Below are 55,411 nucleotides of genomic sequence, written 5' to 3' on the forward strand. Positions count from 1 at the left end.
GGTGCTCGGGTGCTCGCCGAGTTCGGAGACGACCACGCCCGCTACACCAGCGCGAAAGCCCGCAAGAACGTCGCCGGCACCAGCCCACTCACAATCCGGTCGGGCAAGAAGACAACCGTGCGGACCCGCTACGTCCACAACGACCGGCTCGTCGACGCGCTGATGATGCAGGCCTTCGTCGCACTGCGCACCTCACCCGGCGCCCGCGCCTACTACGACCGGCAACGCGCCCGCGGCCTCGGCCACAACACGGCCTTACGCCAACTCGCCAACCGCCTCGTCGGAATCCTGCACGGCTGCCTCAAAACCCGCACCACCTACAACGAAACAACCGCCTGGGCACACCACACCAACATCAACACCACCGCCGCTTGACATCCCCAGCAACTGGGATGTCTTCGCCATCGCGTCAGTCTTCGACGGTCCAGACCAAGGTGTTCAGGTCTACCTCTGGGCGGACGCTCCAGCGGACCTGGATGATCTCGGTGTTCTCCGGCAGCACGAAGACTGAGTGGCCACCGGCCGTTTCGCCTGGCTGCACCCCCAGCTTGTGCGCTGGGCGGGAGGACAGGGATACCGGCGCCTTGGTCACGGTCTCGCCGGTCTTGGTCACCAGGACCAGGTACATGTCCGGCAGCGAGGTGTAAGGAACCTGCGAGGTGTTGGTCACCTCGGTGTGCACGACCACGGACCGTTCGCCCTCGGCGAGTTTGTAGCCCGCTGCGGTGAACAGGAAGTCGGCCGGGTCGACCACCTCGACGAGTTGGATCGAGAGGTGGGCGCCTTCGAGGCTGTCGGCTTCCAGGGCGGAGCCGATTTTGCCGGTGCGGGAGACCGGGCGTGGCTGTGGCTGGTCCGCGCGCACCCAGCCGGCCGTCTGGGGTGGGCCCCAGGTTGCTTGAGGCTGGGCCGGGAAGGGTTGGCTGGTCGGGTTTTGTGGCGCGTAGGGGACCTGGTGCGGGCCGCTCACGTGGTGGGGGCCGCTTTGGTGCACCGCGTAGGAGCCGCTGGGAGGTGGGCCCATGTAGTTGCCGTAGGCGGCGGCGTTTGCGAGGGCTCGGCGGAGGCCGTTGGGGTCGCACTCGACGCCGACCAAGAGGGGGAGGCCGCTGCCTGAGAGAGTGATCAGGCGCATCGCGCATTCGCGGGGGTCCATGCCCAGGCGTTGGGCGATCTCGTGCACGGCTGCTCGGCCTGACTCTGCCAGGACGGCTAGCAGGCGGGCGTCTACGGGATCGGGGGCCACCACGCGTTGAACGCTACCTGCCGCTTGAGATCTTCGCGTCACCGCATGGGGGGTTGGAGATCACGGCGACAGACCCCGGGTCGCTGACCGTCGTGCGCCCCGCGTCGGGATAGGGTTGGCGGATCCGGATTCGCGTCCTTCCCCACGCGTCCGTTCGATCTCCTGGAGGTACGGTGTCGGACTCGTTTGTGCATCTGCACGTGCACACCGAGTACTCGATGCTCGACGGTGCGGCGAAGCTCAAGGACATGTTCGCCGAGTGCGAGCGCATGGGTATGCCTGCTGCGGCGATCACTGACCACGGCAACATGTACGGCGCCTACGACTTCTTCAAGCAGGCGCAGGGTGCCGGGGTCAAGCCGATCATCGGCATCGAGGCGTACATGGCGCCGGAGTCGCGGTTCAACAAGAAGCGCGTGCTCTGGGGTGATCCTGGGCAGAAGGCCGACGACGTGTCCGCGTCGGGTGCGTATACGCACCAGACGATCTGGGCGGCGAACGTCGACGGGCTGCACAACCTCATGAAGCTGTCGAGCTTGGCCTCGACGGAGGGGCAGCTGGGCAAGTGGCCTCGGATGGACGCGGAGCTCATCGCGCAGCACTCGAAGGGGCTGATCGCGACCACCGGGTGTCCGTCGGGTGAGGTGCAGACGCGGTTGCGTCTGGGGCACGAGAAGGAAGCGCTCGAAGCCGCTGCCAAGTGGCAGGAGATCTACGGCAAAGAGAACTTCTACATGGAGATCATGGACCACGGCATCGAGATCGAGAGCCGGGTCCGGGGCGGGTTGCTGGAGATCCAGAAGAAGCTGGACATCCCGTTCGTCGTCACGAACGACTCGCACTACACGTTCCCCACGGACAAGGACACGCACGAGGCCCTGCTGTGCATCCAGACCGGTAAGACGCTGCAGGACCCGACTCGCTTCAAGTTCGACGGCGAGGGGTACTACCTGAAGTCGCCGGACGAGATGCGCGCGGTCGACTCCAGTGACGCCTGGCAGGAGGGGTGCCGCAACACCCTCGTGATCGCCGAGAAGGTCGACACGACCGGGATGTTCGCGTTCAAGAACCTCATGCCGCGGTACCCGGTGCCCGACGGGCTGACCGAGGACCAGTACTTCCGCGACGAGGTCTGGCGCGGCATGCACCGGCGGTTCCCGAACGGGGTCGACGAGGAGCACACCAAGCAGGTCGAGTTCGAGATCGGCGTCATCCTGCAGATGGGGTTCCCGTCGTACTTCCTCGTCGTCGCGGACTTCATCAACTGGGCCAAGGCGAACGGCATCCGCGTCGGGCCCGGCCGTGGTTCGGCCGCCGGCGCGTTGATCGCGTACGCGCTGGGCATCACGGACCTCGACCCGTTGCCGCACGGCCTGATCTTCGAGCGGTTCCTGAACCCGGACCGCGTCTCGCCGCCTGACATCGACATCGACTTCGACGAGCGTCGGCGCGGTGACGTCATCCGGTACGTGACGGAGAAGTGGGGCAAGGAGAACGTCGCCCAGGTCATCACGTTCGGCACCATCAAGGCCAAGGCGGCCATCAAGGACTCGGCGCGAGTTCTGTACGGCCAGCCCGGCTACGCGGTCGCCGACCGGATCTCCAAGGCGATGCCGCCCGCCGTGATGGGCAAGGACATCCCGCTCTCGGGCATCTTCGACTCGTCGCACAAGCGGTACAACGAGGCCACCGAGGTGCGCGGCCTCTACGACACCGACCCGCAGGTCAAGGAGATCATCGACGCCGGGCGCGGGCTCGAGGGCCTGATCCGCAACGCCGGTGTGCACGCCTGTGCGGTCATCATGTCCTCGGAGCCGCTGACCGACCACATCCCGGTCTGGATGCGCCCGCAGGACGGGTCGATCATCACGCAGTTCGACTACCCGACGTGCGAGACGCTCGGCCTGCTGAAGATGGACTTCCTGGGTCTGTCGAACCTCACGACCATCGACGACTGCCTGCGCAACATCGAGCTCAACGGCAAGGGCAAGATCGACATCACCGACGGCAACCAGGTGCCGTTGAACGACAAGAAGACCTATGAACTGCTGGGCCGCGGCGACACGCTGGGCGTGTTCCAGCTCGACGGTTCGGCACTGCGCGACCTGCTGCGGTTGATGAAGCCGGACAACTTCGAAGACGTCTCGGCCGTCATCGCCCTGTACCGGCCCGGTCCGATGGGCGCGAACTCGCACATCAACTACGCGCTGCGCAAGAACAAGCAGCAGGAGATCACGCCGATCCACGAGGAGTTCGTGGAGTCGCTCGCGGAGATCCTGGACACGACCTACGGCCTGATCGTCTACCAGGAGCAGGTCATGGCGATCGCGCGGAAGGTCGCGGGCTACACGCTGGCCCAAGCGGACCTGCTCCGCCGCGCGATGGGCAAGAAGAAGAAGGAGATCCTCGACAAGGAGTTCGAGGGCTTCGAGAAGGGCATGATCGACCAGGGCTACTCCAAGCCCGCGATCAAGACCCTGTGGGACATCCTCGTCCCGTTCGCCGACTACGCGTTCAACAAGGCGCACTCCGCCACCTACGGCGTCATCGCGTACTGGACCGCGTACCTCAAGGCGAACTACCCGGCCGAGTACATGGCCGCGCTGCTCACCACGAACTCCGACAACAAGGACAAGTCGGCGATCTACCTCGCCGAGTGCCGGCGCATGGGCATCACGGTGCTCCCGCCGGACGTCAACGAGTCCGAGCGCGAGTTCGCCCCGGTCGGCAAGGACATCCGCTTCGGTCTAGGCGCGATCCGCAACGTCGGCGCGAACGTCGTCGACTCGATCATCAAGGCGCGCAAGGAGAAGGGGAAGTTCGTCGACTTCTCCGACTTCCTGCGCAAGATCGACGCCACGGCCTGCAACAAGAAGGTCGTCGAATCGCTGATCAAGGCCGGCGCGTTCGACTCGCTCGGCCACCCGCGCAAGGGCCTGCACATGGTCCACGTGGACGCGGTCGACGCCGTGATGATCACCAAGAAGGAAGAGGCCAAGGGCCAGTTCGACCTCTTCGGCGGCGGTGACGCGGCGGACGAGGACATCGCGGGCGTGTTCGACGTCAAGATCCCGGCGGAGAACTGGGAGTCCAAGCACCAGCTCGCCCTCGAACGGGAGATGCTCGGCCTCTACGTCTCCGGCCACCCGCTGAACGGCGTCGAGCACGTCCTGGAGTCCTACTCCGACGCCTCGATCGCGCGGATCCTGGAAGGCGACGTCGCGGACGGCACCCAGGTCACCATCGGCGGCATCCTCGCCTCGGTGATGCGCCGGGTGAACAAGAACGGCGAGTCGTGGGCCTCGGCCCAGCTCGAGGACCTCGCCGGTGGCATCGAGGTGCTGTTCTTCCCGAAGAGCTTCATGGTCCACGGCATGTCGGTCGTCGAGGACGCGATCGTGCTGGTCAAGGCCCGCGTGGCCAAGCGCGACGACCGCATCTCGCTGATCGCGAACGACCTGGTGGTGCCGGACCTGAGCGAGATCGGGTCGCGGGCGTTGCGGCTCAAGATGCCTGCGACCAAGTGCCGGTCGGAGATCGTCACGCAGCTCAAGGAAGTGCTGCGCAACCATCCCGGCTCGACCGAGGTGCACCTCAACCTGATCATCAACGCCTCGCGCAACACCGTGCTGAAGCTGGACGACGCGCTGCGGGTCGCGCCCACGCCGTCGTTGATGGGTGACCTGAAGGCCCTGCTCGGGCCGGGCTGCCTCGGTTAGAGGTCGAGGACGAGGTCGGTTTCGGGCCGCGCGCAGCAGATCAGCGCGTTGCCCGGAGCCGCCGGTTCCAACGGGTCCGGGTCGTTCCTGATGCTGCCGGACAGCACCGGCGTGATGCAGGTGTGGCAGGCGCCGGCGCGGCACGACCAGCGGGTCGGGACGTCGCACGCTTCGGCCAGATCGAGCACGCTCGTGTCACCGTCGCGCCACGCGACGGTGAGGCCGCTGCGGGCGAACGTGATCTTCGGGCCGGTTCCGGTGGGGCCGGAAGGCTGGTGCGGCGCAACGGTTGTGGCGTCGGTGAGGCCAGGGTTGATCGGCGGGCGAGTGCCGAACAGTTCGCTGTGGATGCGGGCCGAGTCCATGCCGAGGTCGACGAGCGCGTCGCGCATGTCGGCCATGAAAGTGCTGGGGCCGCAGAGGTAGGCGGTCGCGTTGGCGGGTAGTCCGGTGAGGTTCGCGCGGGTCAGGCGGCCGTGGTCCGAGTAGTGGACCTGCAGGTGGTCAGGGCCCAGCCGTTGTACTTCGGACGCGAAGGCGTGGTCGGTCGAGCGGGTGGTGTGCAGCCACCAGACCTCGCGGCCGCTTCCCTTCAACGCGTGCAACATCGCCAGCACCGGGGTGGCGCCGACGCCGGCCGACAGCAGGATCACGGGTTCGTCGCCCGGCTCCAGGACGAAATCTCCTCGTGGCGCTGCGACGTCGAGCGTGTCGCCGACCTGCAGTTTTGAGTGCAAGTAAGTGCTCACCACCCCGTCGCGTTTGACGCTGATCCGGTACGACCCGGACGAGAGCGAGTAACTGCGCACGCCGACGCCAGGAACGCGCACGGTGACGTACTGGCCGGGGATCGCGCGGCGTAGATCGTCACCGACCAGGTGGAACGACGTCACGGTCGGGCTCTCCGGCACGATCGCCGTGACCCGCAACGGCCGGAAGCCTTGCCACCCGGTCGTTTCCTCGGGTTCGGCGTTGAGCAGGTCGTGGAACGACCCCTGCCAGCCGGGGCTCAGCGCCGGGATGTCCACGGCCTTGCGGAGGCTCTCCGGGTCCTTGCCCGGCAGGTACAGCAACGCGTCGATCGTCGCCACGCTCATCCGGTGCCGGCCGACGTGGGTGCGCACGATCTCGTCGCCTGCCTGGACTTCGCCCTCGGTCAGCACGCGCAGGTAGAAGCCGGGGCGGCCGTGCGCGACCATCAGCGACGGCATCCGCGGTTCGCCGAGCCGCATGCCGACGCGGTAGCACGTGACGCGCGGTTGCGTGACCTCGAACTCGGCCTCGCCGATGCGGAACCGGTCGCCGATGTGCACCTCGGTGTCGGCCAGGCCTTCGACGGTGAAGTTCTCCCCGAACTGGCCGTACTCGAACTCGCGCCCCAGCTCGGACCGCCAGTGTTCGTACGATTCCCGTTGGTACACCAGGACAGCGCGGTTCTCGCCGCCGTGCCCGCCGAGATCGCCCTGGCCGTCGCCGTCGATGTTCAACCGCCGCACCATCAGCGGCCCGTCGACGGGCTGCTTGAAGATTCCGGTGTGGACGGTCTTCCCGTGCCAGGAGACGTCCTCGGGCAGGCCGACGTTCAACGACAGCAGCCGCGCCATCACTGGCCGCCGCGCGTGCGCTGGTAGTGGCGCCGGGCCTTCATCCGGTTGCCGCAGACCGCCATCGAGCACCAGCGGGCGCTGTTCGGCTTGCTGTGGTCGATCAGGAACAGCCGGCACTCGTCGTTGGCGCACGGCCGCAGCCGGCCAGGGCTCGACACCCGCAACGCGTCCCACGCGAGCACGGCCCGTGCTGCTGCTGAACGGCCCGCAGGCAGGTCGAGGTGCCACGTGACACCCGCGCTGTCGACTCCGGCCACCTGCCGGACGCCCTCCACGAACGGCGCCAGCGACGAAGGCTCGCCCCCTCGCACGACGGCCTGCAACGCGTCGCGCGCCGATACCAGAGCGCGCAGTTCGTCTTCGGAAACATGCTGGTCGTGGGCGGCGAGCCACTCCAGGCCCAGCTCGTCGCGCGGCACGCCGTCGATGACCGGCGTCGTGTTCAGCAGGTCCAGCAGCAGACCCTCGGTCATCCCTAACCTCCAAAGTTGCCCTTGACAGGTTATAGGACGGTCTGTCTAACTGGCAACGGCAATTTAAAGGGTTAGGAGAACGTCATGGGTCTGTCGTGGCAGCAAGGACCGCTGGGTGCGAAGGCAGTGGGGCAGTTCCTCACCCCGGAGCCGTTGCCGGAGCGCCTGTTGTTCGTCGAACCGCTGCGCCGCCGCATGCGCGTGAAGCTCGGCGAGGAGTGGGTCGCGGACAGCGAGGACGTCGTGCTGCTGCACGAGCCAGGCCGCTACCCGGTCGCGTACTTCCCGCGAGAGGACGTCACGGGCCTCGAAGAAGAGACGCGCACGACGAACCACCGCGACTTGGGCGCGACCGAGTGGTTCGCGGTGCGGGCGGCGAAGCATGCGGCGTGGCAGCACGTCGACCTGCCGGAGCACGCGAAGGTGCTGCAGGGCCGGGTGGCTTTCGCCTGGCGTGCAATGGATGCGTTCTACGAGGAGGACGAGCGCATCGTCGGGCACGCGGCGGACCCGTACCACCGCGTCGACATCCGGCGGACCTCGAGGCATCTCGTGGTCCGCGACGGCGACCGGGTCGTCGCCGATACGAAAAGGCCGTTGGTGCTCTACGAATCGGGCTTCGCACCGCGCTGGTACGTGCCCCGCGAGGACATCGACACCGCGGCGCTGACCCACGTCGAAGGCGAGACCTTCTGTCCCTACAAGGGTTTGGCGAGCTACTACGACATCGGCGAACGCAAGCGCGCTGCCTGGTCCTATCCGGAGGCGTGGACCGAAAGCGCCCAGATCTCGGACTGGGTCTCGTTCGAACCGGACCTCGTCGACGTGTACCTCGACGGCCGCAAGCTCGCCCTCGAACCCGGCCAATCCGTTGTGGCGCACGGCATCGACCGCGGACTCACCCCTGAAGAGGTCAAGGAACAGCGATGAAGGTGTTGGTCATCGGACGTGACAGCGGCATCGCCGGCGCGGTGGCCGCGAAGGTGCGCGAGGCCGGCGGCACCGTCGTGCTGGCCGGGCGCAACCAGGACGAGCAGGTCGACCTGACCGACAAGAGCAGCATCGCCGCGCTCGCCGAACGGCTCGGCAGCGTCGATCACGTCGTGTCGACCGCGTCGGCGAGAGCACGTGGCACATCAGCAGATCTGAGCCTCGATGCCGTGCGCGCGTCGTTCGACGTCAAGGTCCTCGGCGCGATCCTGCTGGCCAGGCACTTCGCACCGCGCATGTCCAAGAACGGCTCGTTCGTCTTCTTGTCCGGTGCGTCCGCGCGCAAGGTGATGCCGGGCATGCTCGCGGTCGGCGCCACCAACGCCGCCCTCGACGCGGTCGTCAAGGGGCTCGCGGTCGAGCTCGCGCCGATCCGGGTCAACGCGGTCTCGCCCGGCACGATCGACACCGGCGCCTACGACGCCCTGGGTGACGAGAAGAAGGCCGCGTTGTTCGCCGCACGTCAGGCCACCAGTCCGGCCGGTCGTGTGGGGCAGGCCGAAGAGATCGCCGACGCGGTGCTGTTCGCGCTCACCAACACGTTCATGACGGGCGTCTCGCTGAGCGTCGACGGCGGCGAGGTGCTGGTCTGACATGGACTACCGCATCGAGGTGATCGGCCTGCCCGTCCGCGACGTCGACAGGGCCATCACCTTCTACACGAAGATGGCCGGATTCGAGCTGGATGTCGACTATCGGCCCAATGACCACTTCCGCGTCGTCCAGCTCACCCCGCCGGGATCGGGCTGCTCCATCCAGTTCGGCGCGGGCGTCGGCAACTACCTGGTGGTGAGCGACATCGAGGCCGCGCACCGCGACCTCGCCGCGCGTGGCGTGAGGGTAGGACCGTTGCGGCACAAGGCGGGCATGCCGGACTGGCAGGGGGAGTTCGTCCCGGGAAGAGACCCGGCGCGGCGCAACTACGCCAGCTTCTTCGACTTCGAAGACCCGGACGGCAACACGTGGACGGTCCAAGAGCGAGGATCGCTCAAGAAATAGTGGCGAGCGATGAGTTAACGGGGTTAACTGGGTGAGGTGACGACACTCACCCAGTTGCCCGCCGACTACGTCCAGAACCCGCACGAAGTGCACGACATGTTGCGTGCCGAGGGGCCCGTGCAGGAAGTCCACATGCCGCGTGGGCTCAAGGTCTGGCTCGTGACTCGTTACGACGAGGCGAAGATCGCCCTCACCGACCCCCGGATCAGCAAGAACGTGATCGAGGGCGGCCACCTGTTCGACGTGCACGCGCCGGCCAACGCGGGACGCCGCGACTTCAACCAGGCGCTGTCCGTCCACATGCTCAACATGGACGCGCCCGGCCACACCCGGCTGCGCAAGCTCGTGAACAAGGCCTTCACCGCGCGCCGGATCGAGCTGATGCGGCCTCGCATCAACGAGATCGCGGCCGAGCTGATCGCGAAGCTGAACGACGGCGACGAGGTCGACCTGCTGGAGGCGTTCGCCTTCCCGTTGCCGATCACGGTGATCTGCGAGCTGCTCGGCATCCCGATCGACAACCGCGACGAGTTCCGCGAGTGGTCGAACACGTTGCTGTCGTTCGGTTCCAACGAGGACATCGTGCGCGCGTCGGGTGCGATGGCGGCGTTCCTCCACGCCCACGTGGAAAAGGTCGCGGCGGAGGAACCGGACGACACGTTCTTCTCCGCGCTGGTCCACGCCGACGACTCGGGTGACCGGTTGAACACCCAGGAGCTCGTGTCGATGGCGTTCCTGCTGCTCGTGGCGGGCCACGAGACGACGGTGAACCTCATCGGCAACGCGGTGCTTTCGTTGCTGCGCAACCCGGACCAGCTGGAGATCCTGAAGGACCGCCCGGAGCTGATCCCGGCCAGCGGCGAGGAGTTCCTGCGGCTGGAGGGCCCGGTCAACATCGCGACCTTCCGCTACACCAAGGAACCCATCGAGCTCGGCGGCGTCACGATCCCCGAGAACGAGATCATCATGGTGTCGCTCGTCGCGGCGAACCGGGACCCGGAGCGGTACGAGAACGCCGACCAGCTCGACGTCACGCGGTCGGCGCAGGGGCACGTGGCGTTCGGGCACGGCATCCACTTCTGCCTGGGCGCGCCGCTGGCCCGGCTGGAGTTCGACGTGGCGCTGACGCAGCTGCTGGCGCGGTTCCCGAAGCTGCAGCTCGCCGCCGAGCCGGAGACGTTGGTGTGGCGGGACAGCACGTTGATCCGCGGTCTGCACACGCTTCCGGTTCGCCTCGCCTAATGTTCGGCGGGTGGACGACCTGCTGAAGCTCGACCAGGCACACGTCTGGCACCCGTACGGCCCGATGCCGGGCACCCAGGAGCCGTTGCTCGTCTCGGAGGCCTCGGGTGTCCGGCTCACGCTTGCCGACGGCCGGGAGCTCGTGGACGGCATGTCGTCCTGGTGGGCGGCCATCCACGGCTATCGGCACCCGGTGCTGGACGCGGCCGTCACCTCGCAGCTCGGGAGGATGAGCCACGTGATGTTCGGCGGGCTCACGCACGAGCCCGCCATCCGGCTCTCCGCGAAGCTCGTCGAGATCTCGCCCGCGGAGCTGCAGCACGTGTTCCTCTGCGACTCCGGCTCGGTGTCGGTCGAGGTCGCGGTGAAGATGTGCCTGCAGTACTGGCGCTCGCAGCACCGGCCCGAGAAGCACCGGCTGCTGACCTGGCGCGGCGGCTACCACGGCGACACGTTCAACCCGATGTCCGTGTGCGATCCCGCGGGCGGGATGCATTCGCTGTGGCGTGGAATTCTGCCTGAGCAGGTGTTCGCCGACGCGCCGCCGACGGAGATGGACACCGCGTACGTCCAGCACCTTTCGGATCTGATCGAGGAGCACGCTCACGAGCTCGCGGCGATCATCGTCGAGCCGGTGGTGCAGGGTGCGGGCGGTATGCGGTTCCACGACCCGCGGTACCTGCACGTGCTGCGTGAGCTTGCGTACACACACGACGTGCTGCTGGTGTTCGACGAGATCGCCACGGGATTCGGGCGCACGGGCGAGTTGTTCGCCGCTGATCATGCGAACGTCAGCCCGGACGTGATGTGCGTCGGCAAGTCGCTGACCGGCGGTTACCTGTCGATGGCGGCGACCTTGTGCACGTCACGGGTGGCGGACGGGATCAGCAAGGGCGAGGTGCCGATCCTCGCGCACGGGCCGACGTTCATGGGCAACCCGCTCGCGTCGGCGGTGTCGCTGGCGTCGATCGACCTGCTGCTGTCCCAGGACTGGAAACGTGAGGTCGCCCGGATCGAGGCTGGGTTGACTGCGGGACTCGCGCCCGCACGCGCGTTGCCCGGTGTTCGGGACGTGCGCGTGCTGGGCGCTATCGGCGTTGTGCAGCTGGATCAGCCCGTGGACATGGCACGAGCCACCAAAGCGGCGGTTGACGCGGGCGTGTGGCTGCGGCCGTTCCGCGACCTGATCTACACGATGCCGCCGTTCATTTCCTCTGATGACGACGTCGCGACGATCTGTCAGGGCGTGATCGCGGCGGCGAGCTGAGTGTCGGTCGGTTCGACCAGGAAGTCGCCGTTCGGGAGCACGACGACGGGGATCTGCTTGCGGCCGGAGATCTCGATCGCCCGGTCGCGCGCTTCGTCGTCGTTCTCGACGTCGACGTAGGTGAACGGCACGTTGTTGCGGGTCAGCCACGACTTGGCCCGGCGGCAGTCACCACACCACTCGGCGCCGTACATCACGATCGGTTGTTCACCCATGCTGTCACGGTATGTCACGTCCTAAGGTGAGTGCCTGTGAGCGTGCTGGTGATCACCGGAACTGGGACCGAGGTCGGCAAGACTGCCGTCACCGCGGGCATCGCGGCGCTGGCCAGGGCAGAAGGCAGACGGGTCGCGGTGCTCAAGCCCGCGCAGACCGGCCTGCTGCCCGGCGAGCCGGGCGATGTGGCCGAGGTGGCGCGGCTGGCTGGCGACGTGACCACTCGTGAGCTGGCCAGATACCCCGATCCGCTGGCGCCCGACACCGCGGCGCGACGGGCTGGGATGGCCACCGTGCACCCCGCGGACGTCGCCGCCGCGGTGACGGAGCTCGACGCCACGCACGACCTGGTGCTGGTCGAGGGTGCGGGCGGGCTGCTGGTGCGGTTCGACGAGAGCGGCTCGACCCTGGCCGACATCGCGTGGGCGGTGAACGCGCCCGTGCTGATCGTGGCGCAGGCCGGGCTGGGGACGTTGAACACAACGGCGTTGACGGCCGAGGCGCTGCAACGGCGTGGCATCGAGTCGCTGGGCGTGGTGGTCGGCAGCTGGCCGTTGCACCCGGACCTCGCGTCGCTGACGAACCTGGCCGATCTGCCCGAAGCAGCGGGTGGCCCGCTGCTCGGCGCACTGCCTCAGGGTGTGACAAAGCTCGGTTCTGTGGATTTCCTGGCCGTCGCCAAGAGATCGTTTTCACCGTGGTTCGGCGGGGAGTTCGACCCGGAGACGTTCGCGGCTCAGTTCGCGGTCCAGTGACCTACGTCGCTCCACGATGAAGGATTCAGTGAGGCAGACTGCTCGCCAGGCCACAGAGGAGGAGACACCGTGACCGCAGCACCGGAACAGATCGACGTGCTCGACGAGGCTCGTGAGCAGGTGCTCGAACGAGGCGTCGGGCTCACCGAGGCTCAGGTGCTGAAGGTGCTGGAGCTCCCCGAGGACCGGATCCCCGAGCTGCTGGCGCTGGCGCACGAGGTCCGTGAGCGCTGGTGCGGCCCCGAGGTCGAGGTCGAGGGCATCGTCTCGCTGAAGACCGGCGGTTGCCCCGAGGACTGCCACTTCTGCTCGCAGTCGGGCCAGTTCCCGTCGCCCGTGCGTTCGGCGTGGCTGGACATCCCCGGCCTCGTTCGCGCTGCTCGCCAGACGCGGGACACCGGAGCGACCGAGTTCTGCATCGTCGCGGCCGTGCGCGGCCCGGACAAGCGGCTGCTCTCGCAGGTGCGTGACGGCATCAAGGCCATCCGCGAGGACGGCAACGACATCCAGATCGCCTGCTCGCTCGGCATGCTCACGCAGGAGCAGGTCGACGAGCTCGTGGCGATGGGCGTGCACCGCTACAACCACAACCTCGAGACGGCTCGCTCGCACTTCCCCGAGGTCGTGACCACGCACTCCTGGGAGGAGCGCTGGGACACGCTGCGGATGATCCGCGACGCCGGCATGGAGGTCTGCTGCGGCGGCATCATCGGCATGGGGGAGACGCTGGCGCAGCGCGCGGAGTTCGCCTCGCAGCTGGCCGAGCTGGAGCCGGACGAGGTTCCGTTGAACTTCCTCATCCCGAACCCCGGCACGCCGTACGAGAACTACCCGGTCGTCGAGGGCGCCGAGGCGTTGCGGACGGTCGGTGCGTTCCGGCTGGCGCTCCCGCGCACGATCCTGCGGTTCGCCGGTGGCCGTGAGCTGACGTTCGGCGACCTGGGCGCGAAGCAGGGCATGCTCGGCGGCATCAACGCGATCATCGTCGGCAACTACCTGACGAACCTCGGCCGCCCGGCGCAGCAGGACCTCGACATGCTGGAAGAGCTGTCGATGCCGATCAAGGCGCTGAGCCAGACTCTGTGATGATTACCGCTGTGTACTGCTCCTTCTGCGGCAAAGAGGAAGCCGGCGGCGACCACGAGTTCTGTCGCCGGCGGTTGTCGATGATCGATCCGCCGCGGTACTGCTCGGAATGCGCGCGCCGGATGGTCGTTCAGGTGACCCCGGACGGGTGGACGGCACGCTGCAGCCGCCACGGGGAGATCACTTCCTCACGGTAGTAACCTCTCGCGAATGGACGAGAAAGCAGCGCCGGTGCGCATCGAACCCGTGCCGGAGCCGCCGTACGTCTACCACTACATCCGGCCGCGGCCGAAGGTCGTGGTGAAACGGGATCTGCTGCCGGGCCTGGTGGTGCTGCTGACGACGTTCGCGTTCGGGCTGCCCGCCGCGTACCTGTGGTCGTGGCTGGCCCCGGCGCAGCTCAAGATCGTGTCGGCGCAGGACAACAAGTTCTACCCGATCGGGGTCGAGAGCTACCACCGGCTCGACGCGCTGATGGTGTTCGTGCTGATCGGTCTCGGTGCGGGTGCGATCACCGGCATCGCGGTGTGGCTGCTGCGCCAACGCCGTGGTCCGGTCGTGATGCTGGGGATGACGGCCGGCTCGCTCGCGGCGGCGTGGTTCGCGCAGTACCTCGGCGGATCGCTGGCCGCGGGTGCGTACCCGATGCCGGAGACGATCAAGCCGAACGACACCCTGCTCGTCGCGCCCACACTGGAGACGTGGTGGGGAATTCTGGCGTGGCCTCTCGCTGCTGCTCTGGCCTACGGCTGCTGCGCTGCGTGGAACGGCCTCGACGACCTGGGCCGCCGCCTCGGCTAAATGCCATGAGGGTGACCTTCATGAACCTCAGGTTCATGAAGGTCACCCTCATGGCATTTGTGGGCTACCCGACGCGGTAAGCGAAGTCGGGCATGTCGGTCACGAACATCTGACCCGGTGCGTGCGTGATCGCGAACGGCGGCTTGGACTTCATCAGCACCGCCTGCGGAGTCACGCCGCACGCCCAGAACACCGGCACGTCACCGGGTTCGGGTTCCACGGCGTCGCCGAAGTCCGGCTGGTGGATGTTCTCGATGCCGAGCATTCGCGGGTCGCCGGCGCCGACCGGAGCCCCGTGGACCGACGGCATCAGCGCCGTCACCTTGTGGGCGATGTCCACAAGGGACTCCGGAATCCAGCGCATCGACACGACCATCGGGCCGTGCAGCCTTCCGGCCGGGCGGCACTGGATGTCCGTGACGAACATGGCGACGTTCTTCTTCTGGTCGACGTGCCGCAGCGGTACGCCCGCGTTCTCCAGTGCCGTCTCGAACGTGAAGCTGCAGCCGATCAGGAACGTCACCAGGTCGTCGCGCCAGAAGTCGGTGGCGTCCTCGGGTTCTGCTACGAGTTCGCCGTGCTCCCAGATGCGGTAGCGCGGCGCGTGGGTGCGCACGTCCGCGTCCTGTTTGAGCGCGCTGACGGTCTCACCGGCGTCCAGCACGTCGAGCACCGGGCACGGTTTGGGGTTGCGGTGCGTGAAGAGGAGGAAGTCGTACGCCCAGTCCTTCGGGATGGCGATCAGGTTGGCCTGCGCCTGTCCCGGAGCCTTGCCCGCTGTCGTCATTCCAGCTCCTTGTTCACGGTCTCCGGCAGCCAGATCAGCGCGACGACCGCGATTCCGTAGGCCGCCGCCCCGAACAGCATCGCACCGCCCATGCCGAGCCGGTCGGCCATGAATCCGACGAGGCCGGGGAACACCGCGCCGAACGCGCGCCCGAGGTTGTACGTGAAGCCTTGTCCGGTGCCGCGCAGGTTCGTGGGGTAGAGCTCGGACAGGTAGCTGCCGAACCCGCTGAAGATGGCGGACATGCAGAACCCGAGCGGGAAGCCCAGGAACATCACCAACGTGTTGGCACCGTTGGGAATCTGCGTGTACGCGACGATCAGCAGCGCGCTGGCGGTCGCGAACAGCACGAAGGTCTTCTTGCGCCCCAGGTAGTCCGTGAGGTAGCCGCCGCAGACGTACCCGATCCACGCGCCGGTGATGAGGAACGCGAGGTACCCGCCGGTGCCGATGATGGTGAGGCCGCGGCTGGTCTGCAGGAACGTCGGCAGCCACGTCGCGAGCGTGTAGTACCCGCCCTGGACACCGGTGGCGAGCAGCGCCGCGAACAGCGTGGTCTTGAGAATCGGACCTTGGAAGATCTTCGGGAACGTGCCCTTCTGACTGCCCTGCGCCTTGGCCACCGGGGCGTCGTCGACGTTGCGGCGCACGTAGAAGATGAGGATCGCGGGCAGCGCGCCGGTCCAGAACATGATCCGCCACGACCACGCCGGGTCGGCGAGGCTCGCGACCAGAGTGTTGACGAGGACCGCGAGACCCCAGCCGACCGCCCACGCGCTCTGGATGAACGCCACCGTGCGGCCGCGGTACTTCGGCTTGCAGTACTCGGCCACGAGGATCGCGCCGGCCGCCCACTCGCCGCCGAAGCCCAGGCCCTGCAGGGCGCGGAAGACCAGCAGCGTCTCGTAGTTCGTCGCGAAACCGCACAGCACGGTGAAGAACGCGTACGCCGCGACTGTGATTATCAGCGTTTTGGAGCGGCCGAACCGGTCCGCCATCACGCCGGCGACGGCGCCGCCGATGGCGCTCATCAGCAGCGTTGACGTGCCCAGGAGGCCGGCCTCTGCCTTGGTGAGGCCGAAGTAGCCGGTGATCGCGACCAGGCTCAGCGGCAGGACCCAGTAGTCGTACGAGTCCAGCCCGTAGCCGCCGAACGCGCCTACGAACGCGCGCCTGCCCTTCTGGCCGAGACTGCGGAACCAGGCGAAACGGCCTGTGTCCTCGGTCGTGGTCGTGCTCATGGGACACCTCGCAGCGTGGTGGAGGGGTGCTTGAGTGTGACGCGGACCTCAGAGTAAGGATTGTTCAACAATCCCACAAGGCCACAATTCAACGATCCGGTTGCGGCGCGAGTGTGCCGGTGATGACAACGTTGTCACTTGTGCACGTTGACGCGCCAGGTCCATGTTGACGGGCCGTCGTACACATCGACATGCCCTGTCCACATCGACATGCCCTGTCCACGTTGACGGCCCGCCGTCCGTGTTGACCGCGCCTGTCCATGTCGACTGGGCCTTCGTACACGTTGACGCGCCCGTCCATGTTGACCGGGGCGCTGTGGACGTTGACGGGGTGCCGTCCATGTTGATTCGTGCTGGAGCGTCAACGTGTGTACATGACATGTTGACGACGAGGTTGACAGGTTGATTGGCATGTTGACTGGAATCAACATGTTGACCGGCCGTCAGTTCGGGTTCGGCACGTGTCCGAACTCGGTGAGCGGCACCGGCACGGCCTTCAACGCGCTGAGAATCCCGGTCTCCCGGTGCAACATCCGCCGAACCAGCCGCAACCGCCGAGCCGGCGAGGTCTCCTCCAGCAACCGCTGCCGATCCTCGACCGGCAGCAGGCAGTCGGCCGCCAGCAGGTACGACAACGCGCCCACCTCGACGTCGTCCGCGGGCGACGACCAGTCCTCGCGATGCCACGCGGCGCCGCAATACCGTTCGTGAGCCGCGCGAGCCCCGCGTTCGAGGATCGGCACGACCTCCAGCGCCGCCTCGGGCACCGGGGAGTCCTCGAGGTACTCGACCCGGCCGAGCAGGTACGGCGCGGTCGTCGAGTCGACGTCGAGCAGGCGGAAGCGGCGCACCCCGCGCGTGACGATGTCGAAGCGGCCCTCCGGCAGCGGGCGGGCGTCCAGCAGGTCCGCGGAGCAGCCGATGTCCTGCATCGAGCGGACGTTGTCGGCGCCGACCTCCCAGCCCTGTTTGATGCACACGACGCCGAAGGTGCGACCGAACAGCGAGTCGGTCATCAGGTCCACCACCAGCTGGCGGTAGCGCGGCTCGAAGATGTGCAGCGGCAAAGACGCCCCGGGCAACAGCACTGTGCCCAGGGGGAAGAGCGGAAGCGTCTCTGCCACGCGTGCCACGTTACGGGGTGCCACTCCCACCCGCCGGACGGCCGGATCCCGGCGGTCTCAACACGGCGAACGGGTCGGTGACTTTGATTCCCTTGGCGCTGAACCGGAAGAGGGCCGCGGGCCGGCCGCCGGACGGGCCGGGGGGAGCGGTGCCGCCCGTCGGTTCCAGCAGCAGTCGCCGTGAGAGCACCCGTTGCAGGTTCGTCGCGGAGACCCGGTAACCCAGCGCCGCGGAGTAGTGGTCGCGCAGCAGGGAGATCGTGAACTCCGGTGGGGCCAAAGCGAAACCGAGGTTCGTGTACGACAGCTTCGAGCCCAGCCGGTGCCGCGCTCGATGCACGATCGAGGAGTGGTCGAACGCCATCGGAGGGAGCGTGTCCACGCAGTGCCACGACGTGTCTGCCGGGACCTCCGGATCGACGTCCGAGGGGACCAGTCCGAGGAACGCCGTCGCCACCACACGGGGGCCCGGGACGCGATCGGGAGCGCTGAAGACGGCCAGCTGCTCGACGTGTGACAACTGTCGCACGTCGACTTTTTCCGCCAGCTGACGGCGGATGGAGGTCTCCACGTCCTCGCTCACCCGCAGCTCGCCACCCGGCAGCGACCAGCGGTGAGCATGCGGCTCCCGTGCGCGCTCCCACAGCATGACCTGGAGTGACGCACCTCTCACCCGCAGCACAGCTGCCAGAACTTCGTGTCCCACGCCCGCCACTCGGCTGATACTATCGGCGACGTTTTCGACCACCAGGCGAAAACCTGGACCGAGGAGGCAGTCATGGTCGCTACCGCAACTGTGGAGCGAACCGCGTCAGGTGTATTTGGTGGAGTCGAGCCGGACGCGGCGTGGCGGGAAGAGGTGTTGCGCCTTGCGAAGGAGCGCGACGCCGTCATCCTGGCGCACAACTACCAGCTGCCCGAGATCCAGGACATCGCCCACCACACCGGCGACTCGCTGGCGTTGAGCCGCATCGCCGCGCAGTCCGACGCGCAGACCATCATCTTCTGCGGCGTGCACTTCATGGCCGAGACGGCGAAGATCCTCGCGCCCGAGAAGACCGTGCTGATCCCGGACGAGCGCGCGGGTTGTTCGCTCGCCGACTCGATCACCGGCGCTCAGCTGCGCGAGTGGAAGGCGGAGCACCCCGGCGCTGTCGTCGTGTCCTACGTGAACACGACCGCCGAGGTGAAGGCCGAGACGGACATCTGCTGCACGTCCTCGAACGCCGTCGACGTGGTGCGCTCGATCCCGGCCGACCGCGAGGTGCTGTTCTGCCCGGACCAGTTCCTGGGTGCGCACGTGAAGCGTGAGACCGGCCGCGAGAACCTGCACATCTGGGCCGGCGAGTGCCACGTCCACGCTGGCATCAACGGCCCGGAGCTGGCCGAGCGCGCCGCCGCGAACCCGGACGCCGACCTGTTCATCCACCCGGAGTGCGGCTGCGCGACCTCGGCTCTTTACCTGAGCGGCGAGGGCATCGTCCCGGCGGAGAAGGTCAAGATCCTCTCGACCGGCGACATGATCACCGCCGCGCGTTCGACCAACGCCCGCAAGGTGCTCGTCGCGACCGAGGTCGGCATGCTGCACCAGCTGCGCAAGGCCGCCCCGGAGATCGACTTCCGCGCCGTCAACGACCGCGCGTCGTGCACCTACATGAAGATGATCACCCCGGCCGCGCTGCTGCGTTGCGTGCGCGACGGCCTGGACGAGGTGCACGTCGACCTGGAGACCGCTCGCAGGGCCCAGGGCGCCGTGCAGCGCATGATCGAGATCGGCCAGCCCGGCGGCGGTGAGTGATGGCCGCGCGCTGGGAGGCGCGGGCCGACCTGATCGTGGTCGGCACGGGCGTGGCGGGCCTCACGGCCGCGTTGCACGCCCGTGAGCTGGGACTTCGCGTCCTGGTGGTCACCAAGGCGGCGGGCGACGACGGCAACACGCGCTGGGCTCAGGGCGGCGTCGCGGTCGTCATGGAGGACCAGCACGACGCCGGCGACTCGGTAGCGCGGCACATCGAGGACACGCTGACGGCGGGCGCGGGCCTCTGCGACGCCGAGGCGGTCAGCGCGATCATCACGGACGGGCCCGCGGCGGTGGCCCGGCTGCGCGAGCGCGGTGCCGTGTTCGACGCTCGTCCCGACGGCCTGCTGGAACGGACCCGCGAAGGCGGCCACAGCGCGTTCCGTGTCGTGCACGCCGGCGGTGACGCGACCGGCGCCGAGGTCGAACGCGCTCTGCTCAAGGCCACTGTGGACGGACGAGTTCCCCTGCTGGAGAACCACGTCGCGGTCGACGCGGTGAAGACGCCTCTGGGTGCGGTGTGCGGCCTGCTGGTGCTGGACGGCAACGGCGTGCCCGGTGTGCTTTCCGCGCCCGCGGTGTTGCTGGCCACCGGTGGTCTCGGCCAGATGTATCAGGCGACTTCGAATCCGTCGGTCGCGACCGGTGACGGGCTCGCTCTGGCTCTGCGCGCCGGTGCGCTGGCGGCCGACGTCGAGTTCATCCAGTTCCACCCGACCGTGCTCTACACCGGCCGCGGTGCCCGTGGCCGCTGCCCGCTGGTCACGGAAGCGGTGCGCGGCGAGGGCGCCGTGCTGGTCGACGCGACCGGCGCCCGCGTGATGAAGGGCGTGCACCCGCTGGAAGACCTCGCCCCGCGCGACGTCGTGGCAGCCGCGATCACCCGGCACATGGCCTCGGAACCCGGTGGCGTGGACGACCACGTCTTCCTGGACGCGACCTCGTTGCACGACATGGCTTCCCGCTTCCCGACCGTGTACGCGGCGTGCGTCTCCGTGGGCATCGACCCGGCCGTGGACCCGATCCCCGTCGCCCCGGCGGCACACTTCGCCTGCGGTGGAGTCGTTTCTTCTGTTGACGGCCGCACCGGCGTGACCGGCCTGTACGCCGTCGGCGAGGTCGCCCGAACGGGCCTGCACGGCGCAAACCGCCTGGCCTCCAACAGCCTGCTCGAAGGCCTGGTCTGCGGCACCCGCGCAGCAGAAGCCATCGCCGCCGATCAAGCGCTCGGCCTCGTCATCCCGGCCCGCACGCCGGACGTGTCGCTGCCCACCGCCCCCGTGGCGGACCGCGACCTGCTCCAACGCGTGATGTCCCGCTACGCCGCAATCGGCCGCGACGCCGAGGGCCTGGCCGTCGTGGGCTCAGTGCTGGACGTGTCCACTGTGGACAAGCAGCTGGAGTCTCGCGAACTGGTCGAAGACGCGGCCCTGACCATGGCCGCCCGCGCCCTGATCGCCGCCGCCCAGCAACGCACCGAGTCACGCGGCTGCCACGTCCGCACCGACTACACGTCGCGCTCCGAGGCGTGGCAGCGCAGTCAGCTGGTCCGGCTCACCCCGACCGGCCAGCCCGTCTTGGCAGATCCCGTTCTCGCAGAGGGTGTCGCATGACCATCGACTGGGACGACGCGAACCGGGTCATCCAGCTCGCTCTGGAAGAGGACCTCCGCTACGGCCTGGACGCCACGACCTTGGCAACCGTGCCGGAAAAGGCGCTCGCCACCGCGGAGATCACCCCGCGCTCCAGTGGCGTGCTGTGCGGCGTTTCCGTTGCGCGAACGGCTTTCCAGCGCTACCTGCCCGAGGTCGAGGTGCTGCACGAGGCTGAGGACGGCTCGAAGGCAGTGCCCGGCGAGCCCGCCCTGGTGCTGACTGGCCCGACCCGCGGCCTGCTCACGGTCGAACGCACGGCTCTGAACCTGATCTGCCACCTCTCCGGCATCGCCACCCAGACCGCCCGCTGGGTCGACGCCATCGAGGGCACGGGTGCCGCGGTCCGCGACTCCCGGAAGACGTTGCCCGGGCTCAGGCTTCTGCAGAAGTACGCGGTGAGGTGCGGCGGCGGCGTCAACCACCGCATGGGCCTCGGCGACGCCATCCTGATCAAGGACAACCACGTCGCGGCGGCCGGTTCGGTGGGAGCTGCGATCCGTGCGGCTCGCGCGCACGCCCCGGAACTGCTGATGGAGGTCGAGGTCGACAGCCTTGCGCAGCTTGACGAGGCGTTGGCCGAGGATGCGGAACTGGTGCTGCTGGACAACTTCACGCCTGAGCAGTGCGCCGAGGCTGTTGCCAGGAGGCCTGCGAACGTGAAGCTGGAGGCGTCCGGCGGGCTGACGCTGGATGTGGCTCGTGCGTACGCCGAGACGGGCGTGGATTATCTGGCGGTGGGCGGTCTCACGCACTCGTCGCCGTCGCTCGACCTCGGCTTGGACCTGAGGTAGCTGAAGGTCCCCGACTTCGGCATGCGTTCGTGGCGCACGAATCTGCCCTGCCTGGTGCCGGGATGGTTTTGCAGTCGGCGGTGGCGAGCTGCCGCCGTGCACTTGATCGAATCGGCCGGAGGGCAGGGCCCCGCCCTCTCGGGGGCAGACCGCCACGCCTGCACACCTCAATTTAGCTGTGGAGAAGCCGTGTCAAGGCCCCGCTCGGCGATCTGTGGACAACTCGACCACGAACGCGAGTTGTTCACAGATCGGCCGCGGGGCCCTTGACAGGCCGATTTCGCGAATAGGCTGACTGTGTCGGCCGGTCTGCCCCCGAGGAGGGCGGGGCCCTGCGCGCCCGGCGAAGATCAGCTTGGCGTCGTTGAATTCCGCGCGGTTGCTGACGAACACGGGCCACGTACGAAGGGGCATCCACCTCGACCCGGCGAGCTCTACCTAACTTGAGGTCAAGCTCATTCGAACGAGCAGCCCGGATTCGGCTCGTCGCGTGACAGCGGCGCACCGTGCGGGTTGACGTAAAGCACCTCCAGCACCATCGGCGATGTGCCGAGGTTGCGGCCGATGTGCACGTGCGCGGGTTCCTCGATCAGCGTGTCACCGCGGTGGTGCACGAAGGTCGTGGTGCAGTCGGACATCGTGCGGGTCAGCACGCCCTTCTTCACCACCGCGTACAGGGTGCCGTCGTGGTGGTGCCAGCCTGTGCTGCCACCGGCGTCGATGGTGATCTCGCGGACGACGTAGTCCCGGTCGCCCACCGTCCACTGCGCGAGGATCTTCGCGGTCACCCCGCGCGAGGGCGTCGCGGAGGCAACGCCCGAGAACAACAGCAAAGCGGCCACCACGGCCGAAATGATGCGCATGAACATCAACGTAGCCGTCGGTTGGCCAGTACCGGCAGGACGGACCGCGCCTGTTCCACCACACCCTCGGTGTCGATCTCAACAACCGAGACGGCGGGCTTGTCGTCCAGCTGTGCCACCACGTTCCCGAAGGGGTCTGCGACGGTCGAGTAGCCGATTCCGGTCGGGGCGGACGAGCCCAGGTCACCGGGGTAGGCCTGCCCGCACGCGACCACCCACGAGGTGCAGTCCAGAGCGCGTGCCCGCACCAGCAGCTCCCACTGCTCCTTCTTGCCGGGGCCGGCACCCCACGACGCCCCGACGAGCACGGCGGACGCACCCTTGTCGGCCAACGCGCGGAACAGCTCGGGGAAGCGGATGTCGTAGCAGGTGGCGACGCCGAGAGTGACGCCGTCGACCTCGAAGGTAACCGGCGAAGAGCCCGGCGCGACCGTGCGCGACTCCTGGAACCCGAAGGCGTCGAACAGGTGGATCTTGTCGTAACCGAGGTGAACATCAGGCCCGGTCACCAGAAGAGTGTTCGTCACGCGGTCGCCTGACGGCGTGAACATCCCAGCCACCACCACGACGTCGTGTGACGCGGCGATCTCGTGCACGGCAGAAGCCCACGGACCGTCCAGAGGTTCGGCAACGGGGCCGAGAGGTACGCCGAAGCGGCACATGGTTGCTTCGGGCAGGAGGACGACGCGTGCTCCCTCGGCCCGGCGCACCGCGTCGCGAACGAGCTCCAGGTTGGACCGGGGATCGGTGGTGGAGCTGATCTGGCTCACAGCGATGCGCATGTGGGTCACTGTAGGGTCCGGAACCGTGCGTTACCCACTGCTCCTCGTCGTGTTGCTGGCTGCCGCGGGCTGCACCGAGACCGCCACACCCAGCCCGGACGGTGGCTCGAACGGCACGTCGATCGTGCTCGCCGACCGCGACGAGCCGACCACGTTGAACCCGCTGCTCGGCTACGGCGCGCAGGGCGTGTCGAAGATCTACGACGGGCTCGTCGAGCACCGGCAGGACGGCTCGCTCAAGCCGCAGCTGGCCGCCGACCTGCCCGAACCCGCGCCGGACGGGCTCAGCTGGACGGTGAAGCTGCGTGGGGACGTGAAGTTCGCCGACGGCAGCACGTTCGGGGCCGAGGACGTCGTGGCGACCTACACCGCGGCGCTGCAGAACCCGGTCAAGGACAGGTTCAGCACGCTCAAGAGCGTCGAGCAGGTCAACGCGTCCACGGTCAGGTTCAACCTCACGCAGATGCACGCCGCGTTCCCGCACCTGCTGGTCCTCGGCGTCCTGCCCAGCGAGCAGGCGAACCCCAACGGGCAGCCCGTCGGCACCGGGCCGTTCAAGGTCACCGAGTGGAAGAAGGGCGACCGGCTGCTGCTGGACGCCAACGAGAGCTACTTCGACGGCGCGCCCAAGATCAAGAAGCTGACCGTCGTGTTCGTCACCGACGACAACCAGCGCGCGCGTCGCATGCAGGACGGCGAGTTCGACGGCACGGTGCTGCCGCCCAAGATCGCCTCCACGTTCTCGAACCGCTCCAACACCCAGGTGCAGTACCACCACAGCGCCGACTACCGGGCCGTCGCGCTGCCCGCGGCCAACCCGGTCACCGGCAACGCCGCGATCCGGCTCGCGCTGAACTTCGCCGCGAACCGCCAGGGCATGATCGACAGCTTGCTCGACGGCAAGGGCACCATCGCGTACACGCCGGTGCCGGACGCGCTGGCCGAGGAGTTCGACCCGACCGCGAAGTTCCGCTTCGACAAGACCGAGGCCACCCGCCAGCTCGACGCGGGTGGCTGGACGCTCGGCCAGGACGGCATCCGCGTCAAGGACGGAGTGCCGGCCCGCTTCACGCTGATGTACCCGCTCGGCGACGACCTGCGGGCCGACCTGGCCACGGCGTTCGCGGCCGATGCCAAGGCCGTGGGCGTGGATGTGCAGCTCGCAGGCCTCTCGTGGGAGGCGATCCGGCCACGCATGGGCCAGGACGCGCTGCTCTACGGCGAGGGCTCGCCGTTCGACCCGGACCTGATGCTCTACGACCTGCGCGGCCAGGGCAGCCCGGCGGCCGACGCGGCGCTGGAGAACGGCCGCAAGCTCATCGACCCGGCGCAGCGGGCGGTGGCGTACAAGCTCTTCCAGCAGGCGTTCGTCGCGGCGCCGTCGATGGTGGTGCTGGTGTTCCCGGAGCACGCGTACGTGATGCGCGACGAGTGGAACGGCTACCAGCCCGTGGTCGACCCGAACTCCTACGGCGCGCTCGCCTGGGGTCCGTGGTGGAACCTCGACAAGTGGGAACCCAAGTAGGCGGTCACTTTGTTCGGGCGTTGATCTCGCGGACGGCCCGCTCCGGGTCGTCCGCCCAGAAGTCGACGCGCTCGACCCGCTGCACGCCGGTCTTGCCGAGGTTCACCAGCTGCGGGTCGCGGAACGCCACGGACACGTTCGTCCTGGTCAGCGACTGGATGACGAGTGCGTCGCCGATCACCTCGACGCTGCGCTGCCCCTTGTGCGAGCGCTCGGCGACCTGTGCGGTGCCGAGGTCCGCGGTCGGGATGCGCCAGTCGAAGAACCCCAGCTGCCGCAACCGCAGTTCGTCGTCGGAGACCGTGTGCGGCTGCTTGTGGAGCACGTACAAAGCACCCACGCACACGGCCGCGTTCAGCACGCCGAGCACGCTCAACGTGACAAGCAGCCACGGGATGTCCAGGGCAAACGCGACCAACGCGATCCCGACCGCCGTGATGATCAGGAACCGCCAGTACCGCGGCCGCAGGCGCTTGCCATAGGGGATCTCCACCATGCGGCCGAGCCTATTTCCGCAGCGCGCGCACCACGTCGTCGGGGTTGTCGGCCCAGAACTCGATCTTCGTGACCTCGTGGACGCCGCGCCGGCCGAGATCGATCTCCTGCGGTTCGTTGAGCAGCACGCGAACGTTGGTGGAGTGGGAGATCTCCAGCACGAGCGTTCCGTCCACAACGGACCGGGTCTTGTTCAGCGACCGGCTGGTCATGCCCTGCGTGACGTTCTCGATCGCCGCCAGCGGAATGCGGTACTCGAACTCCCGCGCGTACCGCAGCCACAGGTGCTGCTCGTCGACGGAGTGCTTGAACTTGTAGAGCATCCACAGCATCCATGCGAGCAACAACGCGCCCAGCAACCCGAACACGAGCAGCACGGCCCGCAGCCAGTACCAGGGCACGATCAGGTCGACCAGCAGGATTTCGAAGGGCGTGAGCACCAGGAACACCCACAGGAACGGCCGAACCTGGGCGCTGTACCCGAAAGTCTGATCCCCCATGAACCCGATGGTGGCACAGTTGGCCGGGTGAGTGACCTGATCTTCTTGGACAGCGCCGGTTCCTCGATCCCGCCCGCGGAAGTCGTCGACGAGGTCATCGGGCACCTCAGGCGCGAGACCGAGATCGGCGGCTACCGGGCCGCCGCGGAACGCCGTGACGACCTCGAAGCGGGCTACGGCGTGCTGGCCGAGCTCTTCGGCTGCGAGCCGTCCGAGGTCGCGTTCACGGACAGCGCGACCCGGTCGTGGCTCACCGTTTTCGACGCGGTGCCGCTCACCCGAGGCGACCGGATCCTGATCACCGAGGTCGAGTACGGGGCGAACGCCGTGCCGGCGCTGCGGCGCGCGGAGGAGACCGGCGCGATCGTCGAGGTGATCCCGTCCGACCGGCACGGACAGCTCGACGTCGACGCGCTCGACCTGGACGAACGGGTCAAGCTGATCTCGCTCGTGCACGTCCCCACGAACAGCGGACTGGTCAACCCGGTCAACGAGGTCACCGCGAAGGCCCGCGAGGTGGGTGCGCTGGTGCTGCTCGACGCCTGCCAGTCGACCGGTCAGATCGATCTGCGTCACCACGACTACGACATGCTCGTCTGCACCGGCCGGAAGTGGTTGCGCGGACCGCGTGGCACCGGGGCGCTGGTCGTCCGCGACGACGCGCGCCAGAAGCTGTGGCCGCGGCTGATGGACCACGACGGCGCCGCGTGGACCGCGCCGGACCGCTACGAACCGCGCGACGACGCCCGCGTGTTCGAGCTGTGGGAGTTCAACGTGGCCGACCGGCTGGGCCTCATCGCCGCCGCGAAGTATGCGCTCGCGAAGGGGCTGGACGTGATCGAGGCCGAGGTCACGGACAGGGCCAAGCGTTTGCGAGAGGGTCTGACGAACATTCCAGGCATTACCGTTCGTGACCTCGGTGAACGGCAGTCAGGCATTGTCACGTTCACGAGTGACCGGGTGTCGGCGATGGAGCTCAAAGACCGCCTGTGGGACGAGAAGGTCGCCGTGACGGTGTCGCAGAGCGGGTCGACGTTGATCGACATGACCAAACGGGGCCTGGACGAAGTAGTGCGGGCCTCCCCGCACTACTTCGTCACTCATGAAGAGATCGATCAGGCGCTGGACCGGATCAGCAGGTCTGTCCGATGACGCGCTTCACGCAGTCCGAGTAGCCCATGAACAGGTCGACGGCACGGTCGTTGCGGGCGGTCTGCGCCGCGATGACGGTGTCCCGCGGGTAGAAGCCGTTGAGGCCGCCGCTGCTCGGGTACAGCTCGAAGGTGTAGGCCCAGATCTTGTGCTGGCCCCAGAACCAGTCGTCGCTGCTTCCGTCGGTGATGTACAGGTCGCTCGCCTGCTCCGGGGTGTAGCCGTTGGTTGCGGCCATCTGCCGGCCGAGCGTCTGGAACGCGCGGGCCTCGTCCGCGTTGAGGCCGGTGTCGGTGTCCGCGCGCGTGTAGCCGTACGGCCACAGCACCAGCTCCGAGAACGAGTGGAAGTCGATGGCCGTCTTGATCTGCTGGACGCCGCCGACGACGCGGGAGTTCGTGAAGTCGCGGATGACCCTCGTCTCCGGTGCGGAGAACGCCGACGGGCCGCGGTAGGTGTCCGACGTGGTGCTGCCGCTGGAACCGCCGCAGCAGCCCCACTTGTAGCCCCAGTTGCGGTTGAGGTCGGTGCCGTTGCCCTGGCGGTTCTTGCGCCAGCCCCGGAACGAGCCGGTCGCGATGTCGTACTCGGCGCCGTCCGGGTTCATCATCGGGACGATCCACAGCTCGCGGCTGTCGACGAGGTTCTTGATCGCCGGCGTGGCGTAGTTGTCGGTGTAGCGCTTGGCGATCTGCAGGCACTGCTCGACGGTGAGATGCTCGCGGGCGTGCTGACCGCAGAAGAACAGCACCTCCGGCTCGCTCTCGTCGGACGCGACGTTGTCGCTGATCTTGAGCGCCCAGATGTCCCGGTTCTGGAAGCTCTTGCCGATGCTGCGCAGGCTCGCCAGGGACGGGTGGTCACGGACCGTCTGCTGCAGCTCCGCGGTCATCTCCGCGAAGTTGTGGTAGCCGGTGTAGCCGGACGGGAAGTCCTGGGTGCCGATCTGGCCGGGCTGCGGGTCGGCGAACTGGACCTTGCCGAGGCTCTTGAGCTGCTCCTCGAAGTCACCGAGGTACTTGATCGGCAGCCCGGTCGCCTTCAGGGCGCGGTACTGGGACTTGTCCGCGACGACCGATACCGTGGTGAGCTTCGTCGCGCCGAGCACGTCGACGCCGATCTGGGCGACCTGGGTGCGTTCGGCGGACGTGTTGGCGGTGACTTCCAGCAGATAGCGGCCTGAGTCGGCGGTGCTGGGCGTCGCCATGCCCGCGACCAGCACGGGCAGGCAGAGCGCGAGCACTGCGGCGATCTTGCCGCGGCGCTGACTGAACATCGTTCCTCCATCATCAGCAGGGGTTTGCGACGGAGTGGTGCTCGACCGAGCGTGGCCGTGGTGTCACAGGCTGAGGTAGCGCCGATAGCGGGCTGACCGTTGACAGATTTCTGCAGGAACTACGCTGTTGGGCATGCTGAACCGCATCGACCTGCGAGGTCGCACCACGACCCCCGCTCAGTTGCGCGCCATCGTGCCGCGCACCGAGGTGGACGTGGACTCGGTTCTGCATCACGTGCGTCCCGTCGTGGACGCGGTCGCGGCTCGTGGTGTCGAGGCAGTTCTCGAGTACACGGAGAAGTTCGACCGCGTTCGTCCCGCTTCGGTCCGTGTGCCCGCTTCCGCTCTTTCGTCCGCTTTGTCCGCGCTGGACCCGGCTGTGCGCGGGGCGCTGGAGGAGTCGATCGCCCGCGCCCAGCGCGTCCACTCCGACCAGCGGCGCTCCGAGAAGACCACGCAGGTGGTCCCCGGCGGCACGGTCACCGAGAAGTGGGTCCCGGTCGAGCGCGTCGGCCTGTACGTGCCCGGTGGTCTCGCCGTGTACCCGTCGTCGGTCGGGATGAACGTCGTGCCGGCGCAGATCGCGGGCGTCGAGTCGCTGGTGGTGTGCTCGCCGCCGCAGGCCGAGTTCGACGGCCTGCCGCACCCGGCGATCCTGGCTGCCGCCGCACTGCTGGGTGTGGAGGAGGTCTGGGCCGTCGGTGGCGCACAGGCCGTGGCGCTGATGGCGCACGGCGGCGTGGACACCGACGGTGCCGAGCTCGCGCCGGTCGACATGGTGACCGGGCCGGGCAACATCTACGTGGCCGCGGCGAAGCGCTTGCTGCGCGGCCTGATCGGCATCGACGCCGAGGCCGGCCCGACCGAGATCGCGATCCTCGCGGACTCGACGGCCGACCCGGTGCACGTGGCCGCCGACCTGATCTCCCAGGCCGAGCACGACACGCTCGCCGCGTCCGTCCTGGTGACGGACTCGGTCGAGCTGGCGGACGCGGTGGACGTGGAGCTGGAGCGCCAGACCGGAGCGACCAAGCACAGCGAGCGGGTGCGCACGGCGTTGCGCGGCAAGCAGTCCGGCACCGTTCTGGTGTCCTCTGTGGACGAAGGTGTCCGGGTCGTCAACGCGTACGCGGCCGAGCACCTGGAGATCCAGACGGCCGACTCGCGTGCTGTGGCGGCGCAGATCCGTTCCGCCGGCGCGATCTTCGTCGGCGCGCACTCGCCGGTGTCGCTGGGCGACTACTGCGCGGGCTCGAACCACGTGCTGCCGACCGGTGGGTGCGCGCGGCACTCGTCGGGGCTCTCCGTGCAGACGTTCCTGCGCGGCATCCACGTGATCGACTACTCCGAGGAAGCATTGCGCGAGGTCGCGGACAAGGTCGTCACGCTGGCCAACGCAGAAGACCTGCCCGCACACGGGCAGGCTGTGACAGCGAGGTTCTCCCGATGAAGCCTGTTGTCGGCGCGCGGGTGGAGCTGACCGATCTGCCCCTGCGCGAGGACTTGCGCGGCCGCACGCCGTACGGTGCGCCGCAGCTCGACGTGCCGTATCGCTTGAACACCAACGAGAACCCGTACGCGCCGACGGACGCTCTCGCGGCCGATGTCGTCGCCGCGGTGGCGGAGATCGCCGGTGAGCTGCACCGGTACCCGGACCGCGACGCGGTGGCGTTGCGCGAAGACCTTGCGGCGTATCTGACCTCGGTCACCGCGGTGACGTTGACGTCCGAGAACGTGTGGGCCGCCAACGGGTCCAACGAGATCCTCCAGCAGATCCTGCAGGCGTTCGGTGGTCCGGGCCGGGTCGCGCTGGGCTTCGAGCCGTCGTACTCGATGCACCCGATCATCGCGGCCGGCACGCGCACCGAGTGGGCACCGACGCCGCGTCGTGCGGACTTCTCGCTGGACGTGGAGAAGGCCGCCGCGGTCATCGCGGAGACGCGGCCGGACGTCGTCTTCGTGACGTCGCCGAACAACCCGACCGGCCAGTCGATCCCCCTCGAGGACCTGCGGCTGCTGATCGCCTCCTCGTCCGGCATGGTCGTCGTCGACGAGGCGTACGCGGAGTTCTCCTCGCAGCAGAGCGCCATCCAGCTGCTCGACGAGTACGGCTCGCGGTTGATCGTCTCGCGCACGATGTCGAAGGCCTTCGCTTTCGCGGGCGGACGTCTGGGCTATCTCGCCGCCGCTCCGGCCGTGGTCGACGCCTTGCAGCTCGTGCGCCTGCCGTACCACCTGTCCGCGTTGACGCAGGCGGCCGCGCGGGCTTCGCTGCGACACGCCTCCGAGACGCTGGGTTCGGTGGCGCTGCTGGCCGCCGAGCGCGACCGGGTGGTGGCGGCGTTGCAGGACATGGGTTTCCAGGTCGTGCCCTCGGACGCGAACTTCGTGCTGTTCGGCTGGTTCGAGAACGCACGTGAGGTCTGGAAGTCCTATTTGGACCACGGCGTGCTCATCAGGGACGTCGGAATCGCGGGTCACCTGCGGGTGACCATCGGAACGCCCGCGGAGAACGATGCTTTCCTCGCGGCCAGCAAGGAGGTCAGCCGGTGAGTCGCGTGGGCAAGGTGGAGCGCACCACCAAGGAGTCGTCGGTCTACGTGGAGATCGACCTGGACGGCACCGGCCAGGTCGAGATCAGCACCGGCGTGCCGTTCTACGACCACATGCTGACCGCGTTCGGCGTGCACGGCTGCTTCGACCTGATCGTCCGCGCCACGGGTGACGTCGAGATCGACGCCCACCACTCGGTCGAGGACATCGCCATCGTGCTGGGCCAGGCGCTGCGCGAAGCGTTGGGGGACAAGAAGGGCATCCGCCGCTTCGGCGACTGCTGGATCCCGATGGACGAAACCCTCGCCCACGCCGCGGTAGACGTCTCGGGCCGCCCGTACACCGTGCACCGCGGCGAACCGGAGCAGTTCAACAGCTTCGTGATCGGCGGCAACTACCCGTTCGTGCTGAACCGGCACGTCTTCGAGTCGCTGGCCTTCCACGCCCAGATCGCGCTGCACGTGCGCGTCGAGTACGGCCGCGACCCGCACCACATCGCGGAAGCCGAGTACAAGGCGATCGCCCGCGCGCTGCGTGCCGCGGTGGAACCCGACCCGCGCGTCGGCGGCATCCCGTCGACCAAGGGCGTGCTCTGATGCCCAAAGAGGTCGTCGTCATCGGCCTGCTGGCGCTTGCCGGGTTTCTGGCCGGTGGTGTCTACGCGACGTGGAAAACCGCCAAGTTCATGGCGATCATCCTGTTGGTGCTGATCGTGGTGGCGGTCGGCGGCGCGGTGCTCTGGTTGATTTAGAACCACCCGTTGCGCTGATTGTCCGATCGTTTGGGCTCGCTCAGACTTCCTTGGATGGGCGAGCCCGAGTACGACGCTTTCATCTCGTACAGCCGTGCCTTGGACGGCAAGCTCGCCCCAGCGCTGCAACGTGGCGTCCAGCGGTTCGCCAAGCCCAGGTACAAGCCGCGGGGATCCCGGGTTTTCCTCGACGACGCCAGTCTGTCGGCGACCCCTGGACTGTGGACTGCGCTGGAAGGCGCGATGAGGCGCTCGAAGTGGATGATCTTGATGGCCTCGCCGGAAGCCGCCGCCTCGGAATGGGTGAACCGGGAGCTCGCCTGGTGGCTCGAAAACAAATCCGCACAGCGGATCCTCGTGGTGCTGACCTCCGGCGAGTACGCCCAGTCGGTGCCGCCCGCAGTCCGCAAGGCGCTGGGTGAGGAACCCCGATGGGTCGACCTGCGATGGCTGCGGGACGTGGGCCAGGTCGACGACTCGAACCCGCGGCTGCACGAATGCGTTGCCGATGTCGCGAGCGCGGTGCGGGGCGTGCCCAAGGACGATCTCGTCGGTGAGCACATCCGCCAGCACCGCTGGACGGTGCGGTTGACCTGGGGTGCGATCGCGACACTCGTGATGCTCGTGGTCAGCGTGTTGGTTGCCGCCAACATCGCGGCGGGACAACGTGATGCCGCCGTCGCACAGGCCCGCACGGCGACCGCTCGCGGTCTCGCGTCGGCGGCAGTGGCGAACCTGCGCACCGATCTCGGGCTGAGCCAGGCGCTCGCGGCCGAGGCCTACCGGGTGGAAGCGAACGGGCAGACCCGCGCCGCGCTGTTCGAGGCGTTGACAGCGAGCCCCCATCTCGATCGCTATCTGCCGATCGGTGGCGAAGTGACCGCTCTGGCGACGTCCGCTGACGGTCGAGTCGCGATCGCGGGTACCGCGGACGGGAGAGTGGTGCGATGGGACGTGGCTGCCCGCCTGCGCACCGAACGGAAGGTCGGTCCGCGGCCGGTCACCGCTGTAGCCACCAGCACCGACGGCAAGGTCGTCGCGGCCTTCGCGGCCGGCTACACGTTGCGCTGGGACGTTTCGTCCGCCACGACCCAGGTGATCGACACACCGGACGACCTCACCCGTGGTCTGGTGGCGGTGTCGCCGTGGGGCCGGTTCACCGCGGTGTACAGCACCTCTGCGTCGGGGGAGGTGGACGGCAACGGATTCGCCCGCGCGAAGCGCATTGTCCATGATGGACATCGAGGACGTATCGCGGAACGCGACGATCCGAGCGTTCCTGTCTTCATGTTGAGGTTGCCGGACGACCACACGTTGCTGGAAGTGTCGTACAACGACTGGGTTCGGCGGGAGCCGACGACGCTGGAGACCACGTCGGTGGCGCGAGGAACTGCCGCTCCCGCCAACGGTTTCTGGGTCGGGCTGTCGGCCGACGGCGACTTCTTCGGCTTCTCGAAGGAAGGTGAGACCCGGCTGTGGCGCACGAGCCAGCAGGCGTTCGACTTCGACACACAGGACGTGCGGCTGGCTGCCGGTCGGGACAACCCGTCCGCTGGAGCGATCAGCAACGACGGCGCGCGAGCGGCTGTCGCCGACGCTGGAGCGATCTACATCTACGACATGACCGGTCCGGTGACCGGCGAGCGCACGCGACTGGAGGGCAACGGCCAGACTCCTTTCGTCGAGTTCTTCGGCATCGACAACAACCGGCTGATCTCCGCGGCGCGTGACCGGCTGGTGCTGTGGGATCTCACCCGGACCTCGCGCATCGGGTCCACGCCCGTGATCCGGGTTCCGTTGTCGTGCACCGCCTGTCCTGCACCTCGGATCGCGGCGGCGCACGACCAGATCGCGGTGGTGTCGGGCGCGGACGTGGCGGTGGAGTGGTACCGGAACACCGCGGGTCCGGACAGCAAGTTCGGGCCGGTGGTGTGGGACGCGACCGGTGACACGCTGTACCTCGTGACCATGCCTGGTGGCGTTGGCGAGATCTGGAAGGCCCGCTACGGGCTGAGCCGGATCGCGCGATGGGACGGTCACGTCGTCGCGGAATACGTTGTCGCAATAGGGGTCTCGCCCGACAACCGGCGGCTGCTGACCGTCAACGAGCGTGGTGACGTGCAGGTGTTCGAGGGTGACAGGCTGGCATCGGCACGCATCGTCGAGGTGGGACGCAAGCTGGACCAGCAGGGCTGGCCGCCTGCCGGGCATCTCGCCGCGGTGAGCACCGACGCGACGACCGCGGCGCTCGTCCTCCCGGACTCGGTCACCCTCGTGGACGCGATGACGGGTCAGCTGCGTGATTTACCGGGCGGCGCGGCCGACGCCGTGGCGTTCACCACCGACAGCCTGCTCGTCCAACGTGCGGGCGTCATCGAGGTCTGGGAAACCAACGGTGGCTCGCTACGTCGCACTGTGCCGAGTGATCCGAGCTATCTGCCGGGACTCGCCGTCAGCCCGGGCACGGCGCTCGCCGCTCAGCTGCGCACCGATCACGTCCTCGTCATCACGAACCTCAAGACCGGAGAGCTCGTCGGCCAGCTCCGGCTCACCGAGCAGCGCGGCCGGTTCGGCCGGATCGGCATGGCCTTCGCCGACGATCAAAGCGTGATCACGGCGATCTCGGACAAGCCGTTGCACCGGTGGGACCTGTCGGAGGAGAACTGGGTGCGTGCCGCTTGCGCGTCGGCCGGTCGTGACCTGTCCGCCGATGAATGGCGCCGCTACGTCGGTACGGAGCCGCCTTCCGACCTCACCTGCGGGTGAGCACCCAGTGGAACGTCGCCGGGTCCGGCTCGTGCATCGTCACGAGGTCGTCGACGACGAACTCCATGTGCTCGCTCAGAAGCTCACAGTTCTCGGCGGGAGTGTTGCTGCCGAAGAACATCTCGACGCCGAGCCAGTTCTCGGTGACGTCCGGCGTGCCGGTGCCGAGCGAGGCCAGGAAGTAGCCGCCGGGCTTCAGCCAGCGGGCGATCTTCGAGATGAGCGCAGGCTGTTCGGCCCGAGGCACGTGCAGGATCGAGTAGAACGCACAAATACCGTCGAACGACCCGTCCGGGAAGTCCAAAGCGGTCATGTCCGCCTTCTCGAACCGCGCCCCCGGCACGTTCGAACGAGCAAGGTCCAACTGCTGTGCCGACATGTCAACGCCGAGGACGTCGAACCGTTCAGAAAGCTGCAGAGTGCACGGAACGCCCGCACCACAGCCGAGTTCGAGAACCCGCGCGCCATCAGGCAAACGGTCGGCGAACGCGGCGAGGTAGTGCAGGCGCGGGTCGTCGGCGATCGACGCCGACCACGTCAGGTAGCGCGCCGCGATGGCGTCGTAGCCGGCCTCGACGACGTGCTTCACGCCTGCGCCAGGTACTGCGCCGGGACGTGCTGGGTGAGCCACACACCGTTGGCGCTGAGCCGGAACTCGTGACCGTCGGCGTGCATCGCCAGAGCGTCGACCGTGAGGATCAACGGGCGGCCGCGCCGTGCGCCGACCCTGCGCGCGGTTTCGCGGTCGGGCGAGAGGTGCACGTCGTGCCGGGACATCGGACGCAGGCCGTCGCGCATGATGGCGTCCAAGTACGCCGCGACGGTGCCGTGGAACAGCGGGCCGGGTGGAACTGCCACCGGGAGGCCGAGGTCGACCTCGATGCTGTGGCCCTGGTTCGCGCGGATGCGGTCGCCGTCGATGGTGAAGCGTTGCTTGTCGTTGCGGGACACGACCTCGCGCAGTTCGGCCTCGCTCACGCCGAGGGCGTCCAGAAGTGCGGTGACCGGCACCCAGCCGGCCGGGTCGAGGGTGAGGCCGACGCGCTCGGGGCTGTGCCGCAGCGCCTTCGACATCCGCTTCGACAGTTTGATCATTCTCTCTTCGTTCATGTCCCCATCAGCAAAGCACGGCGAGTCGAGCGGTTTTCAGGCACGATCGGGTCATGATCTCCCGCAAGTGGTGGTTCGCGCTGGTGGCACTCGTGCTGCTGATCGGCGTGGGCGTCTGGTACGTGCGTCCTGACCAGGCCAGACCCGCTCCGCCACCGTCCGGGCAGGCCGGTCCGCCGATGGGTTGGAACAGCTGGAACCGCTTCGGGTGCAAGATCGACGAGCAGCTCATCCGGGACCAGGCCGACGCGCTGGTGAAGTCCGGGATGCGGGAGGCCGGGTACACCTATGTCGTCGTCGACGACTGCTGGATGGCGAACGAACGCGACGCCGACGGCAAGTTGCAGGCGGATCCGACGACGTTCCCGTCGGGGATGAAGGCGTTGGGCGACTACATCCACAAGCAGGGCCTCAAGTTCGGCATCTACTCCTCCGCGGGGTCTCAGACGTGCGAGGGACGTCCGGCCTCTCGCGACAAGGAGGAGGTGGACGCGCAGACGTTCGCCGACTGGGGCGCGGACTTCCTGAAGTACGACTACTGCGAGTCCAAAGCGGCCGATCGTCCGCAGGGCGAGCCGGCGCGGGACCGTTACGAGCGAATGGGTGCGGCACTGCGCGCGACCGGACGGCCGATCGTCTACTCGGTCGTCGAGTGGGGCGACGAGAAGCCGTGGGAGTGGGCGTACGACGTCGGCGGCACGATGTGGCGCACCACCCGGGACATCAAACCGAACTGGCCCAACATCACCGGCATCCTCGATCAGCAGGTGGGGCTGGAGAAGTACGCGCGGCCCGGCGGCTGGAACGACCCGGACATGCTGCAGGTCGGCAACGGGCTCAGCGAGGACGAGAACCAGTTCCACATGACGATGTGGTCGCTGCTGAACGCGCCTTTGATGGCGGGCAACGACATCACCGCGATGGACGAGGGCACCGCCGCGACGTTGCTCAACCGCGAGGTGCTCGACGTGCAGCGCGACTTCGGCAAGGGGCAGGGCTACCGGCTGCGCGACGACGGTGACACCGAGGTGTGGGCGAAGGGCATGTCCGACGGTTCCGTCGTGGTCGCCCTTCTCAACCGCGGCACCGAGACCGTGAGTGTGTCCACCGCGGCTTCGGAGATCGGGCTGCCGCCGGCCGAGTCGTACCGCGTGCTGGACCTGTGGAACGGCGAGAAGCCCGCCACGCCCGGACCGCTGGGTGGCGAGGTGGCCGGGCACGGCGTGTTGGCGCTGAGGGTGTGGCCGCTGCGCTGAGACTCCGGTTCGATGGGTCCTGTGTGGCCGGTACTGGGGTTGTTCTTCCTCGCGCCGTTCGTCGGCGAGTTCCTGCTCGGCAACATCCCGATCACCGGGATGGGACTCGGGCTGTTGCTCGCGCCGCTGTACGGCAGCGGCGCGATCCTCGTTCGTGAGCTGGGTAGACGCGCGGGTGGCTGGCCGTCGATGTTCCTGCTGGCGGCTGCCTACGCGTTGATCGAGGAGGGGCCGGTCGACCAGCTGATCTGGAACCACGACTACGCGGGGCACGACTACCTGACCGGGCCGTCGTACGTGCCGTTGCTCGGGACCAGCGTGGAGGTGGTCCAGTCGATCCTGGCGCTGCACACGATCTGGAGCATCTGCGTGCCGATCGCGCTGGTCGAGACGTTGTCGCGGCGCGGGCCGTGGCTGCGGACGCGCGGGCTGGTCGTGACCGGGCTGATCTTCCTGGCCGGGTCGGCGTTCGTGTTCTTCGGGAACTACTCCGAGGAGCAGTTCATGGCGCAGTGGTGGCAGTTCGCCTACGCGGGCGTCGTGATCGTGCTGCTGATCGTGTTCGCGTTCCGGATCAGGCCGGCGGAGCCGCTCCCCGGCCGAGCGCCGCGGCCGTGGCTGGTCGGTGCCGCTTCGTTGGCCGGGACCAGCGCGTACTGGGGTTCGGTGACGCTGATCGGCGCCGACTGGTTCGAGTGGGTCGGTGTGGCGATCTGGTGCGTCGTCGTGGGGCTCGGGATCGTGGTGGTGGCGCGCTGGTCGCGGCAGGAGGGCTGGGACCAGCGGCACCGGTTCGCGCTGGCGGCCGGTGCCGTGCTGACCTACGTGTGGTGCTCGTTCCCCACGAAACCCGAGCTCGGCGGCACCGAGGTCGGTGACTACGTGTTCAGCGGCGTCGCCCTGTTGTTGCTGCTCTGGTGCTCGCTGAAGCTAAAGCGTGCCGCCCTCGAGAGCCGGCTTTAGGCGGGGCGCGCCGGGGCCGTTCTCGGCCTGCTCGTCGTCGATGTTCTGCAGGGCGCAGCTGCGCAACGACAGGCAGCCGCAGCCGATGCAGCCGGTGAGCCGGTCGCGCAGGCGGAACAGCGCGTCGATGCGGGCGTCGAGCTCGGCCTTCCACGAGCGCGAGAGGCGTTCCCAGTCCGACTTCGTGGGCGTTCGGTTGTCGGGCAGCTGGGCCAGCGCGTCGTGGACGTCCTCCAGGGTGAGCCCGACGCGTTGCGCGGTGCGGATGAACGCCAGTCTGCGCAGCACCGAGCGCTGGTAGCGCCGCTGGTTGCCCGCGGTGCGGACGGAGGCGATCAGGCCGCGGTCCTCGTAGAAGCGCAGGGCGGTGTGGGGGACCCCGCTGCGGTCGGCGACCTGGCCGATGGTCAGCATTTCCGGCAACTTGCTCACGCAGATCATGGTAACCGCTTGACCTCCAGCTTGGTCGAGGTTGAACAGTTGGTGCCATGCAACGGATACCAGAGCTGTTCGCGAGGATGGCCGGGGACGAGAAGCACGAGTGGGCGGCGGCGTCGACGATCGACGTGCTCTGGGTCCTCTACGACCGCGTTCTCAACATCACCCCGGCGACCGCCGACGACCCCGACCGCGACCGGTTCCTGCTCTCCAAGGGGCACGGGCCGATGGCCTACTACGCGGTTCTCGCGGAGAAGGGCTTCATCGACGAGTCCATTTTGGACGACTGGACGTCGTGGGACAGCCCGCTCGGCCAGCACCCGGACCGGATGCTGGTGCGCGGCGCGGAGATCAGCAGCGGCTCGCTCGGCCACGGCCTGCCGATCGCGGTGGGCACGGCGCTCGGGCAGCAGATCGCTAAGAGTCGGGGGCGGACGTTCGTGCTGGTGGGCGACGGTGAGCTGGACGAGGGCAGCAACCACGAGGCGATCGCGGTGGCGGCCAGGCTGAACGTCGCGAACCTGACCGCGATCGTGATCGACAACCAGTCCGCGATGTACGGCTGGCCGGGCGGCATCGCGCAGCGCTTCGCCGTCGAGGGCTGGCAGACCGCCGAGGTCGACGGCCGCGACCACGAGGCCGTCTTCACCGCACTGACCGCGCCGCACGACTGCCCGAACGTGGTGGTCGCCAAGATCGAGAAGAGCTACTGATGACGACGATGCGCCAGGCCTTCACGAGGACCGTCAACGAGGCGATCGAGCACGACCCGCGGATCACCGTGGTCACCGCTGTGATCTCCAGCAACGAGTTCCCGCAGGAGCACGAACGCGTCGTGGACGTCGGAATCCGCGAGCAGACGATGGTGGGCGTGGCGAGCGGTCTGGCGTTGGCGGGGCTGCGGCCGGTCGTGCACAGCTATGCGCCGTTCTTGGTCGAACGGCCGTACGAGCAGATCAAACTCGACATCGGCCATCAGGACGTTGGCGCGGTGTTCGTGAGCATCGGTGCGTCCTATGACGACCCGGCGTGGGGACGCACGCACCAGTCGCCGGGCGACGTCGCGTTGTTCGACACGCTGCCCGGCTGGACCGTGCACGTGCCGGGGCATCCGGACGAGGTGACGCCGTTGCTGAGGCAGGCGATGGAGGACGACAACCGGGTCTACGTCAGGCTTTCGCTGCACGAGAACGCCCAGGCGTATCCGGTGGGTGAGGGATTCACCGCGCTGCGTCACGGAAAACGCGGTGTGGTGCTCGCGGTCGGACCGATGCTCGACCGGGTGATGAAGGCGGTCGACTCGGAGAACGCCGACGTCACGGTGTTGTACGCGGCCACGGTGCGACCGTTCGACTCGGACGGACTGCGCAAGGCGGTGCAGGAGACCGACCACGCGGACGTCATGGTGGTCGAGCCGTACCTCGAGGGAACTTCATCTCATCTTGTTTCCGAGACTTTGCAACAAATCCCGCATCGTGTGCGTTCTATAGGCGTCAAACGACACGCAGAGCTCCGCAACTACGGCACGGCCGAAGATCATGACGCCGCGCACGACCTGGACGTGGTCGGGTTGGGAAGCGCTGTGCGGAGTTTCTTCAGGGGGTGAAGAAACATGTTCGCAGTCATGGGGGATGACTGGCAGGGCGCGCCTTCGCGCTCGGTTTAGAGGTGAAGTGGGCGCACGATCAGGCAAGATGCCCGGTCGTGCACACCTCACGCGTGGTCACCTGGACCACAGCAGATCCGGAGTCGGCACGAACAGTGCTGCTGCGGCGCGCGGCCCGGCCCAGATTGCTGGTGCCCGTGCCGCACGGCACGTTCGTGCTCGGCCCGGATCCCCGCACGTCCGCGACACTTCTCGACAACCTGCGCCTGCTGCGCATCCAGGGCAGCGCGTCCGTCGGGCTGATGTGGACGGAGACGACGGCGTGGCTGGTCTACTACGACGGCGCCGTCCGCGGGTGGAGGTTCGGTCCGGACAGTTCCTTCGAACCGGAGTCGCCCCGTCGGCTGCCGGAAGGACTCGGCTGGCTCACCGACGCGGTCGAGGCCGTGCGCGGACAAGGCATCGGTGCGTTGCGGGACGCGTTGGAGTCCGCCGGATTTCCGGCGGAGGCCGCCGCGTTGCTCAGGATCGACGGTGGCGAGGTCGACGACGCGGTGCCGCACCACGAGAAGAAGTGGTGGGAGAGCGTGATCGGCGAGCGGCACGGCATGTCGGAGGCGCCGGGCCGCCCGTTCGGGGGCGGCAACAGGGTGGCGTACGCGGTGAGCATTGCCGTGGGATTGCCGTTGGTGATGGCGTTCATCGCCTGGATCACGGTGCAGGGCGTCTACCCGAGCCTGTTCGGGGTCACGCTGCTCGTGCTCGGCGGGCTCGCGCTGCCCGTGGCCGTCGGCTGGTCCTTTCTGACGGTGCACCGGGTTCGGCGTGCGGCGCCCTTCCCGGAACGAGACGTTCTTGGCATGTCTGCCTGGGCGCGCGCGGCCGAGGAGGAATGATGTCTGGGGTGAGAATGCTGATCTGGACCCCGCTCAATGCCGCTGAGCTGCAGAAGGCCATGTACAGCGGCAAGGTGGGCCCCGCGGCGCTGGTGCCGGTGCAGTCCGGCACGGTGCTGCTGCCCTCGCCGGCCATCAAGCTCAGCGAGGCCGCGTACATGGCGAACCGGGTGCGCAAGATCGCGGGCTCGGCCGCGCTGGCCACGTGGAACGACGACGCCGCGCTGCTGTACCTCTTCACGACGTCGGTGGGCCGCGCCTCCATGTGGGGGTCGCGGGAGGCGGTGCTGAGGCTGTCGGCGCAGGCGAAGCAGTCCGGTCCGGTCGGGAAGCTGTTCGACCGGACGACCGCGGGCCTGATCGCCATGCGTGAGAAGGAGAAGTGGCAGAACGACGCCCTCGACAAGCTCGTGGTGATGTGGCCCGCGGCGAACCGCGAGGCCGCGCAGGCACGTGTGCGTGACTTCGAGAACGGCCACCAGGCGATCCCGGAGTTCTTTCGTGCCGCAGGGTTGCCCGAGGTGGCTCAGGTGGCCGAGCTCGCGGGGCAGGGCCGGGCGGACGGCGTGCTGCAGACGCTCGCGGCGCCGCGCACGCCGATGTGGCCGGTCGCGTTGATCTTCCCGTTCATGGTGCTGTCGGCACTCGTGGTGGTCCTGTTCGACTTTCCGACGGTGGCTGTGTACGGCATCGGCGCCGCGTTCGGCGCGGTGATCATCCTGATCATGATGGCGATGCGGGGTCAGGTCGTGGGACGGAAACCGATCAACACCGTGTTGCCGGTCATACCGGTTACGCAGGGTGCGGCACCCACCGACTAACCTGGTCACGTGGCACGCGTCGTCGTACTTGACTATGGCTCCGGCAACCTGCGCTCGGCCGAGCGCGCGCTTCAGCGGGTCGGCGCCCATGTCGAGGTGACCTCGGACGCTCGCGCCGCGCGTGAGGCCGACGGTCTGGTCGTGCCCGGTGTCGGGGCGTACGCGGCGTGCATGGAGGGCCTCAACTCGGTCCGCGGTGCGCGCATCATCGGCGAACGTCTCGCGGGTGGCCGGCCGGTGCTCGGCATCTGCGTGGGCATGCAGATCCTGTTCGAGCGCGGTATCGAGCACGGCGTGCTGACCGAGGGCTGCGGTGAGTGGCCGGGCACCGTCGAGCGGCTCGAGGCGCCGATCGTGCCGCACATGGGCTGGAACACGGTCCGCGCGCCCGAGGGGTCGAAGCTCTTCGCGGGGTTGGATGCGGACACCCGGTTCTACTTCGTGCACTCCTACGGCGTGCGCAAGTGGGAGCTGGAGGCGGCCGACCACATCAAGCCGCCGCTCGTGACGTGGGCGGACCACTCGGGCGACGAGTTCGTCGCGGCCGTCGAGAACGGTCCGTTGTGGGCGACCCAGTTCCACCCGGAGAAATCGGGTGATGCCGGGGCGCAGCTGCTGCGGAACTGGTTGACTTCCCTGGTGTGATCACACGACTGCTGACGGTGGCCGCGGTTGCGGCCGCCTCTGTCTCTGTTGCTGTGTCTGGGGCTCACGCTGCTTCGGCACCTTTTTACGACAACTTCGACGGCGCGGTGCACGCCTCGCCGACGTTCGGGCTGAACGACAACCTGAAGCACCGGCAGGGGACCGGTGCTGTGACGTACAGCCGTACTTCTCCCGACGGGTCGGTGGAGGTCAACCACCCGAAGTACCCCGGCGCGCTGCTGATGCGTCCCGGTTCCACTGTGGTGCGTTTGGACGCTCCCTCGACCGGTTCGGGCATCTCGGCTTCGCTGACTCCCGTCGCGGGTGGGGCGTCCGACGGCTGGTCGTCGATCGTGCTCAGCCGCTCGGCGAACATCGTCGGTGACGTGTCCGATCCGGAGACCGATCTCGGATTCCGGTTGCGCGCCAACGGAAGCGTGCAGGTCTCGTCGTTGGGCAAGGTCGTGGCCGACCTGCCTGCCTTCGCCAAGGCCCGCAGTGGCGGGCCGTTCGACGTCGCGTTGAAGCTCGCGGCCGGCACGGTCGACGTGACCGTCAACGGCAAGCGCAAGACGATCAAGCTCGACGTGCCGACCGAGCGGCAGTGGGTCTACCTGGGGCGGCACGCCGACGATGCTCAGGCGGTCAGCCTGGTCGACAACCTGAAGGTCGCGGCGCTCAACTCGGACGACCTGCGCAAGCGGCCCGGTTCTTCGCTGCGTTACTACGGGTATCTGGATGCCGGCGTGGCCTCCGTGCGCGGGCACAGCAACCTCAACGTGGTCTCCGCGGCCAAGGTCGGTGCGTGTGCTCCGGCGTCGTGTCTCGTTCGCACGGATGTTGCCGGCTGGGTCGATCGCGTCCGGCCTCACCTGGGGCGCGTCGTCGGTTTCGTGGCGCACGACGGCAACGCCGAGCTGATCAAGAGCCTCTTCCCGGACAAGAAGGTCATGCTCGCCGTCGCCGGCTCTCAGATCGATGATTCTTTCGTGGTGCCGCCGGCCGTGGACTGGGTCGGGTTCCACGAGTACTGCGCCGCTTACCCGGACCTCGAAGCCCGGATGGCCAAGCTGGAGGAGCGGGTCGCGGACAAGGAGCTCCTCCTGATGCCGGAAGGGTCGCCTCAGGCGCCGTGTGCCGACCTGACCGATCCCGACATCGCGGGCACCCAGTACATGTACCTCGCGTTGATCCAGCAGTTCCCCCGGTACGTGGGCTTCCTGGTCACGGCGCCACCGGTGGACTTCTCCCGCACCGTGGACGCTCAGGAGCGCGTGGCCGCGCTGGTGCTGGGGGACGCTAGGCTGAGCGGGTGACGTTCACACTCCTCCCCGCTGTTGACGTGGCCGACGGTCGTGCCGTCCGGCTCGTGCAGGGCGAAGCCGGTACCGAGACGAACTACGGCGAACCGCTGGACGCGGCTTTGCAGTGGCAGCGCGACGGGGCGGAGTGGATCCATCTGGTCGACCTCGACGCGGCGTTCGGCCGCGGCTCGAACCGCGAGCTGATCGCCCGCGTCGTCGGCGAGCTGGACGTTCGCGTCGAGCTCTCCGGGGGCATCCGCGACGACGCGTCGCTGGAGGCCGCCCTGGCCACCGGCTGCGCCCGCGTGAACCTGGGCACGGCCGCGCTCGAGGACCCGGAGTGGTGCGCGAAGGCCATCGCCTCGTACGGCGAGAAGATCGCTGTGGGCCTGGACGTCCGCATCACCGAGCAGGGTCACCGGGTCAAGGGCCGCGGCTGGACGTCGGACGGCGGCGACCTCTGGGAGGTCCTCGACCGGCTGGACCGCGACGGCTGCGCGCGTTACGTCGTGACGGACGTGTCGAAGGACGGCACGCTGACGGGTCCGAACCTGGACCTGCTGAGCGAGGTCTGCGCCCGCACCGACGCCCCGGTGATCGCGTCCGGCGGTGTGTCCACTGTGGACGACCTGGTCGCGCTGGCGAAGCTGTCGCGCGACGGCGTGGAAGGCTCGATCATCGGCAAAGCCTTGTACGCCGGTGCTTTCACGCTCCCGGAAGCTCTTGCTGCGGTCCGTTGACGACCTTCTCGATGTGAGCGGCCGCGGCCGCGTGCGTGACTCCGGTGGAGTGCAGCACGACGGCCGCGGTCCCGCCTTCTTCGAGCAGCACGCCGAGCAGGATGTGCTCGGTGCCGATGAACATGTGCCCCATCCTGAGGGCCTCTCGCACGGCCAGTTCGAGCGACTTCTTGCAGTGTGTGGTGTACGGCTGCTTCTCAGGTCGCTGCTTGGCCTCGTTGTCGAGTCGGTGCAGCACGGCGATGCGCGTGCTGCCGTCGCCGGACTCCAGCTTCGCGATCGTCTTGGCCGCCAGTCCGCCTGACTCGTCCAGCAGTCCCAGCAGCAGGTGCTCGGTACCGATGTGCTCGCTGAACCGCGCGTGGTGCCTCGCCAGCGCGACGACCCGTCGTGAGCGCTGGGTGTAGCGCTCCATCGACGGCTTGGTCAGCTCCGGCGACTCCCTGGGCACGAACCGCTTCTGCGCGGCCTGCTTGGTCACGCCGAGGCTCTCGCCGATCTCGGCCCAGCTCGCGCCGCCGCGGCGCGCCTCGTCCACGAAGTGGCCGATGAGATGGTCGCCGAGCTCGTTCAGCTGACCGCTCATCTCCACGGCCTTGGACAGGCGCAGGAGGGCGTCGTCGGCCTCTTGGGCGACCGCGACGATGAGGTCGGTCAACTGGATCATGCGTCAACTTTAGGTTGACGATGTGGATGCGGTCAACGTCGGGTTGACGAGTCAACGTTGACTCAACGTGGACGCACCCTCGTCAATGTTGACAGACTCGGATCAACGTTGATCGGCTCGTCAATGTGGACGGCTGACAACGTTGTCATCAGCTGCGGATCAACCCGGATCGACGTTGATGCGTGGTCGTCAACGTTGAGTCAACATTGATCGGCGGTATCAACGTTGATTGAGGGCCGTGCTCAACGTTGACGGGTGGCAGTCAATGTTGACGAGCCCGATCAATGTTGACTGTTCAGCTTGACGCCGGCGTGATCTCGATGCCGATCGTGCCCGTCCGCCCCCGGCGCAGCTTGCTGCCGGTCATGGTCAGCCATCCCATGAGCCCGTACTTCTTCACGATGCGCGAACGGACGTCGTCGCTGGCGCTGTCGTCGAGCAGCTTCGCGTGCGCCTTGATCGACTCGCCCTTGGGGTTGCCGCGGAAGTCGCACGGGCCGATCTCGACGTCGCCGCTGCGCCGGATCCGCTTGACCTTGCCGGTCTCCTTGGCGCTCCAGGCGTAGATCACGTCGTCGTTCGGGCCGGGAGCGACCCAGACGGGCGTGGGCACCGGGGTGCCGTCCTTGCGGAACGTCGTCAGCAGCAGGTACTCGCCGCGGCCCAACTCGGTGATCATGGTGTCGCAGCGTAGTCCTCAGGGGCGGCTTGTAGGCTTTCGCGCATGTCAGTGGCTGTGCGCGTCATCCCCTGTCTCGACGTCGACCGGGGCCGGGTGGTGAAGGGCGTCAACTTCACCAACCTCGTCGACGCGGGCGATCCGGTCGAGCTGGCCAGGGCGTACGACGCCGAGGGCGCCGACGAGCTGACGTTCCTCGACGTGACGGCGTCCAGCGGCGACCGCGAGACGACGTACGACGTGGTCCGGCGCACGGCCGAGCAGGTGTTCATCCCGCTCACGGTCGGCGGCGGCGTGCGCAGCCCCGAGGACGTGAACAAGCTGCTGCGCGCGGGTGCGGACAAGGTCAGCCTCAACACGGCGGCCATCGCGCGTCCGGAGCTGCTCAAGGAGTGCTCCGAGCGGTACGGCGCGCAGTGCATCGTGCTGTCCGTCGACGCGCGGCGCGTGCCCGGCGGCACCGGCTTCGAAGTGACGACCCACGGCGGCCGCAACGGCACCGGCATCGACGCCGTGGAGTGGGCGGCGCGGGGCCAGGAGCTGGGCGTCGGCGAGATCCTGCTGAACTCGATGGACGCGGACGGCACCAAGGCCGGGTTCGACCTCGAGCTCATCGAGCTGGTGCGCCGCGCGGTCGACGTGCCGCTGATCGCCAGCGGTGGCGCGGGCGCGATCGACCACTTCCCGCCGGCGGTCGCGGCCGGTGCGGACGCCGTGCTGGCCGCCAGCGTGTTCCACTTCGGACAGCTCCGCATCGGCGAGGTCAAGGACGGCCTGCGCCAGGCCGGCGTGGTCGTGCGATGACGACCGTGCGGAAGCCGGTCGAGGTGCGGGTGTCCGCGGCCGTGGCGTTCGGCGGGGCGCTGGTGTTCTTCGTGGTCGGCCTGATCCTGTGGCGCACGACCGGCGACGCCAACGTGCTGAAGCCGCCGTCGGTCGTCGCGCTCGTCGAACTGCCCGTGGCGGCGGCCTTGTTGCTGCGCCTGCGGTTCGCGCACTACCCGGCGATGATCGTGTTCATCCTCATCGCCCTGCTGCACCTGCTGATCGCCCTGGCCGACGGCCCCGGATGGGCACGCGCCGCATCCGGCGTGCTGTCCGCGGTGCACCTGTACGGCGTGGTCCTGCTCAACACCGGACCCGCACGCGAACACCTGGGAGGACCACGTTGAGCAGCCCGCTCGATCCCGCAGTCTCGGCGCGGCTGAAGCGCACCCCGGACGGCCTCGTGTGCGCGGTCGCCCAGCAGCGCGGCACCGGTGAGGTGCTCATGGTGGCGTGGATGGACGACGAGGCACTGCACCGCACGCTGACCACCCGCCGCGCGACCTACTACTCGCGCAGCAGGCAGCAGCTGTGGGTGAAGGGCGAGACCTCCGGCCACACCCAGTACGTGCACGAGGTCCGGCTGGACTGCGACGGCGACACGCTCCTGCTGACTGTCGACCAGGTGGGCGCGGCCTGCCACACGGGTGACCGAACCTGCTTCGACGCCACGGTGTTGCTCGCGGACGCGTGACGCCCGGCGGCTAGATCACGATGATGTCGGTATGGCTGACATCACGCTCCGCGTCGAGGCGTCGGGCGAGAACCTGGCTCAGGTCACCGCGGAGCTGCTGGCCCTCCTGACGACCGAGGCCCGCGTGGACGCGCGACCGGTCACGACACCGGCACCGGATGGCGCGAAGTCCGGCACCGGCATCTCGCTCGGCGTGATCGCGCTGAACCTGCTGACGCGAGTGGCCGAGCGCAGGGCCTCGGCAGCAGTGGCGACGTGGCTGGAGGAACGCGAGACGCGCAAGGTGACCGTGGTGTCGGCGGACGGCCAGGACGTCTTCCAGGGGAATCTCACGCGAGCCGAGCGGGTCAAGCTCGAGAAGTGGCTGAGTGACCGCGGATGAGCCGGCACGCCCTGCTCATCGCGGTCGGTGAATACGAAGACCTGCGGCTCAACGCCTTACGTGCGCCACAACAGGACGTGACGCGCCTGGCCGCAGTGCTGGAGGACCCGGCGGTCGGCGGCTTCGACTCCGTGCGGCGGGTGGTCGACGCCCCTGATCACGTGATCCGCCGCGAACTGGAGGACGTGCTCGCGTCGAGATCCTCCGACGACCTCGTGCTCGTTTACTTCTCCTGCCACGGCATCTCGACCCCGCAGCGCCGCCTGTACTTCGCCGCCTCCAACACCCTGCAAGATCGCCCCGCGGGCACGGCGGTGGCGCGGACGTTCGTGAACGAGCTGTTCGAGGACTGCCGGGCGGCGGGCCGGGTGTTGTTGCTGGACTGCTGTTTCAGCGGCGCATACGGCAAGGGCATCAAGGCGTCCGTTGGCGGATCTGTCCTCGACGACGACCGCGTCGGCGAGGGCTATGTCGTGCTGACCGCGTCGAACGCGTTCGAGTACGCCTTCGAAGAAGAACGGCTTTCCCTTGAGGCGCCTCAGACTTCAGTCTTCACCGACGTGCTCCTGGAGGGATTGTCCAGCGGTGCGGCCGATTTGAACGGCGACGGCTGGATCGACGTCCGCGAGCTGTTCGACTACGTGCACCGCGAGGTCACCGCGAGACGCCGTGACCAGACGCCGAAGTTCTTCGCCCACGCCGCGGACTCGGCGATCCGGATCGCCCGCGCCGCCGGCTCACGGGTCGTCGCACCCCGTGCGGTGAAGCCGATGTACACGCCGCAGCAGATGTTGGTGGCACGCGGTTTCCGTGCCGCGGCCGAGCCGATCTGCCGGACGCTCGGGCCGTTCGGGCGGCGGTCGGTGGTGCTGGGCGAGGACGGCCGGTACGTCGAACTCGGTGACGCCGCGTCGATCGCGGCGGCGTTCCGGGTGAGTGATCCGCGGGACGAGCTGGGTGCGTCGTACGTTCGTGAACTCGTCCAGGACGTGCATCGCAGGGCGGGCGACGGCGCGGCGACCGCCGTTGTGGTGGCGCAGGCCCTGATCGCGAACCTGCTGGAGGCGATGCGCGCGGGCGCGCATCCGATGCGGCTGAAACGCAGCCTGGCCGAGGCATGTGTGCTGGTGTGCGGAGACTTGGGAGATCGGGCGCAGCCGGTGATCTCTTTCGATCAATGGACGCAGCTTGCGTCATCGGTGGGGGACGCCGAGATCGCTCTGGTGATCAGTGACGCGGTGGGGCTGCTGAAGCCTCCGCACGGCACTGTGCTCGTCGAGGAGAGCACCCGGCTGGGGCTGGGGCTGGAACTGACCAGCGGCACTCGATTCGAAGGCGGGTACTTGTCCGCCCAGTTCATCACTGACACCGAGCGGCGAGTCGTCGAACTCGATGAGCCCTACGTTCTCGTGTGCGGAGAGAGGCTAGGTGCCGCTGGTCTGTTGTTGCCGTTGTTCGCGAAGGTAGCTCGCTCTGGGCGACCGCTAGTCGTGATCGCACGCGATGTCGCGGGTGAGGCGTTGTCGACCCTCGTTGCCAACAAGGTTCAGGACACCCTCCAGTCGGTTGCCGTCCGCGTCGGTGACGAGGCCGAGCTCGCAGAGATCGCGACTGTGGCGGGTACCCAAGTGGCGGGGGCCGAATCGCTGAAGCGGATTGACATCAACGCATTGGGGCGCATTCGCAAGGCTGTCGTTCGTGAGCACGAGACCGTTCTTGTGGTGGACCTTCCAAAGCGGGTGGCACGACCAGGCACGTTTGTTGCGCAGCCGGGGCCACGCGTCGCGTTGGTGACCGTAGGTGCGCTTAGCACGTCTGGAATGGCTGAAAGGCGCAAACAGATCGAGCGTGCCGTGCTCGCGCTGCGATCCGCACAAGCAAGAGGTGTGGTCGAAGGCGGCGGCGCGGCGCTCGCATCCGCCACGAGTGTGCTGGACCCTGCCGACCCGGCGCACGTCGCGGCGGCGGATGCCCTGCGACACGTGCAGCGGCGCATTGCGGAGAACGCCGGTCTCGACCCAGACGCTCCGAACGAGCCCGACGCTCGCGTGGTCGATTCGGTCGAGGTGCTGTGTGTGGCGGTGGACGGTGCTGTGCGGACGGCAGACCGGTTCCTGCTGCTCGGCTAGTCCAGGTCGCCCGTCAGGTAGCGCTGCAGGTTCGGCGCGACCGCCTTGACCACCGTGTCGATGTCGACCGACGCCAACGGCTCGAAGTGCACGACGTACCGGACGATCCCGAGCCCGACCATCTGGGTCGCGCACAGCGTGGCCCGCAGGTCCCGCTGCTCCACGTCGATCTCCGCGAGCACCTTGCTGAAGATCGCGTTGATCAGGAACGACTTCAGCGCGTTCGCCACCGCCTCCTGGCTGGTGACGCTGCGGATCAGCGCTGCGAACGTGCCGCCGCCGGTCGCGTCCCACACGGTGATGAACGTGCGGATGATGCGCTCTCCTGCTTCCTCCAGCGGTCCGTCCAGCAGGCGCTTCAGGATCTCGGCCGGGTCGAACGGGAGCTGCAGCACGGACTGGGCGAACAGGCCCTCCTTGCCGCCGAACCAGTGGTTCACCATGGCGGCGTCCACGCCGGCGCGGGTGGCGATCGCGCGGACCGTGGCGCCGTCGTAGCCCTTCTCGATGAACGTCTCGCGGGCCGCGGCGATGAGCGCTGCCCTGGTGTCCTCGCCCGCGGCGCGGCGGCCTCGCCGTTTCTGGTTCACTTGCTCCACACGGGTCATAGTTCAACAGATGTTGAATTTATGCAACAATTGTCCTCATGGTGAGCGTCATCGGGGCTGTGGCCGCCGCTGGTCTGGGGGCCGTGAGCCCAACGCGTGAGGAGTTCCGCGAACTCGCGGTCAACCGGCGGGTGATTCCGGTGGTCCGCAGGTTGCTCGCGGACGCCGAGACTCCTGTCGGGCTGTACCGCAAGCTGGGGGCGGACCGGCCGAACACGTTCCTGTTCGAGTCGGCGGAGAACGGGCGTTCGTGGTCGCGGTGGTCGTTCATCGGGGTGCGGTCGACCGCGGCGTTGACGGCTACCGGCGGTGAGGCGTTCTGGACCGGCACGCGGCCGGTCGGGCTGCCGGACGGTGGCGACCCGCTGCAGGCGTTGCGCGAGACCATCGAGGTGCTGCGCACGGACCCGTTGCCCGGCATGCCCCCGTTGACCGGCGGCATGGTCGGCTACATCGGCTACGACGCGGTGCGGCGGCTGGAGCGGCTGCCGAACATCGCCGAGGACGACCTGAAGCTGCCTGAGCTGGTGATGCTGCTCGCGACGGACCTGGCCGCGCTCGACCACCACGAGGGCACCGTCACGCTCATCGCGAACGCGATCAACTGGGACGACTCGCCGGAGCGGGTCGACGAGGCGTACGACGACGCGGTGCGCCGCCTCGACGAGATGACCACGGCGATGCACACGCCCGCGCCGCCGACCACCGCGGTGTTCTCGCGGCCCAAGCCGGAGTTCCGGCGCCGGCGGACGCAGGCGGAGCACTTCGCCGCCGTCGAGAAGGCCAAGGAGGCCATCCGGGCGGGCGAGGCGTTCCAGATCGTCGTGTCGCAGCGGTTCGAGATCGACACGGACGCCGACGCGCTCGACATCTACCGCGTCCTGCGCACCACGAACCCCAGCCCGTACATGTACCTGCTGCGCCTCGACGGGTTCGACATCGTGGGCTGCAGCCCCGAGTCGCTGGTCACGGTGCGCGACGGCAAGGCGACCACACACCCCATCGCGGGCACCCGCTGGCGCAGCGAGGACCCGGACGAGGACGCCCTGCTGGAGAAGGACCTGCTCGCCGACCACAAGGAACGCGCGGAGCACCTGATGCTCGTCGACCTCGGCCGCAACGACCTGGGCCGCGTCTGCAAGCCCGGTTCGGTGCACGTCGTCGACTTCTTCAAGGTCGAGCGGTACAGCCACGTCATGCACATCGTGTCGACCGTGACCGGTGAGCTGGCCGAGGGCAAGACCGCCTACGACGCGGTCGCCGCGTGCTTCCCGGCCGGGACGCTCTCCGGTGCGCCGAAGCCGCGCGCGATGGAGCTGATCGAGGAGCTGGAGCCCACCCGGCGCGGCCTCTACGGCGGCGTCGTGGGCTACTTCGACTTCGCAGGGGACGCGGACACCGCCATCGCCATCCGGACAGCCCTGGTGCGCGACGGGGTGGCGTACGTGCAGGCGGGCGGCGGCATCGTGGCGGACTCGGACCCGCTGGCCGAGGACAACGAGACGCTGAACAAGGCGGGCGCGGTGCTGGCCGCGATCGCCACTGCGCAGACGATGCGGCCTGCCGTTGAAAATTAGCCGCTTTGTCGGACGCAGTCCACTGTGGATCGCCGCGCTCCTGCTCGTGGGCGCGGCGGGGGCGTTCTGGGGCGCGGGTTCGGTGCCGTTGGCGCTGCTGAGCCTCGCCTCGGTCGCCGCGGCCGTGGCGCTCAGCGGCGTCGGGCGCCGGATCCTCGGCGCCCTGCTGGTCCTCGTGGGCGTCGCGGCGGCGTTCAACGGCCACTGGCTCGCGATCGCGGGCGGTGTGCTCGTGGTGGCCTCCGGCGCCCTTCAGGTAGCGCTCGGGGCGCGGATGCCGAAGATCGGTGTGGGCGGGCAGAAGACCCGGTCGGAGGACCCCGAGACGGACATGTGGCGTGCTTTGGAGCGTGGAGATGATCCAACTTCCGAGCGGAACGACGATCAAGCCGACGATAATGACCGCGGACGGTCTTCCTCGAACGAGTGAAGATCGTTCGGCCGCGTTCACGCATGTGACGCGTGCACAACCGTGGCTAGCTGCGTCGACACTGAACCCCCGGTGGCTGGGGCGTTACTCCGCCGGGGTTAGCATCCCCCTAGCGGGAAGGGGAGCAAGACTGTGACGGTTCTCGAGTCGATCCTCGAAGGTGTGCGTGAGGATCTCGCCGCTCGCGAGGCCCAGTTGTCCTTCGACGAAGTCAAGGAGCGCGCGGCCAAGACCGCCCCGCCGCTCGACGTCATGTCGGTGCTGCGCGGGCCCAATGTGGGTGTCATCGCCGAGGTGAAGCGCCGCAGCCCCTCCAAGGGCGCGCTGGCGGAGATCCCCGAGCCTGCCGAGCTCGCGGCCGCGTACGAGGCGGGCGGCGCGTCGGTGATCAGCGTGCTGACCGAGCAGCGGCGGTTCGGCGGGTCTCTCGCCGACTTCGACGCGGTGCGCCGGGCGGTGAAGATCCCCATGCTGCGCAAGGATTTCATCGTCGCGCCGTACCAGGTGCACGAGGCGCGCATGCACGGCGCGGACCTGGTGCTGCTGATCGTGGCCGCGCTGGAGCAGAACGCGCTCGTGTCGCTGCTCGACCGGGTGGAGTCGCTCGGGATGACCGCGCTGGTCGAGGTGCACACGGCCGAGGAGGCCGACCGTGCGCTGGAGGCCGGTTCGACGGTCATCGGGGTGAACGCGCGCAACCTCCACACGTTGGAGATCGACAAAGACGTTTTCGGCCGGATCGCTCCCGGACTACCCTTCGAGACGATCAAGATCGCCGAGTCGGGCGTGACCGGACCCGGTGACCTGATGGCTTACGCCGGTGCGGGTGCCGACGCGGTGCTCGTCGGCGAAAGCCTGGTGACCAGCGGCGACCCCAAGGCCGCCGTGAACAAGCTCGTGACCGCCGGTTCGCACCCGGCGTGCCCGAGGCCGAGCCGCTGAGTCGGCATCGCTGTTTGAGGAGTGACTCGATGGGCCAGTTCACGCCCACGCCGCATGATCCCGACGCACGTGGCCACTTCGGCCCGTGGGGTGGCCGGTTCGTCCCGGAGGCCCTGATCGCGGCGGTGGACGAGCTGGCCGCCGAGTACGACAAGGCGCGCATCGACCCGGAGTTCGTGAACGAGTTCAAGCGCCTCCTGAAGGACTTCGCGGGCCGTCCGTCGCTGCTGACGGAGGCGCCGAAGTTCGCCGAGCACGCGGGCACGCGGGTGTGGCTGAAGCGCGAGGATCTCAACCACACGGGCTCGCACAAGATCAACAACGTGCTCGGCCAGGCGCTGCTGACCAAGCGCATGGGCAAGAAGCGCGTGATCGCGGAGACCGGCGCCGGTCAGCACGGTGTCGCCACGGCGACGGCGTGCGCGCTTCTCGGGTTGGACTGCGTCGTCTACATGGGCGAGGTCGACACCGAGCGCCAGGCGTTGAACGTCGCGCGCATGCGTTTGCTGGGCGCCGAGGTCATCCCGGTGAAGTCCGGGTCGCGGACGCTGAAGGACGCGATCAACGAGGCGTTGCGCGACTGGGTCACGAACGTCGACGACACGCACTACCTGCTCGGCACGGCCGCGGGCCCGCACCCGTTCCCGCTGCTGGTCCGCGACTTCCACCGGATCATCGGCATCGAGGCGCGCGAGCAGATCCTGGAGAAGGCAGGCCGGCTGCCGGACGCGGTCGTCGCGTGCGTCGGCGGTGGCTCGAACGCCATCGGCATCTTCCACGGCTTCATCGATGACGCGGACGTCCGTCTGGTCGGTGTCGAGCCAGGTGGTTCCGGACTGGACAGCGGCAGCCACGGCGCGACGCTGACGGCCGGTACGCCCGGCTCGCTGCACGGCGCGATGTCGTACGTCATGCAGGACGAGGACGGTCAGATCACCGAGGCGCACTCGATCTCCGCCGGTCTGGACTACCCCGGTGTCGGTCCTGAGCACTCCTTCCTCAAGGACATCGGCCGCGCCGAGTACTTCCCGGTGACCGACGCGGAGGCGATGGAGGCGTTCGCGCTGCTGTCCCGCACCGAGGGCATCATCCCGGCGATCGAGTCCGCGCACGCGCTGGCCGGTGCGCTGAAGCTGGGGCCCTCGCTCGGACCGGACGGCCTGTTGGTCGTGAACCTCTCCGGGCGCGGCGACAAGGACATGGACACGGCCGTGAAGTACTTCGGCCTCGCTGACGGGGGACAGGCCTGATGTCGTTGTCGGACATTTTCTCGGCGGCGAAGGCCGAGTCGCGTGCGGCGCTGGTCGGGTACCTGCCGGCCGGGTTCCCCACGGTCGAGGGATCCAAGGACTACCTCCGCTCGATGGTCGAGTCCGGTTGCGACCTGGTCGAGGTCGGCCTGCCGTTCTCGGACCCCGTGATCGACGGCCCGACGATCCAGGCCGCTGCCGAGCAGGCGCTCTCCGCGGGCTTCCGCGTGCGTGACCTGTTCGACGTGGTGTCCTCCGTCGCCGACGCCGGTGGGCGTGCGGTCGTGATGTCGTACTGGAACCCCGTTCTCAAGTACGGCGTGGACGCGTTCGCGCGCGACCTCGCGGCTGCCGGCGGACTGGGCATCATCACGCCTGACCTGGTGCCGGACGAGGCCGAGGACTGGATGGCCGCCTCCGAGGCACACGGGCTGGACCGGATCTTCCTGGTGGCGCCGTCGTCGACGCACGACCGCATCGAGATGACGGCTCGGGCGTCGTCCGGCTTCCTGTACGCCACCGCGGTCATGGGTGTGACCGGCGCGCGGGACGTCGTGTCGTCCGATGCTCCTGAGCTGGTCGCGCGGGTTCGTGAGCACACGTCGATCCCGGTGGGTGTCGGGCTGGGCGTGCGGTCCGGGGCGCAGGCCGCCGAGATCGCCGGGTTCGCGGACGGCGTCATCGTCGGGTCGGCTTTCGTGTCGGCTGTGGCGGAGGGTGACGCGGCGGTGCGCGCGCTGGCCGCCGACCTGGCCAAGGGTGTGCGATCGGCTGCGGCCACCGTCTGATTCTTTGGTTCGTGAGAGCCGCTCGGCCTTCGGGCCGGGCGGCTTCTTCGTTGTCAACGCCTTCGGGCTGTTGGGATGAACCCTGGCCGAAAAGCTTGTGGTCTCAACAGGAATGGGCACCTTTCGTGTTGTGCGTTCGCTCGTAGCGTCGAAGACCTCACTTCGTGGAACGGGAGGTGTTCGGACATGCAGAGCGAAGAG

General features: G+C 68.2%; 60 protein-coding genes (1 of these 60 cut by a window edge). 41 read left to right on the forward strand and 19 right to left on the reverse strand.

Going from position 1 to position 55,411, the window contains the following annotated elements; genetic code table 11:
• Nucleotides 1-375: transposase (locus LFM09_RS37345; RefSeq protein WP_414101329.1), on the forward strand; the 375-nt coding region annotated here is incomplete at its 5' end.
• A gap of 34 nt (nt 376-409) precedes the next feature.
• Here LFM09_RS37345 and LFM09_RS37350 read toward each other — a convergent pair.
• Nucleotides 410-1,249: an AsnC family protein gene (locus LFM09_RS37350; protein WP_414101330.1), complete on the reverse strand. Its 840-nt coding sequence runs from the start codon at nt 1,247-1,249 to the stop codon at nt 410-412.
• 170 nt (nt 1,250-1,419) lie between these two features.
• Between LFM09_RS37350 and dnaE the strand changes: the two genes are divergently transcribed.
• Entirely contained in the window at nt 1,420-4,965 is a 3,546-nt protein-coding gene (gene dnaE / locus LFM09_RS37355; protein ID WP_414101331.1) for a DNA polymerase III subunit alpha, read from the forward strand.
• Here the strand turns inward: dnaE and LFM09_RS37360 are convergent.
• A complete protein-coding gene (locus LFM09_RS37360; RefSeq protein WP_414101332.1) occupies nt 4,962-6,569 on the reverse strand; it encodes an MOSC domain-containing protein in 1,608 nt (535 codons plus the stop codon). The genes dnaE and LFM09_RS37360 overlap by 4 nt on opposite strands.
• Nucleotides 6,569-7,045, reverse strand: a complete 477-nt coding sequence (locus LFM09_RS37365) for a CGNR zinc finger domain-containing protein (protein ID WP_414101333.1) — start codon at nt 7,043-7,045, stop codon at nt 6,569-6,571. The genes LFM09_RS37360 and LFM09_RS37365 overlap by 1 nt, the downstream gene beginning before the upstream one ends.
• A gap of 84 nt (nt 7,046-7,129) precedes the next feature.
• Here LFM09_RS37365 and LFM09_RS37370 point away from each other — a divergent pair, with 84 nt between their 5' ends.
• The 5 genes from LFM09_RS37370 (at nt 7,130) to LFM09_RS37390 (ending at nt 11,543) form a co-directional block, all read left to right on the forward strand.
• Nucleotides 7,130-7,975, forward strand: a complete 846-nt coding sequence (locus LFM09_RS37370) for a DUF427 domain-containing protein (protein ID WP_414101334.1) — start codon at nt 7,130-7,132, stop codon at nt 7,973-7,975.
• On the forward strand, nt 7,972-8,628 hold the full coding sequence (locus LFM09_RS37375) for an SDR family oxidoreductase (RefSeq protein ID WP_414101335.1): 657 nt from the start codon (nt 7,972-7,974) through the stop codon (nt 8,626-8,628). The genes LFM09_RS37370 and LFM09_RS37375 overlap by 4 nt, the downstream gene beginning before the upstream one ends.
• Before the next feature lies 1 nt (nt 8,629).
• On the forward strand, nt 8,630-9,034 hold the full coding sequence (locus LFM09_RS37380; RefSeq protein WP_414101336.1) for a VOC family protein: 405 nt from the start codon (nt 8,630-8,632) through the stop codon (nt 9,032-9,034).
• Between the two features lie 36 nt (nt 9,035-9,070).
• Nucleotides 9,071-10,276, forward strand: coding sequence for a cytochrome P450 family protein (locus tag LFM09_RS37385; RefSeq protein ID WP_414101337.1), 1,206 nt, complete (start codon nt 9,071-9,073; stop codon nt 10,274-10,276).
• Between the two features lie 64 nt (nt 10,277-10,340).
• Nucleotides 10,341-11,543 (forward strand): adenosylmethionine--8-amino-7-oxononanoate transaminase, encoded by a 1,203-nt coding sequence (locus LFM09_RS37390; protein ID WP_414101451.1) that lies wholly within the window; start codon nt 10,341-10,343, stop codon nt 11,541-11,543.
• Here the strand turns inward: LFM09_RS37390 and LFM09_RS37395 are convergent.
• A complete protein-coding gene (locus tag LFM09_RS37395; RefSeq protein ID WP_414101338.1) occupies nt 11,516-11,758 on the reverse strand; it encodes a glutaredoxin family protein in 243 nt (80 codons plus the stop codon). The two genes, LFM09_RS37390 and LFM09_RS37395, sit on opposite strands and share 28 nt — an antisense overlap.
• Nucleotides 11,759-11,794: 36 nt before the next feature.
• On the opposite strand from LFM09_RS37395, the gene bioD reads away from it, so the two are divergent.
• The 4 genes from bioD (at nt 11,795) to LFM09_RS37415 (ending at nt 14,401) form a co-directional block, all read left to right on the forward strand.
• Complete coding sequence (gene bioD / locus LFM09_RS37400) at nt 11,795-12,514, forward strand: dethiobiotin synthase (protein WP_414101339.1); 720 nt, start codon at nt 11,795-11,797, stop codon at nt 12,512-12,514.
• 69 nt (nt 12,515-12,583) lie between these two features.
• Nucleotides 12,584-13,600 (forward strand): biotin synthase BioB, encoded by a 1,017-nt coding sequence (gene bioB / locus LFM09_RS37405; protein ID WP_414101340.1) that lies wholly within the window; start codon nt 12,584-12,586, stop codon nt 13,598-13,600.
• On the forward strand, nt 13,600-13,797 hold the full coding sequence (locus LFM09_RS37410) for a hypothetical protein (protein WP_414101341.1): 198 nt from the start codon (nt 13,600-13,602) through the stop codon (nt 13,795-13,797). Before bioB ends, LFM09_RS37410 begins: the two co-directional genes overlap by 1 nt.
• Nucleotides 13,798-13,810: 13 nt before the next feature.
• A complete protein-coding gene (locus LFM09_RS37415) occupies nt 13,811-14,401 on the forward strand; it encodes a DUF2567 domain-containing protein (protein ID WP_414101342.1) in 591 nt (196 codons plus the stop codon).
• A 64-nt stretch (nt 14,402-14,465) separates the two neighbouring features.
• Here LFM09_RS37415 and LFM09_RS37420 read toward each other — a convergent pair whose 3' ends face one another.
• The 4 genes from LFM09_RS37420 to LFM09_RS37435 all read right to left on the reverse strand — a co-directional run bounded on the left by LFM09_RS37420 (nt 14,466) and on the right by LFM09_RS37435 (nt 18,259).
• The gene (locus LFM09_RS37420) at nt 14,466-15,188 is read right to left on the reverse strand and encodes a putative hydro-lyase (RefSeq protein ID WP_414101343.1); all 723 of its coding nucleotides are present in this window, start codon (nt 15,186-15,188) and stop codon (nt 14,466-14,468) included.
• Nucleotides 15,185-16,429: an MFS transporter gene (locus tag LFM09_RS37425; protein ID WP_414101344.1), complete on the reverse strand. Its 1,245-nt coding sequence runs from the start codon at nt 16,427-16,429 to the stop codon at nt 15,185-15,187. The genes LFM09_RS37420 and LFM09_RS37425 overlap by 4 nt, the downstream gene beginning before the upstream one ends.
• Before the next feature lie 443 nt (nt 16,430-16,872).
• On the reverse strand, nt 16,873-17,553 hold the full coding sequence (locus LFM09_RS37430; protein WP_414101345.1) for an LON peptidase substrate-binding domain-containing protein: 681 nt from the start codon (nt 17,551-17,553) through the stop codon (nt 16,873-16,875).
• A 10-nt stretch (nt 17,554-17,563) separates the two neighbouring features.
• Nucleotides 17,564-18,259: an NUDIX hydrolase gene (locus LFM09_RS37435; RefSeq protein WP_414101346.1), complete on the reverse strand. Its 696-nt coding sequence runs from the start codon at nt 18,257-18,259 to the stop codon at nt 17,564-17,566.
• Between the two features lie 72 nt (nt 18,260-18,331).
• Between LFM09_RS37435 and nadA the strand changes: the two genes are divergently transcribed.
• The 3 genes from nadA to nadC are packed head-to-tail and all read left to right on the forward strand — an operon-like array spanning nt 18,332 to nt 21,797.
• The gene (gene nadA / locus LFM09_RS37440) at nt 18,332-19,351 is read left to right on the forward strand and encodes a quinolinate synthase NadA (protein WP_414101347.1); all 1,020 of its coding nucleotides are present in this window, start codon (nt 18,332-18,334) and stop codon (nt 19,349-19,351) included.
• The gene (locus LFM09_RS37445) at nt 19,351-20,964 is read left to right on the forward strand and encodes an L-aspartate oxidase (RefSeq protein ID WP_414101348.1); all 1,614 of its coding nucleotides are present in this window, start codon (nt 19,351-19,353) and stop codon (nt 20,962-20,964) included. The genes nadA and LFM09_RS37445 overlap by 1 nt, the downstream gene beginning before the upstream one ends.
• The gene (gene nadC, locus LFM09_RS37450) at nt 20,961-21,797 is read left to right on the forward strand and encodes a carboxylating nicotinate-nucleotide diphosphorylase (protein ID WP_414101349.1); all 837 of its coding nucleotides are present in this window, start codon (nt 20,961-20,963) and stop codon (nt 21,795-21,797) included. The genes LFM09_RS37445 and nadC overlap by 4 nt, the downstream gene beginning before the upstream one ends.
• Before the next feature lie 455 nt (nt 21,798-22,252).
• Here the strand turns inward: nadC and LFM09_RS37455 are convergent, their stop codons facing one another.
• The gene (locus tag LFM09_RS37455; RefSeq protein WP_414101350.1) at nt 22,253-22,666 is read right to left on the reverse strand and encodes a cupin domain-containing protein; all 414 of its coding nucleotides are present in this window, start codon (nt 22,664-22,666) and stop codon (nt 22,253-22,255) included.
• Complete coding sequence (locus tag LFM09_RS37460; RefSeq protein ID WP_414101351.1) at nt 22,666-23,442, reverse strand: carbon-nitrogen hydrolase family protein; 777 nt, start codon at nt 23,440-23,442, stop codon at nt 22,666-22,668. Before LFM09_RS37460 ends, LFM09_RS37455 begins: the two co-directional genes overlap by 1 nt.
• A 25-nt stretch (nt 23,443-23,467) precedes the next feature.
• Here LFM09_RS37460 and LFM09_RS37465 point away from each other — a divergent pair, with 25 nt between their 5' ends.
• A complete protein-coding gene (locus LFM09_RS37465; RefSeq protein ID WP_414101352.1) occupies nt 23,468-24,967 on the forward strand; it encodes an ABC transporter substrate-binding protein in 1,500 nt (499 codons plus the stop codon).
• 4 nt (nt 24,968-24,971) lie between these two features.
• On the opposite strand, the gene LFM09_RS37470 is transcribed toward LFM09_RS37465, so the two are convergent.
• Nucleotides 24,972-25,463: a hypothetical protein gene (locus LFM09_RS37470; protein WP_414101353.1), complete on the reverse strand. Its 492-nt coding sequence runs from the start codon at nt 25,461-25,463 to the stop codon at nt 24,972-24,974.
• Between the two features lie 10 nt (nt 25,464-25,473).
• A complete protein-coding gene (locus LFM09_RS37475; RefSeq protein ID WP_414101354.1) occupies nt 25,474-25,962 on the reverse strand; it encodes a hypothetical protein in 489 nt (162 codons plus the stop codon).
• A 27-nt stretch (nt 25,963-25,989) separates the two neighbouring features.
• Here LFM09_RS37475 and LFM09_RS37480 point away from each other — a divergent pair, with 27 nt between their 5' ends.
• Nucleotides 25,990-27,114 (forward strand): aminotransferase class V-fold PLP-dependent enzyme, encoded by a 1,125-nt coding sequence (locus LFM09_RS37480; RefSeq protein ID WP_414101355.1) that lies wholly within the window; start codon nt 25,990-25,992, stop codon nt 27,112-27,114.
• Here the strand turns inward: LFM09_RS37480 and LFM09_RS37485 are convergent.
• Complete coding sequence (locus LFM09_RS37485; RefSeq protein WP_414101356.1) at nt 27,095-28,390, reverse strand: M14 family metallopeptidase; 1,296 nt, start codon at nt 28,388-28,390, stop codon at nt 27,095-27,097. The genes LFM09_RS37480 and LFM09_RS37485 overlap by 20 nt on opposite strands.
• 133 nt (nt 28,391-28,523) lie before the next feature.
• Between LFM09_RS37485 and hisD the strand changes: the two genes are divergently transcribed.
• Genes hisD through LFM09_RS37510 form a run of 5 tightly spaced genes read left to right on the forward strand, consistent with a single transcriptional unit; the run spans nt 28,524 to nt 34,460 of the window.
• Nucleotides 28,524-29,840, forward strand: a complete 1,317-nt coding sequence (hisD, locus tag LFM09_RS37490) for a histidinol dehydrogenase (protein ID WP_414101357.1) — start codon at nt 28,524-28,526, stop codon at nt 29,838-29,840.
• A complete protein-coding gene (locus LFM09_RS37495; protein ID WP_414101358.1) occupies nt 29,837-30,943 on the forward strand; it encodes a histidinol-phosphate transaminase in 1,107 nt (368 codons plus the stop codon). The genes hisD and LFM09_RS37495 overlap by 4 nt, the downstream gene beginning before the upstream one ends.
• Nucleotides 30,940-31,539, forward strand: a complete 600-nt coding sequence (gene hisB / locus LFM09_RS37500; RefSeq protein ID WP_112273084.1) for an imidazoleglycerol-phosphate dehydratase HisB — start codon at nt 30,940-30,942, stop codon at nt 31,537-31,539. The genes LFM09_RS37495 and hisB overlap by 4 nt, the downstream gene beginning before the upstream one ends.
• Nucleotides 31,539-31,694 (forward strand): hypothetical protein, encoded by a 156-nt coding sequence (locus LFM09_RS37505; protein ID WP_414101359.1) that lies wholly within the window; start codon nt 31,539-31,541, stop codon nt 31,692-31,694. Before hisB ends, LFM09_RS37505 begins: the two co-directional genes overlap by 1 nt.
• Before the next feature lie 54 nt (nt 31,695-31,748).
• On the forward strand, nt 31,749-34,460 hold the full coding sequence (locus LFM09_RS37510) for a TIR domain-containing protein (protein WP_414101360.1): 2,712 nt from the start codon (nt 31,749-31,751) through the stop codon (nt 34,458-34,460).
• Here the strand turns inward: LFM09_RS37510 and LFM09_RS37515 are convergent.
• Nucleotides 34,447-35,049, reverse strand: coding sequence for a class I SAM-dependent methyltransferase (locus tag LFM09_RS37515; protein ID WP_414101361.1), 603 nt, complete (start codon nt 35,047-35,049; stop codon nt 34,447-34,449). The genes LFM09_RS37510 and LFM09_RS37515 overlap by 14 nt on opposite strands.
• Complete coding sequence (locus tag LFM09_RS37520; protein ID WP_414101362.1) at nt 35,046-35,570, reverse strand: RNA 2'-phosphotransferase; 525 nt, start codon at nt 35,568-35,570, stop codon at nt 35,046-35,048. Before LFM09_RS37520 ends, LFM09_RS37515 begins: the two co-directional genes overlap by 4 nt.
• Nucleotides 35,571-35,623: 53 nt before the next feature.
• On the opposite strand from LFM09_RS37520, the gene LFM09_RS37525 reads away from it, so the two are divergent.
• The gene (locus tag LFM09_RS37525) at nt 35,624-36,826 is read left to right on the forward strand and encodes a glycoside hydrolase family 27 protein (RefSeq protein ID WP_414101363.1); all 1,203 of its coding nucleotides are present in this window, start codon (nt 35,624-35,626) and stop codon (nt 36,824-36,826) included.
• Between the two features lie 12 nt (nt 36,827-36,838).
• Complete coding sequence (locus LFM09_RS37530) at nt 36,839-37,789, forward strand: hypothetical protein (RefSeq protein ID WP_414101364.1); 951 nt, start codon at nt 36,839-36,841, stop codon at nt 37,787-37,789.
• Here the strand turns inward: LFM09_RS37530 and soxR are convergent.
• Nucleotides 37,757-38,221, reverse strand: coding sequence for a redox-sensitive transcriptional activator SoxR (gene soxR, locus LFM09_RS37535; protein ID WP_414101365.1), 465 nt, complete (start codon nt 38,219-38,221; stop codon nt 37,757-37,759). The genes LFM09_RS37530 and soxR overlap by 33 nt on opposite strands.
• Before the next feature lie 56 nt (nt 38,222-38,277).
• Between soxR and LFM09_RS37540 the strand changes: the two genes are divergently transcribed.
• The 7 genes from LFM09_RS37540 (at nt 38,278) to priA (ending at nt 44,239) form a co-directional block, all read left to right on the forward strand.
• Nucleotides 38,278-38,940, forward strand: a complete 663-nt coding sequence (locus tag LFM09_RS37540; protein ID WP_414101366.1) for a thiamine pyrophosphate-dependent enzyme — start codon at nt 38,278-38,280, stop codon at nt 38,938-38,940.
• Nucleotides 38,940-39,833 carry a transketolase family protein gene (locus LFM09_RS37545; protein ID WP_414101367.1) on the forward strand — a complete coding sequence of 298 codons (894 nt, stop codon included), beginning with the start codon at nt 38,940-38,942 and terminating at the stop codon, nt 39,831-39,833. Before LFM09_RS37540 ends, LFM09_RS37545 begins: the two co-directional genes overlap by 1 nt.
• A 98-nt stretch (nt 39,834-39,931) precedes the next feature.
• A complete protein-coding gene (locus LFM09_RS37550) occupies nt 39,932-40,729 on the forward strand; it encodes a hypothetical protein (protein ID WP_414101368.1) in 798 nt (265 codons plus the stop codon).
• A complete protein-coding gene (locus LFM09_RS37555; protein WP_414101369.1) occupies nt 40,729-41,550 on the forward strand; it encodes a hypothetical protein in 822 nt (273 codons plus the stop codon). The genes LFM09_RS37550 and LFM09_RS37555 overlap by 1 nt, the downstream gene beginning before the upstream one ends.
• Nucleotides 41,551-41,559: 9 nt before the next feature.
• Nucleotides 41,560-42,195: an imidazole glycerol phosphate synthase subunit HisH gene (gene hisH, locus LFM09_RS37560; protein ID WP_414101370.1), complete on the forward strand. Its 636-nt coding sequence runs from the start codon at nt 41,560-41,562 to the stop codon at nt 42,193-42,195.
• Nucleotides 42,192-43,511, forward strand: a complete 1,320-nt coding sequence (locus tag LFM09_RS37565; RefSeq protein WP_414101371.1) for a hypothetical protein — start codon at nt 42,192-42,194, stop codon at nt 43,509-43,511. The genes hisH and LFM09_RS37565 overlap by 4 nt, the downstream gene beginning before the upstream one ends.
• Nucleotides 43,508-44,239, forward strand: a complete 732-nt coding sequence (gene priA / locus LFM09_RS37570) for a bifunctional 1-(5-phosphoribosyl)-5-((5-phosphoribosylamino)methylideneamino)imidazole-4-carboxamide isomerase/phosphoribosylanthranilate isomerase PriA (RefSeq protein ID WP_414101372.1) — start codon at nt 43,508-43,510, stop codon at nt 44,237-44,239. The genes LFM09_RS37565 and priA overlap by 4 nt, the downstream gene beginning before the upstream one ends.
• Here priA and LFM09_RS37575 read toward each other — a convergent pair.
• Together LFM09_RS37575 and LFM09_RS37580 are read right to left on the reverse strand one after the other, a co-directional pair.
• Nucleotides 44,205-44,906 carry a Clp protease N-terminal domain-containing protein gene (locus LFM09_RS37575; protein WP_414101373.1) on the reverse strand — a complete coding sequence of 234 codons (702 nt, stop codon included), beginning with the start codon at nt 44,904-44,906 and terminating at the stop codon, nt 44,205-44,207. The two genes, priA and LFM09_RS37575, sit on opposite strands and share 35 nt — an antisense overlap.
• Before the next feature lie 295 nt (nt 44,907-45,201).
• On the reverse strand, nt 45,202-45,585 hold the full coding sequence (locus LFM09_RS37580; RefSeq protein ID WP_414101374.1) for a PPOX class F420-dependent oxidoreductase: 384 nt from the start codon (nt 45,583-45,585) through the stop codon (nt 45,202-45,204).
• A gap of 45 nt (nt 45,586-45,630) precedes the next feature.
• Between LFM09_RS37580 and hisF the strand changes: the two genes are divergently transcribed.
• From hisF to LFM09_RS37605, 5 genes are read left to right on the forward strand one after another with little or no spacing between them, the layout of a single operon-like run.
• The gene (hisF, locus tag LFM09_RS37585) at nt 45,631-46,389 is read left to right on the forward strand and encodes an imidazole glycerol phosphate synthase subunit HisF (protein WP_414101375.1); all 759 of its coding nucleotides are present in this window, start codon (nt 45,631-45,633) and stop codon (nt 46,387-46,389) included.
• Nucleotides 46,386-46,757 carry a hypothetical protein gene (locus LFM09_RS37590; protein WP_414101376.1) on the forward strand — a complete coding sequence of 124 codons (372 nt, stop codon included), beginning with the start codon at nt 46,386-46,388 and terminating at the stop codon, nt 46,755-46,757. Before hisF ends, LFM09_RS37590 begins: the two co-directional genes overlap by 4 nt.
• A complete protein-coding gene (gene hisI / locus LFM09_RS37595) occupies nt 46,754-47,104 on the forward strand; it encodes a phosphoribosyl-AMP cyclohydrolase (protein WP_396423891.1) in 351 nt (116 codons plus the stop codon). Before LFM09_RS37590 ends, hisI begins: the two co-directional genes overlap by 4 nt.
• 31 nt (nt 47,105-47,135) lie before the next feature.
• Complete coding sequence (locus LFM09_RS37600; RefSeq protein ID WP_414101377.1) at nt 47,136-47,486, forward strand: hypothetical protein; 351 nt, start codon at nt 47,136-47,138, stop codon at nt 47,484-47,486.
• The gene (locus LFM09_RS37605) at nt 47,483-49,615 is read left to right on the forward strand and encodes a caspase, EACC1-associated type (RefSeq protein WP_414101378.1); all 2,133 of its coding nucleotides are present in this window, start codon (nt 47,483-47,485) and stop codon (nt 49,613-49,615) included. Before LFM09_RS37600 ends, LFM09_RS37605 begins: the two co-directional genes overlap by 4 nt.
• On the opposite strand, the gene LFM09_RS37610 is transcribed toward LFM09_RS37605, so the two are convergent.
• On the reverse strand, nt 49,612-50,223 hold the full coding sequence (locus tag LFM09_RS37610; RefSeq protein WP_414101379.1) for a TetR family transcriptional regulator: 612 nt from the start codon (nt 50,221-50,223) through the stop codon (nt 49,612-49,614). The two genes, LFM09_RS37605 and LFM09_RS37610, sit on opposite strands and share 4 nt — an antisense overlap.
• A gap of 38 nt (nt 50,224-50,261) precedes the next feature.
• On the opposite strand from LFM09_RS37610, the gene LFM09_RS37615 reads away from it, so the two are divergent.
• The 6 genes from LFM09_RS37615 to LFM09_RS37640 all read left to right on the forward strand — a co-directional run.
• Nucleotides 50,262-51,800: an anthranilate synthase component I gene (locus tag LFM09_RS37615; RefSeq protein WP_414101380.1), complete on the forward strand. Its 1,539-nt coding sequence runs from the start codon at nt 50,262-50,264 to the stop codon at nt 51,798-51,800.
• Nucleotides 51,801-51,846: 46 nt separating this feature from the next.
• Nucleotides 51,847-52,230: a Trp biosynthesis-associated membrane protein gene (locus LFM09_RS37620; RefSeq protein WP_414101381.1), complete on the forward strand. Its 384-nt coding sequence runs from the start codon at nt 51,847-51,849 to the stop codon at nt 52,228-52,230.
• Nucleotides 52,231-52,362: 132 nt separating this feature from the next.
• Nucleotides 52,363-53,172, forward strand: coding sequence for an indole-3-glycerol phosphate synthase TrpC (trpC, locus tag LFM09_RS37625; protein WP_414101382.1), 810 nt, complete (start codon nt 52,363-52,365; stop codon nt 53,170-53,172).
• A complete protein-coding gene (trpB, locus tag LFM09_RS37630; protein ID WP_414101383.1) occupies nt 53,151-54,422 on the forward strand; it encodes a tryptophan synthase subunit beta in 1,272 nt (423 codons plus the stop codon). The genes trpC and trpB overlap by 22 nt, the downstream gene beginning before the upstream one ends.
• A complete protein-coding gene (gene trpA / locus LFM09_RS37635; protein WP_414101452.1) occupies nt 54,419-55,210 on the forward strand; it encodes a tryptophan synthase subunit alpha in 792 nt (263 codons plus the stop codon). Before trpB ends, trpA begins: the two co-directional genes overlap by 4 nt.
• A gap of 186 nt (nt 55,211-55,396) precedes the next feature.
• Nucleotides 55,397-55,411, forward strand: the start of a protein-coding gene (locus LFM09_RS37640; RefSeq protein ID WP_414101384.1) for a lasso RiPP family leader peptide-containing protein. 99 nt of this gene lie beyond the right edge of the window; 15 of the gene's 114 nt are visible here — the first part of the coding sequence; its start codon is at nt 55,397-55,399; its stop codon lies off the right edge, out of view.

It is taken from the genome of Lentzea alba (assembly GCF_047445655.1).
Taxonomy (GTDB): Bacteria; Actinomycetota; Actinomycetes; order Mycobacteriales; family Pseudonocardiaceae; genus Lentzea; species Lentzea alba_A.

Bases quoted from the DNA above. Each gene is read 5' to 3' on its own strand.
- LFM09_RS37380 (WP_414101336.1), top strand. From the start codon at position 8,630: ATGGACTACCGCATCGAGGTGATCGGCCTGCCCGTCCGCGACGTCGAC.
- LFM09_RS37370 (WP_414101334.1), top strand. From the start codon at position 7,130: ATGGGTCTGTCGTGGCAGCAAGGACCGCTGGGTGCGAAGGCAGTGGGG.
- LFM09_RS37600 (WP_414101377.1), top strand. From the start codon at position 47,136: ATGGCTGACATCACGCTCCGCGTCGAGGCGTCGGGCGAGAACCTGGCT.
- LFM09_RS37555 (WP_414101369.1), top strand. From the start codon at position 40,729: ATGTCTGGGGTGAGAATGCTGATCTGGACCCCGCTCAATGCCGCTGAG.
- LFM09_RS37530 (WP_414101364.1), top strand. From the start codon at position 36,839: ATGGGTCCTGTGTGGCCGGTACTGGGGTTGTTCTTCCTCGCGCCGTTC.
- LFM09_RS37525 (WP_414101363.1), top strand. From the start codon at position 35,624: ATGATCTCCCGCAAGTGGTGGTTCGCGCTGGTGGCACTCGTGCTGCTG.
- LFM09_RS37425 (WP_414101344.1), bottom strand. From the start codon at position 16,429: ATGAGCACGACCACGACCGAGGACACAGGCCGTTTCGCCTGGTTCCGC.
- LFM09_RS37575 (WP_414101373.1), bottom strand. From the start codon at position 44,906: ATGATCCAGTTGACCGACCTCATCGTCGCGGTCGCCCAAGAGGCCGAC.
- LFM09_RS37375 (WP_414101335.1), top strand. From the start codon at position 7,972: ATGAAGGTGTTGGTCATCGGACGTGACAGCGGCATCGCCGGCGCGGTG.
- LFM09_RS37445 (WP_414101348.1), top strand. From the start codon at position 19,351: ATGGCCGCGCGCTGGGAGGCGCGGGCCGACCTGATCGTGGTCGGCACG.
- LFM09_RS37510 (WP_414101360.1), top strand. From the start codon at position 31,749: ATGGGCGAGCCCGAGTACGACGCTTTCATCTCGTACAGCCGTGCCTTG.
- LFM09_RS37460 (WP_414101351.1), bottom strand. From the start codon at position 23,442: ATGCGCATCGCTGTGAGCCAGATCAGCTCCACCACCGATCCCCGGTCC.
- LFM09_RS37365 (WP_414101333.1), bottom strand. From the start codon at position 7,045: ATGACCGAGGGTCTGCTGCTGGACCTGCTGAACACGACGCCGGTCATC.
- hisF (WP_414101375.1), top strand. From the start codon at position 45,631: ATGTCAGTGGCTGTGCGCGTCATCCCCTGTCTCGACGTCGACCGGGGC.
- LFM09_RS37495 (WP_414101358.1), top strand. From the start codon at position 29,837: ATGAAGCCTGTTGTCGGCGCGCGGGTGGAGCTGACCGATCTGCCCCTG.
- LFM09_RS37395 (WP_414101338.1), bottom strand. From the start codon at position 11,758: ATGGGTGAACAACCGATCGTGATGTACGGCGCCGAGTGGTGTGGTGAC.
- LFM09_RS37475 (WP_414101354.1), bottom strand. From the start codon at position 25,962: ATGGGGGATCAGACTTTCGGGTACAGCGCCCAGGTTCGGCCGTTCCTG.
- LFM09_RS37360 (WP_414101332.1), bottom strand. From the start codon at position 6,569: ATGGCGCGGCTGCTGTCGTTGAACGTCGGCCTGCCCGAGGACGTCTCC.
- LFM09_RS37590 (WP_414101376.1), top strand. From the start codon at position 46,386: ATGACGACCGTGCGGAAGCCGGTCGAGGTGCGGGTGTCCGCGGCCGTG.
- LFM09_RS37545 (WP_414101367.1), top strand. From the start codon at position 38,940: ATGACGACGATGCGCCAGGCCTTCACGAGGACCGTCAACGAGGCGATC.
- LFM09_RS37505 (WP_414101359.1), top strand. From the start codon at position 31,539: ATGCCCAAAGAGGTCGTCGTCATCGGCCTGCTGGCGCTTGCCGGGTTT.
- hisD (WP_414101357.1), top strand. From the start codon at position 28,524: ATGCTGAACCGCATCGACCTGCGAGGTCGCACCACGACCCCCGCTCAG.
- LFM09_RS37610 (WP_414101379.1), bottom strand. From the start codon at position 50,223: ATGACCCGTGTGGAGCAAGTGAACCAGAAACGGCGAGGCCGCCGCGCC.
- LFM09_RS37455 (WP_414101350.1), bottom strand. From the start codon at position 22,666: ATGTTCATGCGCATCATTTCGGCCGTGGTGGCCGCTTTGCTGTTGTTC.
- nadA (WP_414101347.1), top strand. From the start codon at position 18,332: ATGGTCGCTACCGCAACTGTGGAGCGAACCGCGTCAGGTGTATTTGGT.
- LFM09_RS37420 (WP_414101343.1), bottom strand. From the start codon at position 15,188: ATGACGACAGCGGGCAAGGCTCCGGGACAGGCGCAGGCCAACCTGATC.
- LFM09_RS37580 (WP_414101374.1), bottom strand. From the start codon at position 45,585: ATGATCACCGAGTTGGGCCGCGGCGAGTACCTGCTGCTGACGACGTTC.
- LFM09_RS37470 (WP_414101353.1), bottom strand. From the start codon at position 25,463: ATGGTGGAGATCCCCTATGGCAAGCGCCTGCGGCCGCGGTACTGGCGG.
- LFM09_RS37540 (WP_414101366.1), top strand. From the start codon at position 38,278: ATGCAACGGATACCAGAGCTGTTCGCGAGGATGGCCGGGGACGAGAAG.
- LFM09_RS37485 (WP_414101356.1), bottom strand. From the start codon at position 28,390: ATGTTCAGTCAGCGCCGCGGCAAGATCGCCGCAGTGCTCGCGCTCTGC.
- LFM09_RS37390 (WP_414101451.1), top strand. From the start codon at position 10,341: ATGCCGGGCACCCAGGAGCCGTTGCTCGTCTCGGAGGCCTCGGGTGTC.
- nadC (WP_414101349.1), top strand. From the start codon at position 20,961: ATGACCATCGACTGGGACGACGCGAACCGGGTCATCCAGCTCGCTCTG.
- LFM09_RS37410 (WP_414101341.1), top strand. From the start codon at position 13,600: ATGATTACCGCTGTGTACTGCTCCTTCTGCGGCAAAGAGGAAGCCGGC.
- LFM09_RS37605 (WP_414101378.1), top strand. From the start codon at position 47,483: ATGAGCCGGCACGCCCTGCTCATCGCGGTCGGTGAATACGAAGACCTG.
- LFM09_RS37520 (WP_414101362.1), bottom strand. From the start codon at position 35,570: ATGAACGAAGAGAGAATGATCAAACTGTCGAAGCGGATGTCGAAGGCG.
- LFM09_RS37615 (WP_414101380.1), top strand. From the start codon at position 50,262: ATGGTGAGCGTCATCGGGGCTGTGGCCGCCGCTGGTCTGGGGGCCGTG.
- LFM09_RS37415 (WP_414101342.1), top strand. From the start codon at position 13,811: ATGGACGAGAAAGCAGCGCCGGTGCGCATCGAACCCGTGCCGGAGCCG.